This window comes from Streptomyces tanashiensis, from assembly GCF_014648895.1.
In the GTDB taxonomy this organism is placed as follows: Bacteria; Actinomycetota; Actinomycetes; order Streptomycetales; family Streptomycetaceae; genus Streptomyces; species Streptomyces tanashiensis.
On sequence record NZ_BMRZ01000001.1, the window covers coordinates 794268 to 851938 of the forward strand.

41 protein-coding genes (1 of these 41 only partly in view) are annotated in these 57671 nt (G+C 73.5%); 11 read left to right on the forward strand and 30 right to left on the reverse strand.

The window, feature by feature from the left end; genetic code table 11:
* Positions 1-34: 34 nt before the first annotated feature.
* Entirely contained in the window at positions 35-523 is a 489-nt protein-coding gene (locus IE237_RS03585; protein ID WP_229842231.1) for a DUF3017 domain-containing protein, read from the reverse strand.
* A 1-nt stretch (position 524) separates the two neighbouring features.
* Positions 525-1385, reverse strand: a complete 861-nt coding sequence (locus tag IE237_RS03590; RefSeq protein WP_189800306.1) for a bifunctional methylenetetrahydrofolate dehydrogenase/methenyltetrahydrofolate cyclohydrolase — start codon at positions 1383-1385, stop codon at positions 525-527.
* Between the two features lie 250 nt (positions 1386-1635).
* On the opposite strand from IE237_RS03590, the gene IE237_RS03595 reads away from it, so the two are divergent.
* Positions 1636-2226 (forward strand): hypothetical protein, encoded by a 591-nt coding sequence (locus IE237_RS03595; protein ID WP_189800307.1) that lies wholly within the window; start codon positions 1636-1638, stop codon positions 2224-2226.
* Positions 2227-2286: 60 nt separating this feature from the next.
* On the opposite strand, the gene IE237_RS03600 is transcribed toward IE237_RS03595, so the two are convergent.
* From IE237_RS03600 to purN, 3 genes are all read right to left on the reverse strand, one after another.
* Complete coding sequence (locus IE237_RS03600) at positions 2287-3720, reverse strand: DUF2079 domain-containing protein (protein ID WP_370468141.1); 1434 nt, start codon at positions 3718-3720, stop codon at positions 2287-2289.
* Positions 3721-3897: 177 nt separating this feature from the next.
* The gene (gene purH / locus IE237_RS03605) at positions 3898-5463 is read right to left on the reverse strand and encodes a bifunctional phosphoribosylaminoimidazolecarboxamide formyltransferase/IMP cyclohydrolase (protein WP_189800309.1); all 1566 of its coding nucleotides are present in this window, start codon (positions 5461-5463) and stop codon (positions 3898-3900) included.
* Positions 5438-6067 (reverse strand): phosphoribosylglycinamide formyltransferase, encoded by a 630-nt coding sequence (purN, locus tag IE237_RS03610; protein WP_189800310.1) that lies wholly within the window; start codon positions 6065-6067, stop codon positions 5438-5440. Before purN ends, purH begins: the two co-directional genes overlap by 26 nt.
* A gap of 300 nt (positions 6068-6367) precedes the next feature.
* Between purN and IE237_RS03615 the strand changes: the two genes are divergently transcribed.
* Positions 6368-7129, forward strand: coding sequence for a hypothetical protein (locus IE237_RS03615; RefSeq protein ID WP_189800311.1), 762 nt, complete (start codon positions 6368-6370; stop codon positions 7127-7129).
* Positions 7130-7138: 9 nt separating this feature from the next.
* On the opposite strand, the gene IE237_RS03620 is transcribed toward IE237_RS03615, so the two are convergent.
* Positions 7139-8683, reverse strand: coding sequence for a cell division protein PerM (locus IE237_RS03620; protein ID WP_189800312.1), 1545 nt, complete (start codon positions 8681-8683; stop codon positions 7139-7141).
* A 119-nt stretch (positions 8684-8802) separates the two neighbouring features.
* Here IE237_RS03620 and IE237_RS03625 point away from each other — a divergent pair, with 119 nt between their 5' ends.
* Positions 8803-10290 carry a transcriptional regulator gene (locus tag IE237_RS03625; RefSeq protein WP_189800313.1) on the forward strand — a complete coding sequence of 496 codons (1488 nt, stop codon included), beginning with the start codon at positions 8803-8805 and terminating at the stop codon, positions 10288-10290.
* Between the two features lie 119 nt (positions 10291-10409).
* On the opposite strand, the gene sucD is transcribed toward IE237_RS03625, so the two are convergent.
* The 6 genes from sucD to IE237_RS03655 all read right to left on the reverse strand — a co-directional run bounded on the left by sucD (position 10410) and on the right by IE237_RS03655 (position 18529).
* On the reverse strand, positions 10410-11294 hold the full coding sequence (gene sucD, locus IE237_RS03630) for a succinate--CoA ligase subunit alpha (RefSeq protein WP_056552175.1): 885 nt from the start codon (positions 11292-11294) through the stop codon (positions 10410-10412).
* A 19-nt stretch (positions 11295-11313) separates the two neighbouring features.
* Positions 11314-12492, reverse strand: coding sequence for an ADP-forming succinate--CoA ligase subunit beta (sucC, locus tag IE237_RS03635; protein WP_189800314.1), 1179 nt, complete (start codon positions 12490-12492; stop codon positions 11314-11316).
* A gap of 558 nt (positions 12493-13050) precedes the next feature.
* The gene (locus IE237_RS03640) at positions 13051-14211 is read right to left on the reverse strand and encodes a VWA domain-containing protein (RefSeq protein WP_189800315.1); all 1161 of its coding nucleotides are present in this window, start codon (positions 14209-14211) and stop codon (positions 13051-13053) included.
* Positions 14208-16844 carry a DUF5682 family protein gene (locus tag IE237_RS03645; protein ID WP_229842232.1) on the reverse strand — a complete coding sequence of 879 codons (2637 nt, stop codon included), beginning with the start codon at positions 16842-16844 and terminating at the stop codon, positions 14208-14210. The genes IE237_RS03640 and IE237_RS03645 overlap by 4 nt, the downstream gene beginning before the upstream one ends.
* Positions 16841-17998 (reverse strand): ATP-binding protein, encoded by a 1158-nt coding sequence (locus IE237_RS03650; protein ID WP_189800316.1) that lies wholly within the window; start codon positions 17996-17998, stop codon positions 16841-16843. The genes IE237_RS03645 and IE237_RS03650 overlap by 4 nt, the downstream gene beginning before the upstream one ends.
* Before the next feature lie 117 nt (positions 17999-18115).
* On the reverse strand, positions 18116-18529 hold the full coding sequence (locus IE237_RS03655) for a hypothetical protein (RefSeq protein WP_189800317.1): 414 nt from the start codon (positions 18527-18529) through the stop codon (positions 18116-18118).
* 160 nt (positions 18530-18689) lie between these two features.
* Here IE237_RS03655 and IE237_RS03660 point away from each other — a divergent pair, with 160 nt between their 5' ends.
* Both IE237_RS03660 and IE237_RS03665 read left to right on the forward strand, forming a co-directional pair.
* On the forward strand, positions 18690-20036 hold the full coding sequence (locus tag IE237_RS03660) for an SWIM zinc finger family protein (protein WP_189800318.1): 1347 nt from the start codon (positions 18690-18692) through the stop codon (positions 20034-20036).
* Positions 20037-20074: 38 nt separating this feature from the next.
* A complete protein-coding gene (locus IE237_RS03665; protein ID WP_229842234.1) occupies positions 20075-21793 on the forward strand; it encodes a DUF5691 domain-containing protein in 1719 nt (572 codons plus the stop codon).
* 392 nt (positions 21794-22185) lie between these two features.
* Here IE237_RS03665 and icmB read toward each other — a convergent pair whose 3' ends face one another.
* Complete coding sequence (icmB, locus tag IE237_RS03670; RefSeq protein ID WP_189800319.1) at positions 22186-22593, reverse strand: coenzyme B12-dependent isobutyryl CoA mutase small subunit; 408 nt, start codon at positions 22591-22593, stop codon at positions 22186-22188.
* A gap of 301 nt (positions 22594-22894) precedes the next feature.
* Between icmB and IE237_RS03675 the strand changes: the two genes are divergently transcribed.
* Both IE237_RS03675 and IE237_RS03680 read left to right on the forward strand, forming a co-directional pair.
* Complete coding sequence (locus IE237_RS03675; RefSeq protein WP_189800320.1) at positions 22895-23686, forward strand: lipase family alpha/beta hydrolase; 792 nt, start codon at positions 22895-22897, stop codon at positions 23684-23686.
* A 222-nt stretch (positions 23687-23908) separates the two neighbouring features.
* The gene (locus IE237_RS03680; RefSeq protein ID WP_189800321.1) at positions 23909-25471 is read left to right on the forward strand and encodes a M23 family metallopeptidase; all 1563 of its coding nucleotides are present in this window, start codon (positions 23909-23911) and stop codon (positions 25469-25471) included.
* A 112-nt stretch (positions 25472-25583) separates the two neighbouring features.
* Here the strand turns inward: IE237_RS03680 and pcrA are convergent, their stop codons facing one another.
* Together pcrA and IE237_RS03690 are read right to left on the reverse strand one after the other, a co-directional pair.
* A complete protein-coding gene (gene pcrA / locus IE237_RS03685) occupies positions 25584-28034 on the reverse strand; it encodes a DNA helicase PcrA (RefSeq protein WP_189800322.1) in 2451 nt (816 codons plus the stop codon).
* 90 nt (positions 28035-28124) lie between these two features.
* Positions 28125-28478 carry a hypothetical protein gene (locus IE237_RS03690; protein WP_189800323.1) on the reverse strand — a complete coding sequence of 118 codons (354 nt, stop codon included), beginning with the start codon at positions 28476-28478 and terminating at the stop codon, positions 28125-28127.
* Between the two features lie 345 nt (positions 28479-28823).
* On the opposite strand from IE237_RS03690, the gene IE237_RS03695 reads away from it, so the two are divergent.
* Positions 28824-29939 carry a C40 family peptidase gene (locus IE237_RS03695; protein WP_189800324.1) on the forward strand — a complete coding sequence of 372 codons (1116 nt, stop codon included), beginning with the start codon at positions 28824-28826 and terminating at the stop codon, positions 29937-29939.
* Positions 29940-30112: 173 nt separating this feature from the next.
* Here IE237_RS03695 and IE237_RS03700 read toward each other — a convergent pair whose 3' ends face one another.
* Positions 30113-30829 (reverse strand): LuxR C-terminal-related transcriptional regulator, encoded by a 717-nt coding sequence (locus IE237_RS03700; protein WP_189800325.1) that lies wholly within the window; start codon positions 30827-30829, stop codon positions 30113-30115.
* Complete coding sequence (locus IE237_RS03705) at positions 30826-32088, reverse strand: ATP-binding protein (protein WP_189800326.1); 1263 nt, start codon at positions 32086-32088, stop codon at positions 30826-30828. Before IE237_RS03705 ends, IE237_RS03700 begins: the two co-directional genes overlap by 4 nt.
* 156 nt (positions 32089-32244) lie before the next feature.
* On the opposite strand from IE237_RS03705, the gene IE237_RS03710 reads away from it, so the two are divergent.
* Positions 32245-33585 carry a PspC domain-containing protein gene (locus tag IE237_RS03710; protein WP_189800327.1) on the forward strand — a complete coding sequence of 447 codons (1341 nt, stop codon included), beginning with the start codon at positions 32245-32247 and terminating at the stop codon, positions 33583-33585.
* A gap of 156 nt (positions 33586-33741) precedes the next feature.
* Here the strand turns inward: IE237_RS03710 and IE237_RS03715 are convergent, their stop codons facing one another.
* From IE237_RS03715 to guaA, 4 genes are all read right to left on the reverse strand, one after another.
* Entirely contained in the window at positions 33742-34398 is a 657-nt protein-coding gene (locus IE237_RS03715; RefSeq protein WP_370468142.1) for a DoxX family protein, read from the reverse strand.
* 91 nt (positions 34399-34489) lie between these two features.
* A complete protein-coding gene (locus tag IE237_RS03720; RefSeq protein ID WP_370468143.1) occupies positions 34490-35722 on the reverse strand; it encodes a hypothetical protein in 1233 nt (410 codons plus the stop codon).
* Positions 35723-35908: 186 nt separating this feature from the next.
* Positions 35909-36697, reverse strand: a complete 789-nt coding sequence (locus IE237_RS03725) for a class II aldolase/adducin family protein (protein ID WP_189800329.1) — start codon at positions 36695-36697, stop codon at positions 35909-35911.
* A gap of 105 nt (positions 36698-36802) precedes the next feature.
* Complete coding sequence (guaA, locus tag IE237_RS03730) at positions 36803-38395, reverse strand: glutamine-hydrolyzing GMP synthase (protein WP_189800330.1); 1593 nt, start codon at positions 38393-38395, stop codon at positions 36803-36805.
* Positions 38396-38719: 324 nt separating this feature from the next.
* On the opposite strand from guaA, the gene IE237_RS03735 reads away from it, so the two are divergent.
* Entirely contained in the window at positions 38720-39013 is a 294-nt protein-coding gene (locus IE237_RS03735) for a chorismate mutase (protein ID WP_189800331.1), read from the forward strand.
* A gap of 764 nt (positions 39014-39777) precedes the next feature.
* Here the strand turns inward: IE237_RS03735 and IE237_RS03740 are convergent.
* From IE237_RS03740 to IE237_RS03765, 6 genes are all read right to left on the reverse strand, one after another.
* A complete protein-coding gene (locus tag IE237_RS03740) occupies positions 39778-41589 on the reverse strand; it encodes a GMC family oxidoreductase (protein ID WP_189800332.1) in 1812 nt (603 codons plus the stop codon).
* Between the two features lie 95 nt (positions 41590-41684).
* A complete protein-coding gene (locus IE237_RS03745; protein WP_189800333.1) occupies positions 41685-43358 on the reverse strand; it encodes a succinic semialdehyde dehydrogenase in 1674 nt (557 codons plus the stop codon).
* Between the two features lie 152 nt (positions 43359-43510).
* Entirely contained in the window at positions 43511-45217 is a 1707-nt protein-coding gene (locus IE237_RS03750) for a serine/threonine-protein kinase (RefSeq protein ID WP_189800334.1), read from the reverse strand.
* A 112-nt stretch (positions 45218-45329) separates the two neighbouring features.
* The gene (locus tag IE237_RS03755; RefSeq protein ID WP_189800335.1) at positions 45330-48482 is read right to left on the reverse strand and encodes a serine/threonine kinase C-terminal domain-containing protein; all 3153 of its coding nucleotides are present in this window, start codon (positions 48480-48482) and stop codon (positions 45330-45332) included.
* Positions 48483-48639: 157 nt separating this feature from the next.
* Positions 48640-51006 carry a serine/threonine-protein kinase gene (locus tag IE237_RS03760; RefSeq protein ID WP_189800336.1) on the reverse strand — a complete coding sequence of 789 codons (2367 nt, stop codon included), beginning with the start codon at positions 51004-51006 and terminating at the stop codon, positions 48640-48642.
* 372 nt (positions 51007-51378) lie between these two features.
* Positions 51379-53085 (reverse strand): glycerol-3-phosphate dehydrogenase/oxidase, encoded by a 1707-nt coding sequence (locus tag IE237_RS03765; RefSeq protein WP_189800337.1) that lies wholly within the window; start codon positions 53083-53085, stop codon positions 51379-51381.
* A 330-nt stretch (positions 53086-53415) separates the two neighbouring features.
* Here IE237_RS03765 and IE237_RS03770 point away from each other — a divergent pair, with 330 nt between their 5' ends.
* Positions 53416-54657, forward strand: a complete 1242-nt coding sequence (locus IE237_RS03770; RefSeq protein WP_189800338.1) for a nucleotide sugar dehydrogenase — start codon at positions 53416-53418, stop codon at positions 54655-54657.
* 54 nt (positions 54658-54711) lie between these two features.
* Here the strand turns inward: IE237_RS03770 and IE237_RS03775 are convergent, their stop codons facing one another.
* The 3 genes from IE237_RS03775 to IE237_RS03785 all read right to left on the reverse strand — a co-directional run.
* Positions 54712-55836, reverse strand: a complete 1125-nt coding sequence (locus tag IE237_RS03775; protein ID WP_093874493.1) for a GuaB3 family IMP dehydrogenase-related protein — start codon at positions 55834-55836, stop codon at positions 54712-54714.
* Positions 55837-55942: 106 nt separating this feature from the next.
* Entirely contained in the window at positions 55943-57445 is a 1503-nt protein-coding gene (gene guaB, locus IE237_RS03780; RefSeq protein ID WP_189800339.1) for an IMP dehydrogenase, read from the reverse strand.
* Positions 57446-57585: 140 nt separating this feature from the next.
* Positions 57586-57671, reverse strand: partial view of a sigma-70 family RNA polymerase sigma factor gene (locus tag IE237_RS03785; RefSeq protein WP_308433031.1) — the end only. It continues 517 nt past the right edge of the window; 86 of the gene's 603 nt are visible here — the last part of the coding sequence; its start codon lies beyond the right edge, outside the window; its stop codon occupies positions 57586-57588.

Consider the following 57671-nt stretch of genomic DNA (forward strand, 5'->3'; position numbering starts at 1 on the left):
AGAGGGCGGGCGCTGTTTCCGCACCACCGGCCGGCTAGGTCACCGTGAGGTGGAGCACGTCCTCCAGGAACGGGATCCGCAGCCAGGGCGACGGCTGCACCATGAGCGCGAGCAGCACGATCAGGCCGCCCATGACCCCGTACGTGATCATGTCCGTGAAGCGGGAGCGGACGGCCAGCATGCCGACGGACGGCAGCATCCGGCGCATCGCCGCACCCGTGAGGAGCGCGGCCCCGACCAGGATCGCCCCCACCCGGAAGGCCTGCGGGAAGGGATCCGTCCCCACCACGAGCAGGCCCAGGCCGGCGAGCACGAGGACGGTGAGCAGCGGCCACTGACGTGCGGGCGCCGGGGCGTCGCCGGGGGCCGCCCGGCCGCCGCCCTCGGGGCGTGCGGTGTCGGTGGTGACGGTGGGCGGCCGCCGCCGCGGTCCGCCCTTCGCGCCGGTGTCCGCGGCGCCCTCGGCGTCCGCGGGCTCGGCCGCGTCCGGGTTCCCGGGCGCCTCCGGGGTCCCGGAGGTCACGTCAGAGCGCCGCGGCCGCGCGCTCGGCGGCCTCGACGACGTTGACGAGGAGCTGCGCACGGGTCATCGGGCCCACGCCGCCGGGGTTCGGGGAGATCCAGCCGGCCACCTCGGCGACGCCGGGGTGGACGTCGCCGACGATCTTGCCCTCGCCGTTGCGCGAGACGCCGACGTCGAGGACGGCCGCGCCCGGCTTCACGTCCTCGGGCTTGATCAGGTGCGGCACACCGGCCGCCGCGACGATGATGTCGGCGTTGCGCAGGTGGGCCGAGAGGTCCCGGGTGCCGGTGTGGCACTGGGTCACGGTCGCGTTCTCGGAGCGGCGGGTGAGGATGAGCGGCATCGGGCGGCCGATGGTGACGCCGCGGCCGACGACCACGACCTCCGCTCCGTTGATCTCCACGCCGTGCGCGCGGAGCAGCGTGATGACGCCGTTCGGCGTGCAGGGCAGCGGGGCGGGCTCGTTGAGGACGAGCCGGCCGAGGTTGGTCGGGTGCAGACCGTCCGCGTCCTTGGCCGGGTCCATCAGCTCCAGGATGCGGTTCTCGTCGATGCCCTTGGGCAGCGGCAGCTGGACGATGTAGCCGGTGCAGGCCGGGTCCTCGTTGAGCTCCCGTACGACCGCCTCGATCTCCTCCTGGGTGGCGGTGCCCGGCAGGGTGCGCTGGATGGAGGCGAGGCCGACCTCCGCGCAGTCACGGTGCTTTCCCGCGACGTACTTGTGGCTGGCCGGGTCGTCGCCGACCAGGACCGTGCCGAGGCCGGGCGTGATGCCCTTTTCCTTGAGGGCCGCCACACGGACGGTCAGATCGGACTTGATCGCGGCTGCGGTGGCCTTGCCATCGAGAATCTGGGCGCTCATGGAGACATCCTCCCGGATGACCCCCGCCTTGTTCCAATTCGCTCGTGCGCAACGGCCGGCGATGCGGAACGACAGGTTGCACCTGCACAACTCCGCCACGTATCGACTGGACAAAAAGTCGGCCTTGCGACGACCATGAGCCGCGTAGTACCGCGGAAAGTGCCGGGGGGAAATCCGCTCAAATGCCGTGAAAGTCCTCCGCGCGGGCCGCGTCGTCCCCGCACAGAGAAATTCACGGAGGAATCCCGCGATGAGCTTCGGCGAACCGAACAACCCCTACGGCCAGCCGCAGGGACAGGGGCAGCAGCCCGGCTACGGCTACCCGCAGCAGGCCCCGCAGGGTGTGCCGCCGCAGGGTTACGGCTACCCGGCGGCTCCGCCGGTCTCGCCGTACGGCGGCGGCTACCCGGGTGCGGTCATGGAGATGCCCGGTGGCGTGAAGGCCGCGCGCGTGATGATGTGGATCATGGGCGCCTTCAACCTCATCGGCGGTGTCGCCGCGATCGGCCTCTCCTTCACCTTCACCAGCGAGCTGGAGAAGCAGGGCACCCTGTCCGGCGACGAGGAGACCTTCGCGAACCTGGGCCAGGGCATCATGATCGGCGCCGGTGTCATCTCGCTGATCTTCGCGGTCCTCGGCATGGTGCTCGCCGCCAAGTTCAAGTCCGGCGGCAACGGCGTCCGGATCGGCGCCATCGTCTGGGCCTCGTTCGCGGTGCTGTTCAGCCTCTTCTCGCTGCCCCTCGGCATCGTGAGCCTCGCCCTCGGCATCATGGTCATCGTCTTCACGGCGAAGTCCGACGGCTCGGCCTGGTTCAACCGGAACAAGCAGCAGTACTGAGCGTGAACCGGTGAGGGGCGGGATCCGACCGGATCCCGTCCCTCCTCCGTTCCCGGCGCGTCAGACCTTCCTGAGGACCGCGAAGCCGTCCGAGCGGTAGGTGATCTCGTACCGCGCCTCCGGATGCAGTTGCGAAGCCAGCTGTTCCGGATCCGACACCTGCTGCCCCCAGCCGCGCAGGTCGAAGGCGAGATAGTCGGGGGTGGCGCCCTTCGAGGTGCCCACCCAGTAGACCCGGTGGTCCGCCGTGAGGTGGGCGAGGAGCGAGACGTCCGCCTCGACGCTCACCCCCTCCGGCACCGCGTCGACCGCCGCCCGCGCCTCCAGGGTCCGGCTGTCCGTCCGGTACGTCTCCGACTTCAGCAGCTCCCGCAGCGGCAGGTTCGCCGCGAGGACGAGCGCGACCGCCGTCGCCACGGGGATCACGACCTTCCCGTACGAGACGAGCCAGGCGCGCGGCGAGGTGCGGACCGAGCGGACGCCGTCCACGAGGGCCAGGAGGACCACCGGCATCAGGATCGCGCTGTAGTGCCAGTGCATGCCCCAGTGGTTGGCGTCCTGGGAGAGGAACCGCCAGCCCAGGGTCGGCAGGACGAGCAGGACCAGCGGGGAGCGCAGGGCGAGGAAGCCGGTGATCGCGAACAGGTAGAAGACCATCTCCCACCGCTCGCCGGAGGCGAGGGCGTCGCCGATGACCTGGCCGAAGGAGGTATCGGCGCCCTGGCCGGTCTTCTCGATCTTGGACCAGTAGTCGTACTGGCCGAGCCGGCTGGCCGCCGGGATCAGGACGAGGACCGTCAGCGCGAAGGCCGCCACGCCGAAGGCGGCCAGGGCCGCGCCGAGACGCTTCCGCCCCTTCAGGAAGAGGACCGCGCCGACCATGGCGACGGTGAGGCCCATGTCCTCCTTGACCAGGACCAGCGGGGCGGACCAGGCGGCGGCCGCGGTCCAGCGCCCGAGGAGCAGGGCCCGGCAGGTCAGGGCGAGCAGCGGTACGGCGAAGGCGATCTCGTGGAAGTCGGACTTGACGGCCTCCTGGAGCCCCCAGGACAGGCCGTACGCGACGGTCAGCCCGATGCCGGCGGCCCGGCTGCCGAGGATCTGCTGGGTGGTGCGGCCGACGACGACGGCGGAGGCGGCGAAGAGCGCGGCCTGCCCGAAGAGCAGCGCGACCGGCGAGGGCCAGATCCAGTAGAGCGGCGCGAGGAGCGCGGTGACGGGGCTGAAGTGGTCGCCGAGTATGGGGAAGCCGGGGCCCTTGATGTCGACGACGGGCGCCCGGAACTCGGCGTACGCCCGGACCGACTGCCCGAAGATCCCGAGGTCCCAGGAGGGCGTGCGGAAGTGCGCGTACTGCACCCACGAGTACAGGAAGTACAGGCCGCAGAGGACGGCCGCGAGGATCAGGTACGGGCGTATCGGGGCCGGCGGGAGACCGTCGGACGGCTCCGCGTCGGTGGTCTCCGCAGCGGGCCTGTTCAGTACGTCCAACACCACGTCCCCCACTACCGGCGGCCGACAAAAGAGCAACCCATTAGACCAGAGTCCACTCGTTCGGCGGATTCTCCGGCGGCGGCCCCGGTGGGGAACGAGACGGGGCGGCCCGCCGGTACCCCGAAGGTGCCGGCGGGCCGCCCCGCTCACTCCGCACGGATCGGCGGAGGAGGTGGATCAGTGGAAGAAGTGGCGCGTGCCCGTGAAGTACATCGTCACGCCCGCCTTCTTCGCCGCCTCGACGACGAGCTCGTCGCGCATCGAGCCGCCCGGCTGGACGACCGCCTTCACACCGGCGGCCGTGAGGATCTCCAGGCCGTCGGGGAAGGGGAAGAAGGCGTCGGACGCGGCGTAGGAACCGCGCGCCCGCTCCTCGCCCGCCCGCTCGACGGCCAGCTTCGCGGAGTCGACGCGGTTGACCTGGCCCATGCCGACGCCGACCGAGGCGCCGTCCTTGGAGAGCAGGATCGCGTTGGACTTGACCGCGCGGCAGGCCTTCCAGGCGAAGGAGAGCTCGGCGAGCTCCTCGGCGGACAGCGCCTCGCCGGTCGCCAGGGTCCAGTTCGCCGGGTCGTCGCCGTCGGCCTGGAGGCGGTCGGTGACCTGGAGGAGGGCACCGCCGTCGATGGGCTTGACCTCGACCGGGTTGGCCGGGGCGCCCTCGGCCTTCAGGACGCGGATGTTCTTCTTCTTGGCGAGGATCTCGACCGCGCCGTCCTCGTAGCCGGGGGCGACGATGACCTCGGTGAAGATCTCCGCGACCTGCTCGGCCATCGCGACGGAGACCGGGCGGTTGACGGCGATGACGCCGCCGAACGCGGACAGCGGGTCGCAGGCGTGCGCCTTGCGGTGGGCCTCGGCGACGTCGGCGCCGACCGCGATGCCGCACGGGTTGGCGTGCTTGATGATCGCGACGCAGGGCTCGGTGTGGTCGTACGCGGCCCGGCGCGCGGCGTCGGTGTCCGTGAAGTTGTTGTACGACATCTCCTTGCCGTGCAGCTGCTCGGCCTCGGCGAGGCCGCCCGTGCCGTCCACGTAGAGCGCGGCGCCCTGGTGCGGGTTCTCGCCGTAGCGCAGCACGTTCTTGCGCGCGTAGGTGGCGCCCAGGAAGTCCGGGAAGCCGCTGTCGTCCGCCGCCGCGTAGTCGTCGGCGAACCAGGAGGCCACGGCCACGTCGTACGCGGCGGTGTGCTGGAAGGCCTCGCCGGCGAGCCGCTTGCGGGCGGTCAGGTCGAAGCCGCCGGCCTTGACGGCGGCGAGCACGTCGGCGTACCGCTCCGGGCTGGTGACGATCGCGACCGACGGGTGGTTCTTGGCCGCGGCGCGGACCATCGACGGGCCGCCGATGTCGATCTGCTCGACGCACTCGTCCGGGGTGGCGCCGGAGGCGACCGTCTCGCGGAACGGGTAGAGGTTCACGACGACCAGGTCGAAGGGCTCCACGCCGAGCTCGGCGAGCTGCGCGCGGTGCGACTCCAGGCGCAGGTCGGCGAGGATGCCGGCGTGCACGCGCGGGTGGAGGGTCTTGACGCGCCCGTCGAGGCACTCGGGGAAGCCGGTCAGCTCCTCGACCTTGGTGACGGGCACCCCGGCGGCGGCGATCTTCCCGGCCGTGGAGCCGGTGGAGACGAGCTCGACACCGGCCTCGTGCAGACCGCGGGCCAGCTCCTCCAGCCCCGTCTTGTCGTAGACGCTGACCAGCGCGCGGCGGATGGGCTTAACGGTGTCCGTGTTCACCGACATGAACCTTTCGTCCCTCAATGCGGTAGCCGTGCCGGGCGAGACGCCCCACGACGTCGACGAGCAGCGAGCGCTCGACTTCCTTGATGCGCTCGTGCAGAGCGGCTTCATCGTCCTCGTCCCGCACCTCGACCACGCCCTGGGCGATGATCGGGCCGGTGTCGACACCGTCGTCGACGAAGTGGACGGTGCACCCGGTGACCTTCGCGCCGTAGGCGAGGGCGTCACGCACCCCGTGGGCACCGGGAAAACTGGGGAGCAGTGCCGGGTGGGTGTTGACGACCCGGCCGCCGAAGCGGGCGAGGAACTCCTTGCCGACGATCTTCATGAAACCGGCCGAGACGACGAGGTCCGGCTCGTACGCGGCGGTGGCCTCGGTCAGCGCGCGGTCCCACTCCTCGCGGGTCGCGTGGTCCTTCACCCTGCACACGAACGTCGGCAGTCCGGCGCGCTCGGCGCGCTCCAGGCCGACGATGGAATCGCGGTCCGCGCCGACGGCGACGATCTCGGCGCCGTACCCCTCGGGGTCGGCGGCGATGGCGTCGAGGAGGGCCTGCAGATTGGTACCGGACCCGGAGACCAGGACGACGAGGCGGGCGACAGCCACAGGGGTCACTCTTTCCGTGGTGTTTGTGTGGTCGTACGAACGAATCGTGCCCCTTGATACGGGGAACCCTACGAATGGCTCGACCGTCAGCAACGATACCGGCACACGGGACGGCCCCCACGGGACGGGGGCGGAGCAGGGCGGTAGCGTCAGGGTCCGATGCCGGACGCGCACCGGACCGGGCAGGGATCAGGGCCGGTTCGGGAGGCGGACGGCTCGGCGGACGAGCAGCAGACGAGACAGCAGCGGAGACCACGGGTGCGGCCGTGGTCGAGACGACAGAGGGAAGACGTTCAGCAGATGCCGGAACGCCAGTCCACGGACGACAACAACCCGTTCGCGCCGCCGCCCGAGGGCCGGCCGGATCAGCCGTGGCAGCCGCGGCGACCGGAGGGCTCGGACGACGACACGTCCGGTTCCCCGGACTCGTCGGGGCCGTCCGACGGCCGCTGGAGCCCGCGCCAGCCGGGCCCCTCGCAGGACGGCTTCGGCCGGGGGCCGGAGCGCCGGGGAGGCGACCAGGGCGGCCCGGGACAGGGCGGATCCGGGCGCGGCCCGGGCATGCGCTGGGACCCGACGGACCCGGCGCAGCGACGGGCGCGGTACGCGATCCTCGCGGGCATGTGGGCCTTCTTCTTCGCGATCTTCGAGATCCCGGAGCTGGCGCTGCTGCTCGGCGCCCTCGGTCTCTACTGGGCGATCAGCTCGCTGCGCACCAAGCCGAGGACGGCCGCGGAACTGTCGTCGACATCACAGTCCGCGACGGCCTCGCCGGCCCCGTCGGCGGCACCGTCCCCGGAGCCGCGGCCGGCGGCCGACCGGCCCTCGGGGCAGGGCGCGTCCGCCGCGATCGCTCCGCTCCGCTCGATGCGGACGGCGGCGATCAGCGGTCTCGTCGCGGCGAGCCTGGCCCTGATGATCGTCGCGGTGGGCTTCACCATGCAGGTCGTCTACCGCGACTTCTACGAGTGCCGCGACGACGCCCTGACCCACGCGGGCCAGCTGGCCTGCAACGACCTCCTGCCGAAGCCGCTGCGCGCGGGCTTCGGGGTCCGGGAGTAGCCGCCCGCGTCAGTCGGTGGCGGGCGGCGGCGGGGAGGGTTCCCAGGCCGCCGGGAGGTAGTCGTACGGCTCGTAGCCGGGGTCGCCGAAGGGGTCGGCGTAGGGATCCCCGAACGGGCCGCCGAAGCGGTCGCCGACCGGGTCGGTCCGCGCGTTCCCCTCGCTGTACGGGGTGCTGCCGACGGCCTCGCCGGTGTCGGTCTGCGGGGCCGCCGGCGCCTTGGGCTCGGCGGCCGTCCGCCGGTCCGGGGCGGCCTCCGGACCGCTCCCCGCGCCGCCGGAAGGGGCCGCGGCGGGCAGCACCGCCCCGGCCGCCGCTCCGGAGGCCGCCGCGGGCACCGGCGCGGGCCGGGGCCTCCGGGAGCGCGGGACCCGGCGGCCCCAGGCCCGTACCCCCAGAGTCACCGGGAGCCCCACGCAGGCCCCCCACAGCACCGTCGCCGCGCCCGCCTGCCACCACACCGGACCGAAGGCCGAGAGCCGGCCGCTGCCGAGCGGGCCACCCGCCGCGCCCGCCAGGACGGCGACGGCCACCCCGCACCCCCAGGCCGCGCCCAGCGCCGTCAGGGCCGCGTCCCGGACCGCCCAGCTCCGCGCCGCGCGGCCCACGCACCCGCCCTGGACCACGGCGGCGGCCAGCGGGACCGCCGCCGTCGCCCAGTGGACCCAGGTGCCACGCCCCTCGGCGGGCAGCGCGGCCAGGAGCGGGAAGGGCGGCACGGCCGGGTCCCCGGCGAGGCCCAGCGGGGTCGCGAGCGCGCCCGTGCCGAGGGTGAAGCCCGGCCCGAGGCAGTACGCGGCTCCCCAGACGGCCATGTTCGGCAGCAGCGCCAGGACGAGCAGCAGGACCGTCACCCGACCGGACCACTCCCCCGCGAGCCCTTCGAACGAGGCCTGCGCCCAGCCCGCGTGCCAGGCCAGCGAGACCGCCGCGGCCACCGCGCCGCCGCCGAGGAGCGTCAGGGTCCCGAGCCCGGCGGCGCGCAGGGCGGCGGCCGCCTGCCGCTGCCCGGGGAGCGGGCGGCCGAGCGCCGTCCAGACACCCGCGCCCGCCGCTCCGGTGACGACGGCGGGCAGCCAGAGCCCGGCGGTGACGAGGTCGGCGGGCAGCGGGCCGCTCTCGCTGTAGACCACGACGGCGGCCGCCACCAGCAGATATCCCCCGGCGACGGCGGAGACGGCGCCGCCCGGGGAGGGGCGCGGCCGGACCCCGTCGCCCCCCGGGTCGAGGGTGTCGCGGGCGGCCCGGTGGACGAGCCAGACGGGCAGGGCGACGAGGAGCAGCGGGACGATCCCGAGGGGCGCGGGCAGGCCGGACAGGGTGTCCGTACGGACCAGGTCCACGCCGTGCGCGAGGAGCCAGATCCCGGCGGCGACGTGCAGGGCGCCGACGGGACCGCTGTCGGGGTACGGGGAGCTGATCCAGGCCGCGATCACCAGGACCGCGAGGACGCCGAGACCGAGTCCGGCGGCGACCCCGCCCCGGACGCAGGCGGTGGCGAGCGCGGCGGAACGGCCGCCCTGGACCAGGGGGTGCTCGGTCACATGGGTCACGGGATCATGCTGCCAACGACACGCGCTTTTGCCGCGTAACAGGCAAACCTCCGCTGTGTCGCCCAAGATACGTTTATGTACTTTTCCGCCCAGAGCAGCTCTGCGGGAGGTCGACGCCCATGAGCCGGAGCACCGCGGATTCCGCATCCTCCGTCACCCTGCCGCCCCCGAAGGAGCGGCGCAGGTTGCGTGAGGCCCTCGCCCTGAGCGAGGAGCAGGTCGCCGAGGCCATGGGCGTCACGAAGGCCACGGTGAGGTCCTGGGAGACCGGGCGCTCGGCGCCACGGGGCCGCAAGCGCGAGGCGTACGCGAGGCTGCTCGGCGCCCACGAGCCGGAGGGCCCGCTCCCGGCCGCGCCGCAGCCCACCGCTCCGACACCGGCCCGGACACAGCCCCAGGCGCAGCTCCAGGCAGAGACAGGCGCGGAGACACGGACGCAGGCGGAGCCGGCCCCGTGGCAGGCACCACCGGCATGGGCGCAGCCGGCCGTCCCCCAGGCGCAGACGCAGCCGGCCCGGTCGCAGCCGCAGGCCCAGGCGCCGCCCGCCCGGTCGCAGCCGCAGCCACAGGCCCAGGCGCAGCCCGCCCGGTCGCAGCCGCAGCCGCAGGCCCAGGCGCAGCAGCCCTCGGTCTCCGCCAACGTCCGGCCCAAGGCCGCCGTCAAACGCGCCGCCAAGCCGCCGCGGGCCCCGTCCCCGGTCCCGGCCATCGGTCCCGGTCCTGCCCGCAAAGTCCCCGCGAAGCCGCCGGAGCGGCTGAAACCGATGGCGCCCGAGGCCGCCGCGGAACCGGAGCCGACCGGACCGGACCTCACCCCCGAGGAAGCCTTCGACGCGCTGTACGCGCACGCCGCGCCCGGCCTCGTCCACCAGACGTACCTGCTCACCGGGCGCCGCGGCCTCTCCCGCGAGGCCGTCGAGCGCGCGTTCCACCAGGCCTGGGAGCGGTGGCCCGAGGTCGCGGTGGACGCGGACCCGGTGGGCTGGGTGCGAGCGGCGGCGTACGAGTACGCCCTCTCCCCCTGGCACCGGCTGCGCCGCGCCCACAAGCACCCCGACGCCCCGCCGGCCGAGGCGGGGCGGCGGGCACTGCTCGGAGCGCTCCTGGAACTGCCGCCGCCGTACCGCCGGACCGTCATGCTCTACGACGGCCTCGGCCTGGACCTGCCGGACACGGCGGCCGAGACGGAGGCGAGCACCCCCGCCGCCGCCAACCGGCTGCTGCACGCCCGCACGGTCATCGGGCGGCGGATCCCCGAGCTCGCCGAGCCCGAGGCCCTGCACCGGCGGCTGAGCGAGCTGGTCACGGAAGCCCCGGCGGCGACCCTCCCGGCGGCCCGCGCCATCCGGACGGGCAGCGAGAAGCAGAGCCGTACCTGGACGCGGGCGGTGGTCGGGGTGACGGCGGTCCTCATCGGGATCACCGGCTTCACGGCGGCGACCGCGCCGACCCGCTACATCCCGGTGAACGCCCCCGGCGAGACCGTCAACGGGGTGCCCGTGCGCGGCGGCCCGCAGAAGCTCCGCCCGGAGGACCTGAAGCTCCGCGACCAGCTGCGCTCCGAGCCCAACCCGGGCCCGGAACGGCTGATCCCGGCGGCCGACTGACCGCTTCGGCCGACGGCTTCGGCAGCTCATGCGAGAGGGCCCCGCCCCCACCCGGTCTCCCGGGAGGGGCGGGGCCCTCTCATGCGCTGCCCGTCAGGCTGCTGTGCGTGTCAGCCCGTTCAGCCCGCGAGGATGGCGCGCGCCAGCTTGGCGGTCTCGGTCGGCGTCTTGCCGACCTTGACGCCGGCGGCCTCGAGGGCCTCCTTCTTCGCCTGGGCGGTGCCGGAGGAGCCGGAGACGATGGCGCCGGCGTGGCCCATGGTCTTGCCCTCGGGCGCGGTGAAGCCCGCGACGTAGCCGACGACCGGCTTGGTGACGTTGGCCTTGATGAAGTCGGCCGCACGCTCCTCGGCGTCGCCGCCGATCTCGCCGATCATGACGATCAGGTCGGTGTCGGGGTCCGCCTCGAACGCCGCGAGGGCGTCGATGTGCGTGGTGCCGATGACCGGGTCGCCACCGATGCCGACGGCGGACGAGAAGCCGATGTCACGGAGCTCGTACATCATCTGGTACGTCAGCGTGCCGGACTTCGAGACCAGGCCGATGCGGCCCGGCTTCGTGATGTCGCCCGGGATGATGCCGGCGTTGGACTGGCCCGGGGTGATGAGACCGGGGCAGTTCGGGCCGATGATGCGGGTCTTGTTGCCCTTCGACTGCGCGTACGCCCAGAAGGCGGCGGAGTCGTGGACGGCGATGCCCTCGGTGATGACGACGGCGAGGGGGATCTCGGCGTCGATCGCCTCGACGACGGCGGCCTTCGCGAAGGCCGGCGGCACGAAGAGGACCGAGACGTTGGCGCCGGTCTCCTTCATCGCCTCGGCGACGGAGCCGAAGACCGGGACCTCGGTGCCGTCGAAGTCGACGGTCGTGCCGGCCTTGCGCGGGTTCACGCCACCGACGATGTTGGTGCCGTCACCCAGCATCAGCTTGGTGTGCTTCATGCCCGTGGCACCGGTCATGCCCTGGACGATGACCTTGCTGTCCTTGGTCAGGAAGATAGCCATGGTGTTCTGACCTCGTCCCTTACTTCGCAGCCGCGAGCTCGGCGGCCTTGTCGGCCGCGCCGTCCATGGTGTCCACGCGCTGCACGAGCGGGTGGTTCGCGTCCGACAGGATCTTGCGACCCAGCTCCGCGTTGTTGCCGTCGAGGCGCACGACCAGCGGCTTGGTGACCTCTTCGCCCTTGGAGGCGAGGAGCTCCAGAGCCTGGACGATGCCGTTGGCGACCTCGTCACAGGCGGTGATGCCACCGAAGACGTTGACGAACACGGACTTGACGTCCGAGTCGCCCAGGATGATCTCCAGGCCGTTCGCCATGACCTCGGCGGAGGCGCCGCCACCGATGTCGAGGAAGTTGGCCGGCTTCACGCCGCCGTGGTTCTCACCGGCGTACGCGACGACGTCCAGGGTCGACATGACCAGGCCGGCGCCGTTGCCGATGATGCCGACCTCGCCGTCGAGCTTGACGTAGTTGAGGCCCTTGGCCTTGGCGGCAGCCTCGAGCGGGTTGGCTGCGGCCTTGTCCTCGAGCGCCTCGTGGTCGGGCTGACGGAAGTCGGCGTTCTCGTCGAGAGACACCTTTCCGTCGAGGGCCAGAATGCGGCCGTCCTTGGTCTTGACCAGCGGGTTGACCTCGACGAGGAGCGCGTCCTCGGCGACGAAGGTCTTCCACAGGGTCACCAGGGCCTCGGCGACACCCTCGGCCACGTCGGCCGGGAACTTCGCCAGGGCCACGATCTCGCGGGCCTTCTCGATGTCAACGCCGTCGACGGCGTTGACCGGGACCTTCGCGAGGGCCTCGGGGGTCTTCTCCGCGACCTCCTCGATGTCCATGCCGCCCTGCACCGACGCCATCGCGAGGAAGGTGCGGTTGGTGCGGTCGAGGAGGTACGAGACGTAGTACTCCGCCTCGATCTCCGGGGACAGCTCGGCGATCATCACCTTGTGGACCGTGTGGCCCTTGATGTCCATCCCGAGGATGTCCGTCGCACGGGCGACGGCCTCGTCCGGGGTGGCGGCCAGCTTGACGCCGCCGGCCTTGCCGCGGCCACCGACCTTCACCTGCGCCTTGACGACCGACTTGCCGCCAAGACGCTCGGTGGCCTCGCGCGCCGCCTCAGGCGTGTCGATGACTTCACCGGCCAGCACCGGTACACCGTGCTTGGCGAAGAGGTCCCTCGCCTGGTACTCGAACAGGTCCACGCGCGTCCGTCCCTTTTCTGATGATCGCGGTTCGTTGTCTGCGTGGGCGTGCCGCGAAGGGCAACGTGACTGCGCTGTCACAAGGGAGGCGTGCACGGAGTCCGTGGACGCGGCATGTCCGTCTCGCAGGTTATCCCCGTGGGCCGTGGGTCCCTAAATCGCAGATCACAACAGAGCGGTGATACGGGTCACAGACCGTACGGACCGGGGGGCTGTCCGTAGGGGTGACGGGACGGGCCCATGGACCCCTCGCGGCAGGCGGGGACTGGCCTTTGGGGCCCTCACGACGCGCCGGACGCCAGGGTGAGGGGTGTTCCGGCGCGAGTGTGATATGGGCCTCAGTCGGGTCGCGAGCACCCGTGTGGGTGGTCCCACGGCGACGGATTCCGTAGTCCTCGCGCCCCGGGCCGGGCGTCGAGCCGGGCCTCGGGCCGGGCCTCGGGCCGGGCCTCGGGCCGGGCCTCGGGCCGGGCCTCGGGCCGGGCCTCGGGCCGGGCCTCGGGCCGGGCCTCGGGCCGGGCCTCGGGCCGGGCCTCGGGCCGGATCCCGGGCCCCGGGTCAGGCCTCGGGTATCGGGAGCGGGCGCTTCTCCAGGGCGGCCGCCATGATCTCCGGGAACAGGTCGGGGGTGCAGGCGAAGGCCGGGACGCCGAGCGCGGCGAGCGCGGCCGCGTGGTCCCGGTCGTAGGCGGGGGCGCCCTCGTCGGAGAGCGCGAGCAGCGCGACGAACTGCACGCCGGAGGCCTTCATCGCCGCGACCCGCTTCAGCATCTCGTCGCGGATGCCTCCCTCGTACAGGTCGCTGACGAGGACGACGACGGTGTCGGCGGGGCGGGTGATCTTCGACTGGCAGTGGGCGAGGGCGCGGTTGATGTCGGTGCCGCCGCCGAGCCGGGTGCCGAAGAGGACGTCGACCGGGTCGTCGAGCCGGTCGGTCAGGTCGACGACGGAGGTGTCGAAGACGACGAGGCGGGTGGCGAGGGACCGCATGGAGGCGAGCACCGCGCCGAAGACCGCGGCGTGGACGACGGAGGCCGCCATGGAGCCCGACTGGTCGACGCAGAGCACCACCTCCTTCCTGACCCCCCGGGAGGCACGCCCGTGGCCGACGAGCCGCTCGGGGACGACCGTGCGGTGCTCGGGCAGGTAGTTCCGCAGGTTGGCGCGGATCGTGCGGTCCCAGTCGATGTCGCGGTGGCGGGGGCGGCTGATCCGGGCGGAGCGGTCGAGCGCGCCGGTGAGGGCGGCACGGGTGCGGCCGGCGAGGCGCTTCTCCAGCTCGTCCACGACCTTGCGGACGACGGCACGGGCGGTCTCCCGGGTCGTCTCGGGCATCGCCCTGCCGAGAGAGAGCAGGGTGCCGACGAGGTGCACGTCGGGCTCGACGGCCTCCAGCATCTCCGGCTCCAGGAGGAGGGTCGCGAGCCCGAGGCGGTCGATCGCGTCCCGCTGCATCACCTGGACGACGGAACTCGGGAAGTACGTGCGGATGTCACCCAGCCAGCGGGCGACGGAGGGCGCGGAGGCGCCGAGCCCGGCCGAGCGGTCCCGTCCGGTCCGGTCGTCGCCCTGGCCCTTGCGGTCGTAGAGGGCGGTGAGGGCCCCGTCCATGGCGGCGTCGGTGCCGGTGAGGGCCCGGCCGGTGCCCTCGGCCTCTCCGCCGCCCAGGACCAGCCGCCAGCGGCGCAGCCGCTCGTCGTCGGTGAGGGTCGTGCTCATGCGGTGACCTCCGTTCCGAGGATGAGGTGGAGCAGGGGCAGGACGGCGTCGGCCCGCGCGGGGTCGGGGGCGGGGGCGAAGCCGGGCACCCCGGGCGCGGAGGGCCCCGGACCGCCCGAGCGGGGGCCCCGGGCGACCAGCTCTCCGAGGGTCCGGCGAACGCCCGGCTCGTACGCGGAGAAGGTACGGCGCAGCAGCGGCAGCACATCGGTGAAGGCCTCGTCCGGCACGCCGGTCAGCCAGGCGTCGACCAGGCCGAGGAGACGCTCGTCGTGGACGAGGAGGAGCCCGCCGCCGGAGGCCCCGCCGACGAAGCCGTCGATCCAGGCGGCGGCGTCGGCCGGCGGGGTGCCGGGCGAGAGGGCGCGGCTCATGAGCAGCGCGGCCTCCCCCTCCCCGAGCCGCCCTTCGTCGAGCAGGAGCCGGGCGGCCCGCCCCCGAAGTCCCCCCGGCACCCGATCCCACCCGGCAAGCCGCCGCAGCACCCCACTCCACCGACCACCGAGACCGGGGGTGAGGGGAAGGGCGGGTCCGGCGTCCGGCTCGGGCCCGTCCAGGGCGGCGGCGGGCGTGTCGGGGCGGTCCTCGTGGAGGAGGCCGATCGCCGCGTGGACGGCGTCGAGCCGGTCCCGCATCTGCGCGGCGGCGTCCGCGTCGAGTCCGGCGCAGGCGGGCGGCAGGCCCACGCAGATCCGCTCGGCGAGCCCTGCGGCGACCTCGCCGAGCGCCGCCGTGCCGGTGCCGCGGACGTCGCCGTAGCGCAGGGAGCGGGCCAGGGCCGGGAGGGCCTGGGCGAGGTGGGCGACGTCGGCGTCGAGCGCGGCCCGGTCCGCGAGCGCCCGCATGACGACGGGCAGCGCGTCGGTGAGCCCGGCGAGGAGGCACTGCTCGGCGAGGGCGGTGACGTCGGCGAGCGCGGTCGCGGCGAGGGCGAGGGACTCGGCCTTCGCGGTGGCCGCGCCCTCGACGGTGGTGCCCCAGACACCGGCCTCGGCGACCTGGACGTGCAGCTCGGGCTCCCAGCGCAGCCGCCAGGTCTCCCGGAAGGTGCCGGTGCCGGCCCGTCCGGCGGCCGGCTCGCCCCAGTGGACACCGAGGAGGCGCAGCCGGTGCAGCAGGCGGCTGCGCTCGCCGTCGGTCTCCTTGCGCAGGTCGAGCCCGAGCTCGCGCTCCTGGGCCTCGGGCTTGAGGCGCAGGGTGCGCTGGCGGCGGGTCAGGTCGCGTTGGAGGGGTACGGCGGGGGCGGCGGCCGGGACCTCGCCGAGGACGTCGCCGACGACGAGCCGGTCGCGGACGAGGCCGAGCGGCACGTCGGAGCCCTCGCAGAGGACCGCGCGGACGGCGTCGGTCGTCTCGTCGAGGCCGGGGAGCGGACGGCCGCGCAGGGCCGCGAGGGTCTCGGCGAGCCGGACGGCCTCGATGACGTGCGCGGAGGAGACGGGGTGGTCCTCGGCCCTGAGGAGCCCGGCGACCTTGGTCATCCAGCGCTCGACGGGCCGGTCGGGGGCGGCGAAGAGGTGTCCGTACCAGCCGGGCGCGTCGATTCCGGCCCCGTAGCCGGAGCGGCGGGCGAGCCTGCGGTGGGTCCAGGGGACCCAGGTCAGTTCGGTCTTCGCGCGGGGCAGGCCCTTGAGGAGCGCCTTGTCGGCGGCGACGGTGGTCCTGCGGGTGAGCGCGGGCACGTGCCAGGCGCCGCAGACGACGGCGACGGAGTCCCCGAACTCCTTGCGGGCGGCGCGCAGCCGCAGCCGCATGTGCGCCTCGCGGACCAGGTCGCGGGGATGGCCGCCGTGCCCGTACGTCTCGCGCAGGGCGCCCATGGCCTCGGCGAGGGCCTCGAAGGGGGCGGTGGGGTCGCCGTCCCCGCGCAGCTCGACGACGTCCTCCCACCAGCGCTCGGCGTCCTCGTGTCCGGCGGCCCGGGCGAGCTCGGCGACGGGGTCGATCCGCAGGCCGCTGCCGCTGACCTCGTCCTCGTCGCCCTCGTCGCTCCAGGTGGGGTCGGCGGCGGCGAGGGTGTGGGCGGCGGGCAGGTCGAAGAAGCGGACGGGGACGCCCCGTTCGAGGGCCCAGCGGATCGCGACCCACTCGGGCGAGAACTCCGCCATCGGCCAGAACGCGGCCCGCCCCGGGTCGTCCACGGCGTGCGCGAGGAGGGCGACGGGCGGCCGCATGCCGGGGTCGGCGGCGAGCGCCACGAGGGCGTCGGCCTCGGCGGGGCCCTCGACGAGCACGGCGGCGGGCTGCTCCGCCTCCAGGGCGGCCCGCACGCCACGCGCGGACCCGGGCCCGTGGTGCCGCACGCCGAGCAACAGGGGCCCGACCCGCCCCCCGGCACCTCCGGCCCTGGCGCCCCCGGTCCTGGCGCCCCCGGTCCGGTCGGGCTCGGTCCGGTCGGGCTCGGTCCGCTCGGCGCCGGCCCACTCGGCCCCGGCCCATTCGGCCCCGGCCCTGGCGCCCCCGGTCCGGTCGGCCCCAGTCCGCTCGGTCCTCGTCCGCTCGGCCCCGGCCCGCTCGGTCCCTACCCGCTCGGGCTCAGCGTCGGGCACCCGGTCCGTCTCCGGCACGGGCACCCACCCGTCGTCCGGCGCGTGGGACGCGTCCCGCTCCGAGGCCGTGGGCGTGGGCGTCATGCGCTCACCTCGCGGCAGGCGCGGTAGAAGTCCTTCCAGCCGTCTCTCTCCCGTACGACCGTCTCCAGGTACTCCTGCCAGACGACCCGGTCGGCCGCCGGGTCGCGGACGACCGCGCCGAGGATGCCGGCGGCGACGTCGGCGGGGCGCAGGACGCCGTCGCCGAAGTGGGCGGCGAGGGCGAGCCCGCCCGTCACGACGGAGATCGCCTCGGCCGTGGAGAGCGTCCCCGAGGGGGACTTGACCCGCGTCCGGCCGTCGGTGGTGATCCCGTCCCGCAGCTCGCGGAAGACGGTGACGACCCGGCGGATCTCGTCCACGCCGTCGGGCAGGGCGGGCAGTTCCAGGGAGCGTCCGAGCTGCTCGACGCGGCGGGCGACGATGTCGACCTCGGCCTCGGGGGTCGCGGGCAGCGGCAGCACGACGGTGTTGAAGCGACGGCGCAGGGCGCTGGAGAGCTCGTTGACACCCCGGTCGCGGTCGTTGGCGGTGGCGATGAGGTTGAAGCCGGGGACGGCCTGCACCTCCTGCCCCAGTTCGGGGACGGGCAGGGTCTTCTCGGACAGGATCGTGATGAGCGTGTCCTGCACGTCGGCGGGGATGCGGGTGAGCTCCTCGACCCGGGCGGTCATGCCCTGGGACATCGCGCGCATCACGGGGCTGGGGACGAGGGCGTCCCCGCTGGGGCCGTGGGCGAGGAGCCGGGCGTAGTTCCAGCCGTACCGGATGGCTTCCTCGGGCGTGCCGGCGGTGCCCTGGACGAGGAGGGTGGAGTCGCCGCTGACGGCGGCGGCGAGGTGCTCGGAGACCCAGGTCTTCGCGGTGCCGGGGACGCCGAGCAGGAGCAGCGCGCGGTCGGTGGCGAGCGTGGTGACGGCGACTTCCACGATGCGGCGCGGTCCGACGTACTTGGGCGTGACGACGGTCCCGTCGGGGAGCGTGCCGCCGAGGAGGTAGGTGGCGACGGCCCACGGCGAGAGGCGCCAGCGGGCGGGCCGGGGCCGGTCGTCGGCGGCGGCGAGGGCGGCGAGTTCGTGGGCGAAGGCGTGCTCGGCGTGCGGCCGCAGGACCTCGGTGGCGGTCTGCGGCCGTCCCGGTCCGGTGTCCGTCTCGACACCGGAACCGGACTTCGCGATGGTTTCGGGCACGGGCATGGATCCCCCTCCAGATCGTTCGACCTGCTGTGCGATCCACCGTGCACCATGCCACTGACAATCGGATGTCACCGCTGGTCAGGGCCGGTTGGAAAGGTGAGGGAGGGTCAGGGAGGGTCAGCCCACGATCGGGGAGACGGCGACGCAGCCGCCCGCCATCGCCTGCTCGGCCTTGGCCTCCTTGATGACCTTGCCGTTGAAGATGACCTTGCAGGTGAGGTCGGCGGGGTCGAGCGAGACGGGCATGACGGCCGGCGGCATGATGCCCTTCAGCGTCACCGTCTTCTTCCACGGCGTGGCCGGCTTCTTCTCCGACTCGATCTTCGGCTCCATCGCGGTGCCGCCGCCGGCGTGGTAGTCGATCGACTCGATGCCCTTGCCGCTGACCTCGTACGTGACCTCGTAGGTCTCGTTCACGGACTTGTCGACCTGGTCGGCGGCCTTCTCGGCGACCTCGGAGCAGGCCCCGAGGCCGAGGGCGAGGCCGGCGACGGCGAGGGCCGAGACGGCGGTGCGGGCGGTGCGCTTCATGAGGTCCCCTGGGCGGCGTGGTGCGGTTCGTCGGTCGCCGCAGAGAATCGTAAAGAGACGGTAAAGTCAAATCCCGTCCCGCTCGCCTTCCGCCGCCTCCTCGCCTCGCGGAACCGCCGGTCCGAGGGCGTTGTCAGTGGCGGCCTCTACCGTCGACGACATGAATGCCATGGGGGTGCGCTGGACGGCTGAGCAGGTGCTGGCACTGGCTCCTGACGAAGCGTCGCGCAGAGCGGGGAGCGAGCTCGGCACGGCCGGGCCCTGGTCCGAGACGGGGTGCGACGAGGACGCCGTCTGGGGCCTGTGCAAGGGCGGCGGAAGCACGCCGTACCGGACGGTCGTCGACACCACGGGCCCCGCCTACTCCTGTGGCTGCCCCAGCCGCAAGTCCCCCTGCAAGCACGCGCTGGGCCTGCTGCTGCTCCGGGCGGCGGACGGGATCGCCGCCGAGGACTCCCCCGCACCCGACTGGGCCGCGCGATGGATCGCCGGGCGGCGCGGCCGGGCCGAGAGCGCCGACCGGCGCACCGGCGACGCGACCCCTGGGGCGACGGCGGACCCCGAGGCCGCGCGCCGCAGGGCCGAGCGCAGGGCGGCCCGGATCACCTCGGGCGCACGGGAGCTGGAGCAGCGCCTCGCCGACCTGCTGCGCGGCGGCCTGGCATCGGCCGGGCAGGCGGGGTACGGACTGTGGGAGGAGACGGCGGCCCGCATGGTCGACGCGCAGGCGCCCGGACTCGCCGGGCGGGTGCGGGAGTTGGGTGCCATACCGGGCTCGGGGCCGGGCTGGCCCGTGCGACTCCTTGAGGAGTGCGCGCTGACCCATCTCCTCGACCGGGCGTGGCTCGCGGCGGACCGGCTGCCCGCCCCGTTCGCGACGACGGTACGGACCCGGGTGGGCCTCACCTCCCCGGCCGGCGGCGTCCCGGTGCGGGACCACTGGCTGGTCCTCGCTCAGTACGACGCGGCCGACGCCCGGCTGACCACCCGGCGGATCTGGCTGTACGGCACGACGACCGGGCGCACCGCGCTCCTGCTCTCCTTCGGCGCGGCGGGCCGGGCACCCCAGCTCGCGCTCCCCGTGGGCGCGCTGCTCGACGGCGAGCTGACCCCGCACACCGGCTCCGGCCAGGTGCGGGCGGAGCCGGGCGAGCGGTTCGTCCCGGTCTCCGGCCCCGTCGCCCCGCCGGCGGGCGGACCGGTCGGCGCGGCGCTGGACGCCTACGGCCGCGCGCTGGGCGGGGACCCGTGGCTGGATTCCTGGCCCGTGACGCTGAGCGGGGTCGTACCTGCGCGCGCGGAGTACGGCTGGCAGCTCGCCGACGCCGACGGCCGCGAGGCACTGCCCCTGACACCCGCGGCCCAGTCCCGCCCCGGTCTCTGGCGCCTGGTCGCCCTCTCCGGCGGTGCCCCGGTGACGGTCTTCGGGGAGTGCGGGCACCGCGGGTTCACCCCGCTCGCCGCCTGGTCGCCGGAGACCCCGGGCGAGACGGTCCCCCTCATATGACGCCCGGTCACCACGCACCGACCCGCAGGAGGAGCCCGATGGACACGCCCACGACGACCTCCACCACGACCACCGCCGCTGCCTCCGTCTCCGTCCCCGGCTCCGGCCCCGCCTCCGAATCCGACGAGGCGGCCGCCCGCCACTGGGAGGAGCTCGTCAGCTCGGCGCTGCTCGGGACGGACCGGCGTCCTCCCGCCGGGCTCGCGGGCTCGGCGGCGGCCCGGGACCTGCCGGGTGCGCTGCTCGACGCCGCGGCGGTGCAGACCGTACGGCGCAGGGCGGGGCTCCGGCCCGGGCCCGCCGCACCCCTGCCGGAGCCCGCACCGGAGGACCCGCGCGCGCCTCTGCCCGAGGCCGCCAGGCTCCGCCTCGATCAGCTGCTCGCCGGACGGGCCGCGCCCTCGCCCGCCGGGCGGCGCGGGGCCGCCCCCGACCTGGCCGAGCTGCTCCCCCAATGGCTCGCCCTCGCCAACCGGCACGGCTACAAGGCGTCGCCGTCCGCGCTGCCGGCGCTGCTCGACGCGGCCAGGGCCCGCACCGACCTGCGGCCCCAGGCGCTCCGCCTGGCCGGTCCGCGGGGGCTGTGGCTGGCCCGGCTGAACCCCGAGTGGAGATTCGCCCTCCGGGGCACGGGCGCGGGCGGCGGCCTCCCGTCCCCGAGGGACCCGGAGGGGGTACGGGCGCTGTGGGACGAGGGCCTGTTCGCCGAGCGGGTCGCCCTGCTCGCCGCCGTACGGACCGAGGACCCGGCCGCCGGTCTCGCGCTGCTCGCGTCGACCTGGTCCGCCGAGCGGGCGGAGGACCGGCTGATGTTCCTGGACTCGCTGCGGGCCGGACTCTCCGACGCCGACGAGGAGTTCCTGGAGGAGGCCCTCGGCGACCGCAGCCGCAACGTCCGGGCGACCGCCGCCGAGCTGCTCTCCGCCCTGCCGGCCTCGGCCCTCGCGGGCCGGATGGCGAGCCGGGCCGCCACCTGCGTCGGCCTGGACCGGACGGCCCCGGAACCGACGATCGCCGTCGAGGCCCCGCACGAGTGCGACGCGGCGATGCAGCGGGACGGCATGGTGGCGACGCCTCCGGCGGGCCGGGGCGAGCGTTCCTGGTGGCTGGGCCAGCTCGTCGAGGCGGCGCCGCTGGTCTCCTGGACCGGCAGGTTCGGGGGCCGCGGCCCGGAGGAGATCGTGGCCCTGCCGGTCGCCGACGACTGGCAGGGCGAGCTGCACGCGGCCTGGTGCCGGGCCGCCGTGCGGCAGCGGGACCCGGCCTGGTCCCGCGCGCTGCTCGGTTCCCCGGCGGTCCCGCCCGCCACGGGCCCCGGCACGTCGTCGCTGGCCGAGCGCGCCCAGCTCCTGTCGACGCTGTCCGTGGAGGAACGGGCACGCTGGGTCGCCTCGTTCATCGCGGCCCACGGGCTGTCGGAGGCGTTCCAGCTGCTCGGCGTCTGCGCCGTCCCGTGGGCGGAGCCGCTCGGCGCGGCGGTGATCGACGCCCTGGACATCGCGCGGGAGGCGGGCAGCTATCCGTGGAGCTTCAGCGGGGTGATGGGCCTGGCCGAGCGCTGCCTCGCCCCGGAGGCCGCGCGGCAGCTGGACTCCCTGACGGCCCGCCCCGACGAGGCGGAGGACAGGTCCCCCGGCGCGGGCGACTACTGGTCGGAGGCCTTCCAGCGCCTGGTCTCCACGCTGCGGCTCCGCGCGGCGATGCACGCCGAACTCACGCCGCCGCCACACCCCGCCGCAGCCCCACCGGCCCCGTGACACCCGCCTGAGCCCCCCGAACGAACCGCACCACCCCGGGCCCCGCGACCCCGGCCCGGCGCCGCGCCGCTGCCACCGCCCTGTCCGCACCGCCCCACGGTTCCCGGCCCGGCGTGGCCGGCCCCGCTACCCCGGCCTGCGGCCGCCGCCCTGTCCGTACCGCCTCGCCGTTGCCGGCCCCGCGACCCCGGCGCCGCGCCGCTGCCGCCGCCCTGCCCGTACCGTCCCGCGGTTCCCGGGGCCGGCGTGGCCGGCCCCGCGTGGCCGGCCCGGCAGGAAACCGCCCCCGCGGGGAACCGCCCGGCCGGAGCAACCCCCGGGCCCGGGCCCGGACGCCGACAGGGCCCTCCCGTTCGGGAGGGCCCTGTCGGCGTATGCGCCCGCGCAGCGGGTTACGCGGCGACGCGGACGTTCGCGTTCACCCAGTCGACGATGGATGTGGTCGTCGCACCCGGCGTGAAGATCTCCGCCACGCCCTTCTCCTTCAGGGGGGCGATGTCCGCCTCGGGGATGATGCCGCCGCCGAAGACCTTGATGTCCTCCGCGTCGCGGTCCTTCAGGAGCTCCAGGACCTTCACGAACAGCGTGTTGTGCGCCCCGGAGAGGATCGAGAGGCCGATCGCGTCCGCGTCCTCCTGGATCGCGGTGTCCACGATCTGCTCGGGCGTCTGGTGGAGACCGGTGTAGATGACCTCCATACCGGCGTCGCGGAGCGCCCGCGCGATCACCTTGGCCCCACGATCGTGGCCGTCGAGACCCGGCTTGGCGACGACCACGCGGATCGGACCGCTCACACCCATCACTGCCTCCACATGCGACCCCCGCGCCTCATTGCCGGGGAGGTGAACGAACGTTATCTCCAGCATCCCGCACCCGGCCGTTTCGCGGTGGCCACCGAGGGGGAAATCACACGTGGGACATGTTCGCTCTGCGCCGTCCCCGCTTTCGGGCCCTCCTCCTGGGCCCACCAGCCGCGAGCGGGGCCGGTCGCGAAGGGAGCCGCGACGAGGTCGCCGCGCCCCCGTGCCGCCGTCCGTGCGGCGCGGGGGCGCGGCGGACCGGCGTACCGTTCGGCCCCGCGTGCCGTTCGGGAGGCCGGCCATGGAGCTCGCCAAGGTCACCGCCCTGATGAAGGCCACCGCGCTGGAAGTCGCGATCCTCACCGGCCATCTCGTCCTCTACCCGTCCGGGATCGTCGCCGAGCGGCTCTCCCCCGCCGCGCCCCCGACGTCCATCGCCCCGGGCAGCCGCCCGGTCGTCCTCCTGCACGGCTTCGTCGACAACCGTTCGGTCTTCGTCCTGCTGCGCCGCTCCCTCACCCGGCACGGCCGTGACTGTGTCGAGTCGCTCAACTACTCACCGCTCACCTGTGACCTGCGGGCCGCCGCCGAGCTGCTCGGCCGCCGGGTGGACGAGATCCGCGCCCGTACGGGACACGCCGAGGTCGACATCGTCGGGCACAGTCTGGGCGGGCTCATCGCCCGCTACTACGTGCAGCGCCTCGGCGGTGACACCCGGGTGCGGACCCTGGTCACGCTCGGCACCCCGCACGCGGGCACGACGGTGGCCCCGCTCGCGGACGCGCATCCGCTGGTGCGGCAGATGCGGCCCGGTTCGGAGGTGCTGCGGGAGCTCGCCGGGCCCGCGCCCGGCTGCCGTACCCGCTTCGTGAGCTTCTGGAGCGACATGGACCAGGTGATGGTGCCGGCGGAGACCGCCCGCCTCGACCACCCCGACCTGCTCGTGCACAACGTGCGGGTGAGCGGGATCGGCCATCTCGCGCTGCCCGTGCATCCGACGGTGGCCGCCGGGGTCCGCGAGGCCCTCGACGCGGGGGGTCCGGTGGTCTCCGGGACACGGGAAGAGGGGCCCGGCGCCACCTCCGTCGCCTGACCGCGCCACACCGTTCTTCGAACGTTCATCGAACACAAGGCCAAAGCTCTCCACCCGACCTGGCAAAACGCGGCCGATTGCCCTTTTCCTGCGGGCTCAAACCCCTCCGAAGATTGTCCGCCGCGCGTACCGCCGGGTACAGTCGCGCCACTGCTTACCCCCGGGACACCCCTCACGGGCCCGCCCCGGACTGGTCCTGCTGCCGAGGCGAGAGAGACGTTGGTGAACGACCAGCACCCCCACGCCGGGTACGTCGGAGACGGCGCCCACACCACCGGCAGTCTCCCCATCGACCCGCTGTTCGGCGCCTACCCCGGCGGTCAGGCCGACCACAGCGGCCAGTGGGACCTCGGCCAGTACGCCGCCACCGGCACGTACGCGACGACGGGGCAGTACGACACCACCGGGCAGTACGACACGACCGGCCAGTGGGACACCACGGGCCAGTGGAACACCGCCGGCTCCTACGAGGCCACCGGCGCGTACGAGACCATCGGCACGTACGACACCTCCGCGGCGCAGTACGACGCCACCGGCCAGTGGGACGCCTCCGCCTGGACCGAGGCCCAGCACACCGGCCAGTACGAGACCGCCCACGCCGGCACCTATGCCGCCCAGGGCACGTACGGCTACGAGGCCTACGACGCCACCGGCCAGTGGGCCGCCCCCGCCTTCGCGACCGAGACCGGCGCCTTCGACGCGACCGCGTGGAACCACGCGACCCCGGAGCCCGAGCCGGTCGTCCCCCAGCAGTACACCCCGCAGGCCGAGCACACCGCCGAGTTCGCCTTCGAGTACGTCCCCGAGGACCACCAGGGGCTCGCCACCGACGAGACGTACGAGGCGGAGGAGACCTACGCCCCGGCCGAGGACGACGCTGCGGAGGACCTCCTCACCCTCGAGGACGGCGAGGACGGCGAGGACGACGGCTACGACGCGTACGACATGCCGTCCGACGAGCCGGCCGTCGAACTCCGTACGGAGTCGCCCGTCGCCGGCCGCCCCGTGCGCCGCTCGTCGGGTGGCAGCCGCGGCCGTCGCCGTACCCCCGCCAAGCGGTCCGCGCTGCTGACCGTCGCCGTCCCCTCCGCCTGCGTCATGGGAGTCGCCGGCATCGCCGCCGCCTCCGTCAGCGGCCTCACCGGCCCCACCACGACCGGCGGACAGAAGGACGACACGACCACGCTCGCCGCCGCCGACCCGGCCTCGGTCAAGCAGGTCGCCGCCAACAACGCGCTCGACACGCAGCTCGCCGCGCTCAGCGCCGACGCCCGCGACTTCGGCGACCGCGCCAGCCGCACCCAGGAACGCATCGACCTCAAGGCCCGCCAGGCGGCCGACAAGAAGAAGCGCGAGGAGGAGGCGGCCCGCAAGGAGGCGCTGCGCCCCAAGTACCTGCTGCCGGTGAAGCTCCACCAGCTCAGCGCGCGTTTCGGCCAGTCGGGCGTCAACTGGATGTCGGTGCACACGGGCATCGACTTCCCCGTGCAGTACGGCACCCCCGTGATGGCCGCGACCGACGGCACCGTCCGCACGCAGTGGAACAGCGCCTACGGCAACATGGCGATCGTGACCGCCCCCGACGGCACCGAGACCTGGTACTGCCACCTGAGCAGCACCAAGATCCGCTCGGGTTACGTCAAGGCCGGCGACGTCATCGCCTACTCCGGCAACTCCGGCAACTCCACCGGCCCCCACCTCCACTTCGAGGTCCGGCCCGGCGGCGGCTCCGCGATCGACCCGCTGGCCTGGCTGCGCAGCCACGGCCTCGACCCGACCAGCTGAGCCTTCCCCCCGGTCGAGTCTCCCCACAGCTGAGCTCTCCTCAACTGAACTTCTCCGCGTACGAGCAAGGGCCCCGGCGACATCCGCCGGGGCCCTTGCTCGTACCGCGTTCCTACAGCTTCTCGACCGGCGCGTACCGCAGCAGCAGTCGCTTCGGCTTCTCGTCACCGAAGTCGATCGTCGCCTGGGCGTCCGAGCCCGCGCCGGTCACCGTCATGACCGTGCCGAGGCCGAACTGGTCGTGCGTGACACGGTCGCCGACCTGCAGGGAGATCACCGGCTTCTCACCGGCGCGCCGGGTGGCGAAGCCGGAGGGGCCGGAGCGCGCGCGGGAGGAGGAGAGCGAGGAGGTGATCCCCGAGGTCGGCCCGGCGGGCTTCGCCATCGGACCGGTCCGCTTCCACTCCAGGTACGCGGGCGGGATCTCCTCCAGGAAGCGCGAGGCCGGGTTGTACGAGGGCTGGCCCCAGGCGCTGCGCATCGACGAGCGGGTCAGGTAGAGCCGCTCACGCGCGCGCGTGATGCCGACGTACGCCAGGCGCCGCTCCTCCTCCAGCTCCTTCGCCTGCCCGAGGGCGCGCATGTGCGGGAAGACGCCGTCCTCCATGCCGGTGAGGAACACCACCGGGAATTCGAGGCCCTTGGCGGTGTGCAGGGTCATCAGGGTGATGACGCCCCGGCCCTCCTCGTCCTCGTCCGGGATCTGGTCGGAGTCGGCGACGAGGGCGACCTTCTCCAGGAACTCGGCGAGGGTCGCGGGCTCCTCGCCGCGCTCCTGCTCGAACTCCAGGGCCACGGCGGCGAGTTCTTGGAGGTTCTCGATCCGGGTCTCGTCCTGCGGGTCGGTCGAGGCCTGCAGCTCGGCCAGGTAGCCCGTCCGCTCCAGGACGGCCTCCAGGACGACGGCGGGGCCTGCGCCGGACTCGACGACGGTCCGCAGCTCGTCCATGAGCGCGTTGAACCGCTTCACGGCGTTCGCGGAGCGGGCGGCCATGCCGTACGCCTCGTCGACCCGCTTCAGGGCCTGCGGGAAGGTGATCTTCTCGCGCAGGGACAGCGCGTCGATCATCGCCTCGGCACGCTCGCCGATGCCCCGCTTGGGGACGTTGAGGATGCGGCGCAGCGGCACGTTGTCCTCGGGGTTGGCGAGGACGCGGAGGTACGCGAGGACGTCCCTGACCTCCTTGCGCTCGTAGAAGCGCACACCGCCGACGACCTTGTACGGCAGTCCGACGCGGATGAAGATCTCTTCGAAGACACGGGACTGGGCGTTGGTCCGGTAGAAGACGGCGACGTCCCCGGCCTTGGCGTCGCCCGCGTCGGTGAGCCGGTCGATCTCGTCGGCGACGAACTGGGCCTCGTCGTGCTCGGTGTCGGCGACGTAGCCGGTGATCTGCGCTCCCGCGCCCGCGTTCGTCCACAGGTTCTTGGGGCGGCGGGACTCGTTGCGCTCGATGACGGCGTTGGCCGCGGAGAGGATCGTCTGGGTGGAGCGGTAGTTCTGCTCCAGGAGGATCGTCGTCGCGTCCGGGTAGTCCTCCTCGAACTGGAGGATGTTGCGGATGGTCGCGCCGCGGAAGGCGTAGATCGACTGGTCGGCGTCGCCGACGACGCACAGCTCGGCCGGGCCGAGGTCCTCGTAGCCGGTGCCGACGAGCTCCCGCACGAGGGTGTACTGCGCGTGGTTGGTGTCCTGGTACTCGTCGACGAGGACGTGGCGGAAGCGGCGGCGGTAGTGCTCGGCGACGTCCGGGAACGCCTGGAGCAGGTGGACCGTCGTCATGATGATGTCGTCGAAGTCCAGGGCGTTGGCCTCGCGCAGCCGCGCCTGGTACATCCGGTACGCCTCGGCGAGCGTCTTCTCGAAGCCGTCGGCGGCCTGGTCGGCGAAGGTCTCCTCGTCGATCAGCTCGTTCTTGAGGTTCGAGATCTTGGCGCTGAACGACTTCGGCGGGAACTTCTTCGGGTCGAGGTCCAGGTCCCGGCAGACCAGCGACATCAGCCGCTTGGAGTCGGCGGCGTCGTAGATCGAGAACGAGGAGGTGAAGCCGAGCTTCTTCGACTCGCGGCGCAGGATGCGGACGCAGGCGCTGTGGAAGGTCATGACCCACATCGCGTTCGCACGCGGTCCGACGAGCTGCTCGACGCGCTCCTTCATCTCGCCGGCGGCCTTGTTCGTGAAGGTGATCGCCAGTATCTGGCCGGGGTGGACGTGCCGCGTGCCCAGGAGGTGGGCGATGCGGTGGGTCAGCACCCGGGTCTTGCCGGAGCCGGCGCCGGCGACGATGAGCAGCGGGGTGTCGGTGTGCACGACGGCGGCGCGCTGCTGCTCGTTCAGCCCCTCCAGGAGCGCGGCGGCGTCCACGACGGGCCGGGGGTGGCCGTCCCGGTAGTGCGTCTCCCGGGCGGGCGGGGGCACGTCGAAGTGCTCCCCGAAGAGGTCGTGCGGGACCTCCTCCGTGGCCGGGGAGCCGTGCTCGTCGTCCTCGGGGTGGGGCGGGGGCTCCTCCGAGGGGTGGTTCTGGAGGCCGGCCAGGAAGCTGTCGTCAAAGAGGCTGCTCATCGCCTCACGAGTCTAGGACGCCCCACCGACATCCGGGCCCGCCTTCGGGACGGTCTCTGTGGAAGCCCTCACACCCGGCGGGCCCGGCGCTCAGGTCCAGAGGGTCGCGATGAAGATGTTCGCCATGGTCAGGCCGCCGACGGCGGCGAAGAGGCCCTTGTCGACCCGCTCCTCGTCCCGCTTGACGTAGACGATGCCCAGGATCACGACGAGGATCGCCAGCTTGATGCCGACCTTGAGGTTGTTCACGCTCTGGTCGTCGGCCTGGTTGAGACCGACGAGCGCGACGCCCGTGACCAGCATGGTCAGCGCGCCGTGCAGCATGGCGGGGCTGAAGCGGGCCGTACCCGCGCCCATCGCCTTCATCTGGGTGAGGAAGCCGCCGAGGAGGGAGGCGATACCGATGATGTGCAGGGCGACGAAGACATTGATGAGTACGTCCATGGGGCGGAGCCTAACCGGGCCCGTATCACCGCTCTCCGGCCGGGTCCACTCCCTCCGGGGCTTCGGTCGGACGGCCGCCGGAATGTCCCCGGCCCCTCACACCGGACGGAAGAGTTCGGTCTCCGTCACGTCAACTGACGCCAATAACGGTCAACTCCCCGTCCTCCCGTGACCCCAGGTTTAGCGTCCTCCACCAGGTGACCGGCTCCCCACCACCGCCGGCGATCCGGCGGCCGTCGGTCACCCCCGCCGAGAAAACCGGCGGCGGTCCGTCTCCCCTGTGCGGCCCGCCGTCGGCCCGGCGGGCACCCGCCCACCTCAGGGAAGAGGATGTGACCCGCCCTCGTGGCAGCTCACCGGAAGGCCAGAAAGTCCCCCCTCGGCGGCTCGGCGGTACGGACCGCCGCCACCCTCGCCCTCGCCTCCGCGGCGACGGCGACGCTCTTCGAAGGATCCGGACACGCGGACCCCCGGCCCACCACCGCCCAGGTCAAGGCGAAGGTCGACCGGCTCTACGAGGAGGCCGAGGTCGCGACGGAGCGGTACAACGGGGCGAAGGAGAAGGCCGACGAGGCACGCACCGCCTTCGACCGGCTGCGCGACGAGGCCGCCCGCAGGACCGAGCGGCTCAACACCGCCCGGGACGGGCTCGGGGCCATGGCCGCCGCCCAGTACCGCTCCGGCGGGCTCGACCCCGCCGTACAGCTCGCCCTCACCTCGAACCCCGACCAGTACCTGGAACGGGCCGCGTTCGCCGAGAAGGCCGGGGACCGGCAGGCGGCCGCCGTCACGGCCGTACGACGCGAGCTCGCCGCGATCCGGCAGCTGCGCGGCGAATCGGCGGGAAAGCTGACCGCGCTGCGCGCGCACGAGACGGAGCTGCGGCGGCAGAGGGCGGCCGTGATCGGCAAGCTCACCGAGGCCAGGACGCTGCTGGCGCGGCTGACCGAGGAGGAGCGCGCACGGTACGAGGCGGCCGCCGCGGCCCGGAACGGCTCCGGCAATTCGACGCGCACCGACGGCCAGGGCGGCACGGACACGGCCGGCGGCTCCCCGACCGTGCGGGCCGACCGCTCCTCGGGGGGCGACCGCGGGCCGGTGACCGCCCCGAACGCCCGGGCCGCCGAGGCCATCTCCTTCGCCCGCGCCCAGCTCGGCAAGCCGTACGTATGGGGGGCGACCGGACCCTCCGCCTACGACTGCTCCGGTCTCACCCAGGCCGCCTGGCGCGCGGCAGGCATCTCCCTGCCCCGCACCACGTACACCCAGATCAACGCCGGCCGCCGCGTCTCCCGCTCCCAGCTGGCCCCCGGTGACCTGGTCTTCTTCTACTCCGGGATCAGCCACGTCGGGCTCTACATCGGCGGCGGCCAGATGATCCACGCGCCCCGGCCGGGCGCCCCCGTGCGGATCGCCCCCGTCGACGAGATGCCCTTCGCCGGCGCCACCCGGGTCGGCTGAGCCCCGGGCCGGGCGGACCCAGCCCCGCCGAGACCCGGGTCGGCCCGCCGGGAACCCGGTCAGTCCCGCCGAGCCACCGGGTCGGCCCCGCTCAGCCCGCTGGACCGAGGCGGGCTCGGCCGAGGCGGGTCGGAGGAGGCGGGCCGGAGGAGGCGGGCCGGAGGAGGCGGGTGTCAGACGAGGCGGCGGGCGGTGGCCCAGCGGGTCAGCTCGTGGCGGTTGGACAGCTGGAGCTTCCGCAGCACCGCCGAGACGTGCGACTCGACCGTCTTCACCGAGATGTAGAGCTGCTTGGCGATCTCCTTGTACGCGTATCCCCGGGCGATCAGCCGCAGCACCTCCCGCTCCCGCTGGGTGAGGCGGTCCAGGTCCTCGTCCACCGGCGGCGCGTCCGTGGAGGCGAAGGCGTCCAGGACGAAGCCGGCGAGGCGCGGCGAGAAGACGGCGTCGCCCTCCTGGACACGGAAGATCGAGTCGACCAGGTCGGTGCCCGTGATCGTCTTGGTGACATAGCCGCGGGCACCGCCCCGGATCACCCCGATGACGTCCTCGGCCGCGTCCGAGACGGACAGGGCCAGGAACCGGACCGGGTTCTCGGGCGCGCTCATCAGGCTCGCGCAGCGCCGCAGCACCTCGACCCCGCCGCCGCCCGGCAGGTGCACGTCGAGGAGGACGACCTCGGGGCGGGTCGCGGTGATCACCGTGACCGCCTGGTCGACGTCGGCGGCCTCGCCGACCACCTCGACGCCGGTGACCTCGGTCCGGCCGATCTCGGCCTGGACCCCGGTGCGGAACATCCGGTGGTCGTCGACGAGCACCACCCGCACCCGGCGCTCCGTGCCCGCTGCCTCCGCATCGGTTCCGGTCACTGCTCCGGTCTCGTCGCTCATCCGTCCGCCCTCTCCATCTCGAGCTCCACTTCGGTGCCCCCGCCCTGCGGTGACCGCAGCCGGGCCGAACCGCCGTTCCGCTGCATACGGCCGATGATCGATTCTCGTACGCCCATCCGGTCCTCGGGCACCGAATCCAGGTCGAATCCAGGTCCCCGGTCCCGCACCGAGACGAAGACCGTGCGCCCCTCCACCTCGGCGTACACCTGCACGGCCCCGCCCTCGCCACCGTACTTCGCGGCGTTGACCATCGCCTCGCGCGCGGCCTGCATCTGCGCGGCCAGTTTCTCGTCGAGGGGGCAGTCGCCGACGACGACCACCTCCAGCGGGACCCCGTGCTTGTCCTCGACCTCGGCCGCCGCCCGCTTCACCGCGTCGGCGAGCGTCGTGGGCTCCTCGTCCCTGCCGGTGCCCTCGGGCTTGTAGAGCCAGTTCCGCAGCTCGCGCTCCTGCGCGCGGGCGAGGCGGCGCACCTCGCCGGCGTCGTCGGCGTTGCGCTGGATCAGGGTCAGGGTGTGCAGCACGGAGTCGTGGACGTGGGCGGCGACCTCCGCGCGCTCCTGGGCCCGGATGCGCATGGTCCGCTCGTCCGTGAGGTCCTGGGACATGCGGACCAGCCAGGGGCCGGCGAGGAGCGCTATGCCGGTGAGGACCGCGACGGCGGCGGTGACGGCCGTGCCGAGCTGGGCGACGGAGCCGCGGACCACCACGAAGACCGCGAGTCCGGTGCCGACGAGGCCGACGCCGACGAGACCGCGGACGAGCTGGAGCGCGCGTCTGCGGCGCCCCGGGTCGGTCCAGCTGGCCCGGCGGGCGTTGTCCGCCTGCCGCCAGACGAGGGCGACACCGACCGCGATGAGGATCAGCGGCCATATGTAGCGTCCGGTCTCGTTGTCGACGCTGACGTTCCCCACGAGGGCCGCCAGGCCGATGCCGAGCGCGATCAGGGCGACGACCTGGCCCCGGTCGGGCTTGCGGAGTCTGCGGCGCCCGTCCGAGGTGGTCTCGAAGAGGGAGCGCGGGGCCGACCGGCCGCCGACACCGAGCGGGACGACGATCCAGAAGACCGCGTAGAGCACGATGCCGAGGCCGTTCGAGAAGGACAGCACCACGAAGAGCGCGCGCACCCAGACGACCGGCAGTCCGAGGTGGCCCGCGAGGCCGCGCGCGACACCGCCGAGCCACCGCCCGTCTGCGCTCCGGTAGAGCCTGCGCACGGGTGGTTCGTCGGTCTCGGTGACACGAGCGGTTGCGGACATGCACCGATCGTCACACGTTCGGCCCGCCCCGGACATCAGGGTCGGCCCTGAGATCGTCCCTGGTACGCACTCGGGGGCGCGGGCCCCGCGAATATCAGGGTCGGGCCAGGGTCGGCCCCGGTGCCGCTGGGCGTCACGGGCCGTCACCATGGAGGCATGACGAGTTCGATGCCTTCGCAGCACGAGGCCCCGCCGCCGGCGGAGGCCGATCCCGCCCCGCCGCTCCGGCGCTCGCGCGGAAGCAACGTCGTGGGCGGCGTCTGCGGAGGTCTCGGGCGGCACTTCGATCTCGACCCGGTGATATTCCGGGTGGTGATCGGCGTGCTGGCGGTGGCCGGAGGCCTGGGGCTGGTGTTCTACGGCTTCGCGTGGCTGCTGATCCCGCTCGCGGGCGAGGACGAGAGCGAGGGGCGCAGGCTGCTGACGGGCCGGGTCTCCGGGGCCTCCCTCGCGGCCCTGCTGATGGCGCTGATCGGCTGCGGGATCTTCCTGTCGACGCTGCACAGCGGGGAGGTTCTCGGCTTCACGCTCACCCTCTCGCTCGCGGTGTGCGGGGCGGCGGTCTGGTCGCAGCGGCGCCGGGCAGGCGGCGAGACCGAGGGCAGAGCGGACTCCGCGGCGGTCCTCACGGTCGCCGAGGCGCCGCCCGAGACGAAGGCTCCGCCGCTCTACGAGTCTCCCTCCTGGTGGAAGGACCCGATCGTCAAGGACGGCTCGACGGGCAAACTGGCCGTCGGCTACCTGTGGGGTCCGCACGGGATCCTGGACGAGGACGGCAAGGTGAACGGCGAGGTGCCGAAGCCGGGCAGCCAGTGGGGCCCCGCCCCCGCGGCGCCCGGGCGGCCGACGCCCTCCGTCCGCCGCAGCCCGCTCTCCATCGGGGGGCTCGTCTTCCTGCTCGCCCTCCTCGCGGGCGGTCTCGGCACGGGCCTGACGTGGGACTCGCACCCGCTGGGCACCAGTCTGCAGATCGGTCTGGCGGCCGCCCTCGCGGTGTTCGGCCTTGGCCTGGTCGTCAGCAGCTTCCTCGGACGGACCGGGTTCGGCACGGTCTTCCTGACCGTGGTCACGGCGGGCCTGCTCGCACTGGCCTCGGCCCTGCCGGACCGGATCTCCACGGAATGGGTCCGCGAGACCTGGCGGCCCGCCTCGGTGGCCGCGGTGCAGCCGGACTACGAGCTGGGCACCGGGGTCGGCACGCTCGACCTGTCCGGGCTCCCGCTCCCGGCCGGCACGACGGTGACGACGCGCGCCTCGGTGGGCGCGGGGCAGCTCAAGGTGATCGTCCCGAAGAGCGCCGTGGTGAAGCTGCACGCCGAGGTGGGCCTGGGCGATCTGCAGCTGCCGGGCGCGCCCGCCGACGACATCGACATCGCTCCGGACCGTGACGTGACACGGACGCTGAAGCCGCCGGCCGGGACGACCCCGGCGGGCACCCTGGACCTCTCGCTGGAGGTCGGACTCGGACAGGTGGAGGTCACCCGTGCTGCTTCATGAGTTCCGTCCCGGCCGGCTGCTCGTCGGCCTGACCGCCCTCGCGCTGGCCGCCGTCTACGCGGGCGACGCCGCCGACGCCTGGACGACCCCGTGGTACGCGGTGATTCCGGTGCTCTGCGGCGGCCTGGGCACCGCCGCCCTCGCGACCTGGGTCGCCTATCGAATACGGCGCCGTTCGGCGAGGAGCCAATCCAGCGAGAGTACCGGTGCCCCGGCCAGCAGCAGCGGGAGCCAGGACATCAGATAGGCCAGGTCGTTGCCGAGGTAGTACGGGTTCACCTGCCAGCTCACGGTCAGCCAGAGGCTCAAGGAGATCAGCGCGCCGCCGAGCGCGGCCAGTCGGGCGAAGAGACCGAAGAGCGTCCCGAGTCCGACGGCCAGCTCTTCGAAGGCGATGGCGTAGCCGAAGCCGGTGGGGTTGTTGAGGGCGAGGTCGACGAGGGCGGGGATCGCGGAGCCGTCGCGGACACCGCGCATCATCTCGCCGATGGAGCCGCTGCCCGTGTCGGCGAAGAAGGCCGGGTCGGTGAGCTTGTCGAGGCCGGCGTAGATGAAGGTGACCCCGAGGAAGATCCGCAGCGGAAGGAGGGCATAGCGGGAGGCGATCGCCTTCCACTGGTCGAAGGTGGCCTTCCGCTCGGCGTAACCCCCGTTGCCGCCGGAACCGCTGGTCCCGCCCGGGCCGTCGGTGCCCCGCGGGCCGTCGGTCCCGCCCGGGCCTCGGGTCCCACCGGTGTCACCCGCGCCGCCGGGGCCACCGGTGCCGCTCGTGCCGTCGCCCGTGTCGTGCGGCCGGTCCGTCTGTCCCGTCATCGTCGGTCACCTCTCCACGCCCCGTACGACTGTTCGCGGAACGATTCTCCTCGCACCTGGCGCCCGGGACACGGGAAGGAGGGCAGGACGCTCAGTCGACGACGTCGATCGTGACCCGGTTGGACTCCACGCCGGCCGCCGTGACGACCGAGACCTCCACCCGGCCCGGTTCCACGTCCGCCGGGAGGGGGACGGTCAGGGCGGCGTCGGTGGGGTTGGCGAAGCCGCCCGGGACCGGGACCAGCGGCACGTGGGCGTGGACGGGGCCGATGCGGACGACCAGACGGGTCAGCGGATCGGGGGCACCGGCGCCGGGCGGGACGAAGCCGCAGCCGCGGATCTCGATGTCGTCACCCGTGCGGATCGGGGCGTCGAGGTCGCCCGCCTCCCGGGACCGGACCACGGAGTGGATCGCCGGGCGGACGCCCTCGGTGCACTTCGCGGCGAGGTGCCAGGCCGCCGAGACGCCGACGAGCAGAACGAGGGACCAGGGGACCTCGGGGAGCCGGTCGGGGTCGGCGGCCAGACCGACGGCGGCCAGGGCCAGGACGGCGCCGGAGACGAGGAGGTACTGGACGTCGGCGAGAGCGGCCCGGCCGCTGTCGTCGCAGACCAGGTCCGCCGCGCGCGGGCGGTCGGCGCGGACCTTCTGGAGGCGTCCGGCGGCGATCCCCAGGGTGACGACGAGACGGGCGGTCACGGTGACGGAGGCGACGAGGGCGAGGACGGTCAGCAGGCCCGCGCCACGGGCCAGACCGAAGGCGGTCGCGCCCGGCGACCGGAAGGCCAGGAAGAGGAGGGTGAAACCGAGGAGCAGGAGCCAGGCGGCGGCGACGGCGCGGGTGGTGGAGAGCCGGTTGTCCTCGCCGATCAGCGGGGCGAGGAGACCGCCGCGGGCCCGGTGGGCGTGGGCGGCCGCGCTGAGCAGGACGGCGAGCACCAGGGCCGTGCAGAGGCCGGCCGTGCGGGCGCCGGTCCAGCCGCCGTCGATGGCGGTGAGGGCCTGGCCGAGCAGGAGGGCGACGACACCGCCCCAGACGGCGCCGAGGCCGCCGCGCCGTACCCGGTCGAGCCAGGCGAGCCCGGCCTCCCGGCCGCGCACGGCCACCGCGCGGGCGGACTGGGCGAGCTCGTCGGAGACCCACTGGCGGGCGGCGACCGGCGAGTGGGCGACGGCAGCGGGGACGCCGTGCCCGGCGGCGAGCTCGTCGCGCCGGGCCAGGAAGGCGGCCACGGCCCGCCGGTGCCCGGCCTGCCCGCAGTGGGCACAGCCGGCGCAGGCCGTCGCGTGCTCGCCGTACTGTCTCGCCTCTTGAACCGCCACGGTGCTCACTCCCGAGCTCACTTCACGGCCCGCGTCAATGCGTACCGGAGCGCCCCGAAGGGCCAACCAGCCGTTGATTCAACGGAATTGTGCCGCACCGGCGGCTCCCGCGCCTGCCGCGTGCGCCCCGCCGGAGAGTGATTGACGCGCCATCCCATTGACGTACAGAAGGGTGAAGCGATGGTGTTACGACAGGAGTTCGGGGTCTGTTCGACTGATCCTGCGCCACAGGGGCTGGTAGTTGATCCAGGCGACGAGGTCGCTGCCGAGCTGTTCCCGGGTGGCGACGGCCTCGCGGTGGTCGATGAGCACCGGCTTGCCGGCCGCCCGCGCGGTCAGCTGGACCTGGGCGGAGCGTTCGAGTGCGATGAACCACCAGGCGGCCGCGTCGACGGAGGTGCCGACGGTGAGCAGCCCGTGGTTGCGGAGCACGATCGCCTTGAACGCGCCGAGGGCGACGGCGATGCGGCGGCCTTCCTCGGCGTCCACGGTGACGCCGGTGTAGGCGTCGTAGAGGGCGTGGTCCTGGTAGAAGGCGCAGGCCTCCTGGGTGATCGGGTCGAGGAGTTCGCCGAGCGCGGCGAGGGCTCGCCCGTGGACGGAGTGGGTGTGGACGACGGCGACGGCGTCGGGCCGGGCCCGGTGGACCTGGGCGTGGACGGTGAAGGCGGCCTGGTTGACGTGGTGGCCGCCCCGGACGACCTGCCCCTCGCCGTTGACCAGGATGAGATCGCTCGCGGTCAGCTCCTCGAACGGTGCTCCGAAGGGGTTCACCCAGAAGCAGTCGGGGTACTCGGGGTCGCGGGCGGTGATGTGGCCCGAGACGCCCTCCTCGTACCCGAGCCGCCCGAAGAGCCGGAGTGCGCCCGCGAGCCGCTGCTTGCGGTGGGTGCGTTCCTCCTCGGCCGTCGCGTGGACGGGCGGCAGGGCGAAGTGGAGCCGTTCGACGGGGACGGGGTCCGGTATCACGCTCATGCGCCGGAAGGTAACGCCCGGCCGGTCAAGTCACCAGAGCCCGGACACGACGAAGCCGCCGCCCCGGGTGTCCGGGGCGGCGGCTTCAGTGGCGTGCGGGAGGGGTCACTCCCACTCGATGGTGCCCGGCGGCTTGCTCGTGACGTCGAGGACGACACGGTTCACGTCGGCGACCTCGTTGGTGATGCGGGTCGAGATCTTGGCGAGCACCTCGTACGGCAGGCGCGACCAGTCGGCCGTCATGGCGTCCTCGGAGGAGACGGGGCGCAGCACGATCGGGTGACCGTAGGTGCGGCCGTCGCCCTGGACGCCCACGGAGCGGACGTCGGCGAGCAGCACGACCGGGCACTGCCAGATCTCGCGGTCGAGACCGGCCGCAGTGAGCTCCTCGCGGGCGATGGCGTCGGCCTCGCGCAGCAGGTCCAGACGGTCCTTGGTGACCTCGCCGACGATGCGGATGCCGAGGCCGGGGCCGGGGAACGGCTGGCGCTGGACGATCTCCTCGGGCAGGCCGAGCTCCTGGCCGACCATCCGGACCTCGTCCTTGAACAGCTGGCGCAGCGGCTCGACGAGCTCGAACTCGATGTCGTCGGGGAGGCCGCCCACGTTGTGGTGGGACTTGATGTTGGCGGTGCCGGTGCCGCCGCCGGACTCGACGATGTCCGGGTAGAGCGTGCCCTGGACGAGGAACGCGACCTCGGGGCCCTCCTCCTGGAGGATCTCCAGCTGCGCCTGCTCGAAGACGCGGATGAACTCGCGGCCGATGATCTTCCGCTTGGTCTCCGGGTCGGAGACGCCGGCGAGCGCGTCGAGGAAGCGCTCCTGCGCGTCGACGACCTTCAGGTTGGCGCCGGTGGCGGCGACGAAGTCCTTCTCGACCTGCTCGGTCTCGCCCTTGCGCATCAGGCCGTGGTCGACGTAGACGCAGGTGAGCTGCGAGCCGATGGCCTTCTGCACGAGCGCGGCGGCCACGGCGGAGTCGACGCCGCCGGAGAGACCGCAGATGGCGCGCTTGCCGCCGACCTGGGCGCGGATGGCCGCGACCTGCTCCTCGATGACGTTGCCCGTGGTCCAGCTCGGCTCGATGCCGGCGCCGCGGTAGAGGAAGTGCTCGAGGATCTGCTGGCCGTGCGTGGAGTGCAGCACCTCGGGGTGGTACTGGACGCCGTACAGCTTCTTCTCGTCGTTCTCGAAGGCGGCGACCGGCACGACGTCCGTGGAGGCGGTGACGGTGAAGCCCTCGGGGGCGGCGGAGCAGGCGTCGCCGTGCGACATCCACACGGACTGCTCGACGGGGGTGCCCTCGAAGAGGGTGGAGCCGGCCTTGGAGACGTGCAGCGGGGTCCGGCCGTACTCGCGGGCGCCGGTGTTGTCGACGGTGCCACCGAGGGTCGTCGCCATCAGCTGGAAGCCGTAGCACATGCCGAAGACGGGGACGCCCGCCTCGAACAGCGCGCGGTCGAGGCGCGGGGCGCCCTCGGCGTACACGGAGGACGGACCGCCGGAGAGGATGATCGCCTTCGGGTTCTTGGCCAGCATCTCGGCCACCGGCATGGTGGACGGGACGATCTCGCTGTAGACCCGCGCCTCACGGACGCGACGGGCGATGAGCTGGGCGTACTGGGCGCCGAAGTCGACAACGAGGACTACGTCCGGGTTGGAGACGTCGGGCGCGGCAGCGGGAGTCGCTGATGACACTACGGCGGCCTTCCGGCGGTAGGAGAGGTTCCCCCGAAGGGGGGGCTATTTGTCGATTCTACCGGCGCGGCGGTGTCGCTTTTCGTCTCACCATCCGAACCCGGGTTGTCCCCGGCTTCGGGAGGGGGTCCATACTGGGGCCATGCGCAAGCACTCGACCTTCCTCTTTACCTATGGCAACCGGCCCACCGGCTGCCATGGTCGTGCTGCTTGAGCAACTGACAAGCGACTTCCCAGGCGCCCCGGGCCGACAAGGCCCGGGGCGTTCTGCTTTCTCCGGGCCGTGTCGCTCCGGGGCATCCGACACCACGAGGAGCCCCACCCATGACGACGAACACCGCCACCACCGAGAAGACCGGCGCCCGCACCGACGAGGCGGCGGCGCTGATCGGTGGCGCCCGTGAGCGCATCGACTCGCTGGACGACCGGATCATCGGCCTCATCCAGGAGCGGATGGCCGTCTCCGCCGTCATCCAGGAGGCCCGGATCTCCTCCGGCGGCCGCCGGGTGAACCTGAACCGCGAGATGGAGGTCCTCGGTCACTACCGGGACGCCCTCGGCAAGCCGGGCACGGCGCTCGCGATGACGATGCTGGAGCTGTGCCGGGGCCGTATCTGAGCGATGCCGGGGCCGCCTCCGAGCGATGCCTGGCCCCGTGTCCGGGCGGCCCGCGGGCCCCATGTCCGGGTGGCCCGCGGGCCGTGTCCGGGCGACGCGCCCGAGTGTGCTCCCGTACCCGAGTTCGGGACCGCTCTCACCCGTACGGCGCGTGACCGGCTCCCGCCGGGCTTCGTTGGTCCGGGTGTCCGTGCCAGCCAGGGGCGGGCCCGAAGAAACCACGCGTGGCTTCGCTGGGGCGTGTGGCGTACCTCTCCGGTACGTCGTGGGACCTCGCACCAGCGCGCGTGACCGGACAGCAGGGGACAGCAGCCCGGTCACCCAGAAAGGGCGGTCGGTCCCGGGGACGCCCGGGGCCGGCCGCAACCGGCCGATCTCCCGACCTTCCCGTCCCCCTGATCCCCCGCTCCCCTCCCCCTGCGGCGCAACCCCCCGGCGCCGCCCCGCTCGGCACCGCCGCTGCCCTGACACCGGTGCCGACCCCGAGGGCCCCGCGCCGCGACCGGAATCGCGAGCGCGGGGCCCTTTTCACGCCCGCACCACGCCCGCCCGACGCCCGCCCCGCGTCCGCCCCGCGTCCGCCGGACACCACGCACCACGCCCGCCCCACAGGCACCTCCCAGGACGTGACGCGCGTCACACGAAGATCCTGTGCAACCGCTACAACCAATCGCGGGGGCGGAGGGTCATCTATGCAGCAACACCAAAGCTGGAAGGGCGCTGCACTCGGAGGGGGGTGCAGCGCCCTTTCCATCGTTTCGGTGTCAGTCCTTCTTCGGCGGGACCGCCGGCATCCCCAGGAACGGCAGCCGCAGGGCACCGAAGGCCTCGGACGGGACGGCGGGGGACTTCGGCTCGACCGCCGAGAGCCGTACGTACGCCTCTCCCTGCCGCGGGCGCGTGTCCTCCTCGCCCTTGTTCGGCCAGAAGGACATGGCGCGCTCCGCCTGGGCCGTGATCGTCAGGGACGGGTTGACGCCGAGGTTGGCGGAGACGGCCGCGCCGTCGACGACGGAGATCCCCGGGTGCCCGAAGAGCCGGTGGTACGGGTCGATGACGCCGGTGTCGGCGTCCGCGCCGATGGGGCAGCCGCCCAGGAAGTGCGCGGTGAGCGGGGTGCCCATGAGCTCGCCGATGTTGGAGCCGGCGAAGCCGTTGATCTCCTCGGCCATCAGGCGCGCGGCCCGGGTCGCGGCCTCGATCTGGGTGGGGTTGGGCGCGCCGTGCCCCTGGCGGGCGGTGAGCAGGCCCTTTCCGAGGCCGCCGGGCTTGCGGTAGGTGGTCAGGGAGTTGTCGAGGGACTGCATGACCAGGCCGATGATGGTCCGCTCGGACCAGCGGCGGTTGGACAGCGAGCGGGCGGCGAGCGCGGGGTGCTTGACCAGTTCGAGGAGCCACTTGCGGACCCGGTGCGCGCCGTAGGGCACCTGGAGGACGGTCATGCCGCCCATGGAGTTGGATCCCTTGCCGTAGCGGACCGGCTCGATGTGGGTGTTGTCGTCCGGATGGATCGACGAGGTGATCGCGACGCCCTTGGTGAAGTCGACCCGGTCCTTGCCGTGGCGCTTGCGGTAGCGGCGGTCGGTGGTCTGCGAGCCGACCAGCGCTTCGGAGTTCGTGCGGGTCAGCTCACCGAGGCGGCCGGAGATGCGGGGCAGCAGCCCGGTGTCCTTCATCCGGTGGAGCAGGGTCTGGGTGCCGTACGTGCCGGCCGCGATCACCACCCGGGGGGCGGTGAAGGTCCGGCCCGCGCCCTTCTTCCTGTTGTCGGTCGGGAGGGTCCTGACCGCGTAGCCGCCGCGCGAGTCCTCCGTGACGGCGACCACCGAGGTCATCGGGTGGACGACGGCGCCGGCCTTCTCGGCGAGGTAGAGGTAGTTCTCGTTGAGGGTGTTCTTGGCGCCGTGGCGGCAGCCGGTCATGCACTCGCCGCACTCGGTGCAGGCCTTGCGGGAGGGGCCCGCGCCGCCGAAGAACGGGTCGGCCACCTCGCCGCCCGGCTTCGCCTTCGCCGTCCCGTCGCCGTCCTTCCCGTCTCCGAAGAAGACGCCGACCGGCGCCATGTGGAAGGTGTCGCCGATCCCCATCGCCTGGGCGGTGGCCTTCAGGTGGACGTCGGAGGGCGTCATCGTCGGGTTGAGGCGCACGCCCAGCATCCGCTTGGCCTGGTCGTAGTAGGGGCTGAGCTCTTCGCGCCAGTCCGTGATGTCCTTCCACTGCGGGTCGTCGAAGAACGGCGCCAGCGGCTCGTAGAGGGTGTTGGCGTAGTTGAGGGAGCCGCCGCCCACGCCGGCGCCCGCGAGCACCATGACGTTGCCGAGCAGGTGGATGCGCTGGATGCCGTAGAGGCCGAGGGCGGGGGCCCACAGGAAGTTCTTCAGGTCCCAGGAGTTCTTCGGCAGGGTCGCGCGGGTGTAGCGGCGCCCGGCCTCCAGGACGCCGACCCGGTAGCCCTTCTCGGTGAGGCGGAGGGCGGTGACCGAACCGCCGAAGCCGGAGCCGACGACGAGGACGTCGTAGTCGTACGCGGCGTCGTCCGCCTGCTCCTGATTTTGGGTAGGGGGTACCGCGGTCATGGCTCTCCTCGGACGAGACGGTGTGAAAAGGGAAGGACGTCGGCGCAGCCCCGGGCCTGCGTCACTGTCGGCGCGGGCCCGGGCCTTCGTCACCGTCAGCGCAGGCGCAGGGCCTTCATCGCCTTCAGGGACACGCTCATGAAGGCGGCGTACTTCTCGTCGTCCATCCCGAAGGAGGGCGCGAGCGGGATCAGCCGCTGCTGGGCGACGGTCTGCGCCTCGGTGTACTTGAGGATGCCCTCGGAGCCGTGGCGGCGGCCGAGCCCGGAGTCCTTCATGCCGCCCATCGGGGACTGGACGCTGCCGTAGGCCGGGGCGTATCCCTCGTTGATGTTGACGGTGCCGGTGCGCAGCCGGGCCGCGACGGCGTGGCCGCGGCGCGAGTCCTTCGTCCAGACGGAGGAGTTGAGGCCGTACGGGGTGCCGTTGGCGAGGTCGATGACCTCGTCCTCATCCGTGAAGCGGTAGACGGAGACGACCGGACCGAAGGTCTCCTCGGAGCAGACGGCCATCGGGGCCTCGACGCCGTCGAGGATGGTCGGCTCGAAGAAGAGGGGGCCGATGTCGGGGCGGGCGACGCCACCGGCGACGAGCGTGGCGCCCTTGGCGACGGCCTCCTCCACGTGCTTCGTGACGGTCTCCAGCTGTCGCTCGCCGACGAGGGAGCCCATGTCCGCCCCGTACGCGAGGGAGCTGCCGAGGCGCATGGCCTTGGTGCGGGCGGCGAAACGCTCCAGGAAGGCGTCGGCGACGGACTCGTGCACGTACAGCCGCTCGATGGAGATGCAGAGCTGTCCGGCGGAGGAGAAGCAGGCGCGGACGGCTCCGGCGGCGGCCTTCTCGATGTCGGCGTCCTGGAGGACGAGCATCGCGTTCTTGCCGCCGAGTTCGAGGGAGACGCCGACGAGCCGGGCGGCGGCGCCCCGGGCCACCTCGCGGCCGGTGCGGGTGGAGCCGGTGAAGGAGACGTAGTCGGCGTGGGCGACGACCTCGGGGCCGACGACCGGGCCCTCGCCGAGGACGACCTGGAAGACCTCGGCGGGAAGGCCGGCCTCGATGAGCAGGTCGCGGGCCCAGAGCGCGGTGAGCGCGGTCTCCGTGTCGGGCTTCATGACGACGGCGTTGCCGGAGACGAAGGCGGGGAGCGCGTCGCCGACGGAGAGCTCCAGCGGGTAGTTCCAGGGGGCGATCTGGCCGACGACCCCGCGCGGCTGGCGCAGCTCGGTGACCTTGGTGAGGGTCGGCACGACGCCGGTGTGGCGCTTGGCGCGCAGGTAGGAGGAGGCCTTGCGGCCGTAGTGGCGGGCGGCGACGGCGACCGCCTGGACCTCCTCGTGGGCGTGCAGGCGGGCCTTGCCCGTCTCCAGCTGGATGAGGTCGAGGACCTCGGCCTGCCGCTGGAGGACGAGGTCGTGGAAGCGCAGGAGGACGGCGGCGCGGGTCCTGACCGGGGTGGCGGCCCAGGCGGCCTGGGCGGCACGCGCGCGCGTGAAGGCCTCGGCGACGTCCTCGGGGGTGGACTCGGGCAGGTCCGCCAGCTTCTCCCCGGTGAAGGGGGTGTGGTTGGCGGTCCGGCCGGAGCCGACGACACCGCGCGTGAGGCGCGCGACCAGCTCGGGCGTCACGACGTCGGCGGCGGTCCGCACGCCGGCCGGCGCGGGCGCGACCGGGTTGGTCGCCCCGGCGGGGGCGGCCGGGCGGGCCGCCTCGGCGGTGGTGTCGGCGTCGGCGGGAACCGTGGGGGCGGCGGGGGCCTGCGAGTCCGTCATGAGGGCGAGCGTAGGCCGCGTTCCGACCTTTGGGTACCCGTCGGTAACGCGTTTTCACCCTCTACACACACCACGCCAGCGATCACTGGCACATAAGTCCTGATCAGGGGCTTACGGCCGCCGGGGGCCGGGCGCGGAGATTTTTCCGCCCCTCAGTCCCCCGGCGCGCGCCAGTGCTGGAGGACGATGTCGAACTGCTCCCGGGTCCTCTCCCAGCTCGACTCCGGCGAGGACATGTAGATCGCGTACTCGGTGCCGTCGTCCTCGTAGTACATCTGGTCGATCGCGTGCCGCGGTCCCGGGAAGGTCTCCTTCTCGGTCCAGGTGAACTCCCAGAGGCAGGAGCGGACCTGGTCGCGGTAGGTGGCCTGGGCGAGCTCGACCCGGTCGTAGTTCATGCGCTTCTTCAGGAGGCGCTCCAGGTCGATGGCGTGCATGCACGGGTTCTCGAAGTCGGGGTTCTTGTCGATGCTGATCCGGATCCGGTGCTTGCCGTTGTCCGGGGTGTAGTCGATCTGGTCGCGCTCCGTCTGACGCTTCCAGCCGTTCGGCACGAGAAGGCTGAAGCCCGCCGGGTCCTCGACGCGGTGCCAGCCGGCCGGAATGCCGTCCCCGGCGCCCTTGGTGGCGGGGCCGGTCGCCGACGTGGTCCGTCCTCCGCCGCCACCGCCGGCACGGTCGCCGCCCGCGTAGTTCATGGCGGCGAAGACGGCACCGCCGGCGACGACCCCGGCGAGCAGCGCGGCGAGCACGGCGGAGCGCCAGCGGCCACGGCCGGAGGGGGGCGGGGAGGAGGGGACCAGTGTGGAGTGCGCCCCCTGGGGCTGCTGGGCCGACTGGGGCCACCGCGCGGTGGCTTTCGGCGGCCCGCCCGCCAGGCTCTCCGTACCGGTACCGGTACCCGTACCCGACCCCGTGCCCGCACCGTCTCCCGCACGGCCCTCGTCGCCCTGGCCCGCCGTCGAGTCCAGGTCCTCCCTGGTCACGCGCTGGGTCGGCACGTAGGCCTGCGCCGCCGCCGGAGCACGCCCCTCCATCGCGTCGAGCAGCATCCGCTCGGCCTCGTCCGCGCGCGGCCGCTGCGCCGGGTCCTTGCGCAGCAGGGCCACGATGACGGAGGCCAGCGGCCCCGCCTTCTCCGGGTGCGGCGGCTCCTCGGCCACCACGGCCTGCATGGTGCTGATCGGGGAGGTGCGGCGGAACGGCGAGGTGCCCTCCACCGCCGTGTAGAGCGTGGCGCCGAGGGACCAGAGGTCGGAGGCGGGACCCGGGTCGCCGCCCTGCACCCGCTCGGGCGCCAGATAGTCGATGGAGCCGACGATCTCGCCGGTCCGCGTGATCGTCGAGTCGCCCTCGATCGCCGCGATGCCGAAGTCGGTGATGAGGACCCGCCCGTCGCGCGCGAGCAGCACGTTGCCCGGCTTGACGTCCCGGTGCAGCACCCCGGCCGCGTGCGCGGCCCGCAGCGCGCCGACGACGTGCAGCCCGATCCGGGCCGCCTCGCGGGGCTCGATCGTGCCGGCCTCCTTCGCCGCGTCGGCGAGCGAGGGCCCGTCGACGTACTGCATGACGATCCACGGCCGGTTGTCGTGCTCCAGGACGTCGTGGACGGTCACCACACCCGGGTGCGTGATCCGCGCGGCGGCCCGCGCCTCCTTCTGCGTACGGGCGTGCAGCACGAGCCGGTCGGCCTCGGCCACGAACCGGCCCGCCGTCAACTCCTTCACCGCCACCACGCGGTGCAACACCTCGTCGTGCGCGCGCCAGACCTTGCCCATGCCGCCGCGTCCGATGGACTCGCCCAGCCGGTAGCGACCGGCGAGCAGCAGCCCCGCCCCTGTGCTCTGAGAATGTTCCACTTGCCCCCGCCCGTTCCTTCTGATGCAAGGTTACGGAGGGGGGGACGGGCGACGGAACCTCGGGGCGGTCATAGGAACAGCACTGTGACCGGGGGCCGGTGGGACTTACGTATCAGCGTCCCGGGCGGAACCCCTTCGTGGCCTGCTCGTAGATCTCGGACACCTTGTCGCGCTCGCTCTCCGGACCGATGACCTGGACGACGTGGTACCGACCGCCGTCGATCAGGGCGAGGTTGCGCACGAACACCTCGCGGCCCGTGCTGTCCAGCCAGGTGTAGTGCCCCTCGGCCGTCGGCGTCCGGCCGATGTCCACCCGGCGGGCCCTCTCCACCTGCGACCAGCTGGACGACCGGTACGGCTCCAGCTCGCGCTCCTTGGTGTTCTGGTACTCCAGCGGGTCCGAGCCGTTGTCCTGGACGCTGTCCCGGCCGGGGACGACGATCAGCGTGAAGTCACCCCTGGTGTAGCGCACTTGACCGGCGTCGTTGACCGGGCTGCGCCGCCATCCCTTCGGGACCCCGATCCGGAAGCCCTCCGGGTCCTGGCGCAGCTCGTACCCGGCGGCGAGCGCGGGTGCCGCGGGGTCCGCCGGGGGCGGGGTGGTGGCCGGCTTCGTGGGGGGATCGGCGGGATTCGTGGTCGCGGGCGGGCCGCTCGTGGGCGCGGTGGTGCCGGGCGCCGAGGACGCCGGACCGGCCGTGGGCGTGGCCCGCGTGTCGGGCTGCTCACCCTCGCCGGGCATGAACAGGACGGCGTACGCGACGGCTCCCCCGAGCAGCAGGAAGACGAGGATCAGGAGCGTACGGCCCAGGGACCGCGGGGAGCCCGGGGCGCGGGAGGACCCGCGGGACTCTTCACGGAAGCCGTCCCGGAACTCCTCGCGGAAGCCGTCCTGGAACTCTTCGCGGAAGCCGTCCTGGAACTCTTCGCGGAACTCCTCGCGGTGATCCGGCTGTACGCGCGCGTGGCCGTGGTCCTGGCCGTACGCCTGACCGTACTCCTGGTCGAACTCCTGGTCGTGCTCGTGCTCTTGGCCGGGTGCGGGCCCGCGCGCGGGGGCCCGTCGCTCCTCGTACCGGGTCTCGGGGCGCGCGTCCTTGCCGCGCTTGTGGCGGTGCCGGCCCGCCCCCGCCGCCCCCCGCCACCGGCGCACCAGCTCACCGCGCCGGCGCACGATCGGCAGCCTCGCCTCGTCGAAGGACGGCAGCGGTACGACTCCGAGCCCGGCCTCCGGCTCCGGCGCCGAGCGGACCAGGGAGCGCAGCCAGCCGCGCAGCTCCTCGAAGTCGGGCCGCTCGGTGGGGTCCTGGCGCAGCAGGGACTCCACGACCGGGCGCAGGGGCCCGCACTCCTCGGCGAAGGCCGGCGGCTCGGCGCAGACGAGCTGGACCAGCTCGGCAGCGCTGTCCTCGGGGTACGGGGCATGGCCCTGGACGGCCCGGTAGAGGAGCGCGCCGAGCGCCCACAGGTCGGTCGCGGGGCCGATGGGCGGGGCGAGGCGCCAGTTCTCGTGCACGGGCCCGGCCTGCTCGGGCGCCCAGCGCTCGGTCACGGCACCGACGACCGCGATCCGGGTCTGACGGGCCCGCTCGGCGGCGAGCCGCGTGGTCGGGCCGCGGTGCGCCTGGGCCGGGATCGCGACCGGCGCCTCGTCCCGGGAAGCGGCGGGGGCCGGGAGGCGCGCCGGGTCCGGGGTCGCCGCCGTGTACCCGGCGGGCAGCGCCGGGCGGCCCGAACCGGGCAGCACGGGGCTGCCGCCGGCCGGGATCGGCCCGGAGCCGTCCCGCGAGGCGTGCGGGCCGTCGCTCCAGCTGCCGGCCAGCATCACCCGGGGCGGCGGACCGGCCTGCGGGCCGCCGTACGGCTCGTCGCCGTCCTCGTCGTCCTCGTCGTCGTCCGCCACCCGCGCCCACCACTGCGGCTCGGGCGCGCCGGAGGCCTGTGCCGTCGGCGGCGGGGGCGGCTCGGGCGACTCCGGGGGCGCGGGGCGCTGGACGGGGAGCGCCCCGGTCTCGCCGAGCCGGGCGGCGGCTCGCGCGCCGGCGCGGTACGCGGCGATGGCTCCGGCACGCGCGGCCCGCACGTCGGCGGTGGGCGGGGCGGCCGGGGGCTGCGTCTCGGCGACGGCCGGCTTGGCCCGTCCGTAGGGGTCGGAGCCGTAGGGGTCGGAGCCGTACGTGTCCGAGCCGGAGGGGTCGGGCGCGGAATCGGAGGGGCCGGACTCCGTCGCGGGCGGGTCGTCCTCGTCCGGCTCGTCGCCGCCCGCCTCGTGGACCTCTCCGCCGAGAGCCTCGGAGCCGTACGCGGTGGTCGCGTACTCCTCGGAGCCCGGATCCTCGACGGGCACGGGCCACTCGGGCGCGTACGGCTCGGGTGCGTACGGCTCGGGCACGTGCGTCTCAGGTGCGTACGGCTCGGGCGCATACTGCTCAGGCACATACGGCTCAGCCCGATGCGACTCGGGCGCGTACACCTCGACCTCGTGGACCCCGGACCCGGACTCGTACACCTCGGACTCGTACGCCTCGGACTCGTACGTCCGGGAGCCGTACGCCTCGGCGCCGTACTCCTCGGAGCCGTACGTCTCCGCCTCGTAGGCCTCCGCCTCGTACACCCCGGGCTCGTACTCCTCCGGCCCGTCGGCCGCGGGTGCGAACGCGTCGGACGGGTCCGGGACCGGGGCGTAGCCGCAGAGGGCCTCCTCCGCGGCGCCCACCGCGAGGCCGGTGAGGACCACGCGTCCGTCGTCGCAGACGAGCACGGTCCGGGAGGTGATGTTCCGGTGCACCCAGCCGTGGGCGTGGAGGGCGCGCAGGGCGGTGAGGACGTCGGCGCCTATCTCGGCCGCGCGGTACGGGTTGAGGGGCCGCTCGGCGAGGAACGCGGCCAGCGGTCTGGCCGGCACGCGCTCGCTCACTATCCACAGCGAGCCGGCCTCCGCGAAGACGTCGAAGACCTGGTCGAGGAGGGGATGGTCGGGGATCTGCGCGGCGGCCTGGGCGGCTTCGATCGCCCGGCGCACGACGGGCTCGGCCGGCCGGCGGGTGGCCGCCCCCGCACCGCCGTGGGGACCGGCGGGGCCGTCCCGCCCGTCGAGCACCTCGGCGTCGACGAACTCCGGCAGCGGCACCTGGCGGACCAGGACCTCCTGCCCGCTGTACGTGTCGAAGGCGCGCGTCTCCACCGGGTCGTACGCGTCGGCGTCCGCCGGCGGCAGCGGCAGGCGGTAGCGGTCGGCGAGCACCCTTCCCGCGTAGTCGTCCACGACGCCTCCCCCGCGCGCACGCTGTCCCCCGTGGGCCCGCGGATCCCTCCGGATCGGGCGGGATCACGCGAGTCCGTCAGTTCCGGTCCGGCACCGCGCAGTTGACGGCTCTGTCCGGCTGCTTTCGGTCCGTGAACCTCACGATACGTGCCACCGGTCAGTCCTTGGGGGTGAACGTGGCGAACGCCGTCTCCCGCAGCGTCTTGCACTCCGCGCCGTTCCACTCGTCCGACGCGCAGCTGACCATGATGGAGTAGCCGTGCGTGGCGTCCACCTTGAAGCCGCGGTTGAGCACGTGGACGCGGATGCCCTTCTGCGTGCGCTCGAACTCCCAGTCGGCGACGGTCGGGTAGCCCTTGTACGAGACCGGCCTTATGCCGATGTGCTTGTAGTCCTGGCTGGTGGCGGCCACGCCGTACCTGGCCAGCTCCCAGGCGCTCGCCGCGTTGTCCTTGGGACTGGCGTTGTAGTCGACCTGGACGCGCGGGAAGCCGCCGCTCTCGTTGTATATCCCGCCGAGGGCGTATCCCGGGATCGAGTGGAACGTGAAGGTCGAGGGCATGGCCATCGCGAAGTGCAACCGGCCGTTGGTGACGAGGGCGTAGCCGGCGGGCAGCTGCGCGCCCGCCTCGCCTCCGGGCTTCCCGGAGGGCGTGGTGCCGTTCTGCCCGCCCGTGGAGCCCGTCGTGCCGTCGCTGCCCGTCGTCGACGTGCCGCCGTCGGTGCCGGGCTGCGTTCCGCCCTGCTGGCCGGGGCCGCCGGACGACTGGCCCTGGGCTCCGCCCGAGCCGCCGGAACCACCGGAACCGTCACTTCCTGCCGAGGCGCCCGCCGAGGCCGTGGTGCCCCCGTCGCCCTTGCCCTGGTTGCCCTCGTCGCCCCCGCCACCGAGGGAGACCGCGAGGATCGTCCCGAGCACGGCGAGGACCGCGACCGCGGCGATGATCACGAGGGTGCGGCGCGGCACGACATCGGTCAGCGGCGCGCGGGTCGGGGCCGGCTTGCCGCCGCCCCGCAGCGGCTCGGTCGCCAGTCGCGGCGCCGGCGTCGGCTCGGCCTTCACGGAGGCCGCCGCGTTCCGTACGGACTTCAGCGCACCCCGCATCCGGTCGGCGGCCGCGTCGGGCCCCTTGTCGGCCGCCGGGGCCGCCGGTGCCTGCTCGGGGCGCGGCGGCAGCGGTACGACGGTGGTGACTTCGGGCGAGGCCACGGGCGGCGCCTCGGGCGCGTCGAGCACGGCCCGCAGCAGGACCCGCGCGCGGGCGTCGTCGAGCCGCTGCGCCGGGTCCTTGGCCAGCAGGCCGTAGATGACCTGCTCCAGCTCGGGGCCCGCGTTCTTCGGCGGGTCGACCGGCTCGGTCATCACCGCCGTGAGGGTGGCGATGGCGGAGCCCTTGTCGTACGGCGGGCTGCCCTCGACCGCCGCGTAGATGAGGCCGCCCAGCGACCACAGGTCGGCGGCCGGACCGGGCTTGTGGCCGCGGGCGCGCTCCGGGGAGATGTACGAGGGGGCGCCGACGAGCATGCCGGTGGAGGTGATCGAGGGGTCGCCCTCCACCTGGGCGATGCCGAAGTCGGTGAGGACGACCCGGCCGTCCTCGGCGATCAGCACGTTGGACGGCTTCACGTCGCGGTGCAGGATGCCCTCGCGGTGCGCGGAGCGCAGCACGTCGAGGATGGCGAGGCCGACCTCGGCGGCGCGCCGGGGCGTGAGCGTGCCGTCCTCCCGGATGGCTTCCGCGAGCGATTTGCCCTCGATGAGCTCCATGACGATCCACGGGCGGTCGTCCTCGTCGACGACGTCGTACACCGTGACGGCGCCGTTGTTCCGGATCCGGGCGATGGCCTTCGCCTCACGCAGGGTCCGGGTGATGAGGCGTCGCTTCTCGTCGTCGTCGATGCTGGTGGGGAAGCGGAGCTCCTTGACGGCCACGGTGCGGCCGAGGGTCTCGTCGACGGCGCGCCACACGGTGCCCATGCCGCCGCGTCCGAGGACCACGCCGAGCCGGTAGCGGCCGGCGAGCAGCCGTCCTTCGCCGGCCGGTGCCTTGCGGAACCTGTCGCCGCCGCGCGCCGTCGGGGCGCCCGTCCGGCGTTCGCTCTCGCCGTCGCCGTCACCGGCGCCGAAACCGGCCCGTCCGGTCGAGGGCTCGGTGCCGCGCAGCCGCCCGGACGCGGCGGCGTCCTGGCCACCGCCCCCGGCTCCGCCCGGACCCTTCGCCCCTTCGGACGGCGCGTCCTGAGGGTCCTTCACGTCCCGGGCGGCGCCGTCGGCACCCTCCGGTCCGGTGACGCCCTCCGCGTCCGCGACACCCGCCGCGGGCTGCGCGTCGTCGACGCCCGGCTCCGGGACGCGCGCGTCCTCCGGGTCCTGTGCACCCCGGCTGACCTGCGCGTCCTTCGCGTCCCGCTCCGGCTCACGCGCGGCCGGAACCGCTCCTCGGTCGCCGTCGGTCGCGGCCCCCGCGGCGGCGTCCCGCCGGGGGTCCCTCGCCTTGTCCCGCGACTGCTCCGCCTCCGACATGCGTCCCCTCTGCGATCCCTGATCTTCGCCGCGTCTGCCGCTTCCCGCGCGATGCGGTAACCCGCCCTGGAAGAGAGGCCATTGTCCCTCACCTCGGGGCGGGTGACGCCCCCGGGTCCGTACTCCGGGATACGACGCCTCCGTACGGCCCCGAGGTTCCCACCGGACGGGCACCCTTCGCACCGGCCGGACCCCGTGTCGAACGGGCCCCCTGACACCGGCCGGACCATGACGGACGGGCGCCCCTCACACCGGCCGGACCCCCCTTTCGCGCGGCCCTCCCTCGCCCGGCCGGACCCCTGCAGGACGGGCACCCCCCATACCGGCCTGGCCCCCTGCCGCTCGGCCCCCCTCGCCCGGCCGGACCCCCTGTCAGATGGGCACGATGTCCGGTGCCCCGAGCCGCGCGGCGTCCGCCGTCAGGTCGTCGGGCTGCCGCTGCGACTCGCGCTCCGCCTCCACTCTCTTCTCGTAGTGCTCGATCTCCTTCTCGATCTGGAGGTCGTCCCAGCCGAGGACCGGTGCCATCAGTTCCGCGCACTCGCGGGCGCTGAGCGTGCCCCGGTCGAAGGTCTCGATGGAGATCCTGGTCCGCCGGGTGAGGACGTCGTCGAGGTGGCGCGCGCCCTCGTGCGAGGCGGCGTAGACGATCTCGGCGCGCAGGTAGTCCTCGGCCGCCGCGAGCGGTCGGCCGAGCCCGGGGTCCGCCGCGACGAGGTCGAGGATCTCCTCCGTCAGGGAGCCGTAGCGGTTGAGGAGATGCTCGACCCTGACGACGTGCAGTCCGGTTCTCGCGGCGATCCTGGCCCGCGCGTTCCACAGGGCGCGGTAGCCCTCGGCGCCGAGGAGCGGGGTGTCCTCGGTGACGCAGGGGGCGACCCGCTGGTCGAGTCCGTGCACGGCCTCGTCGACGGCGTCCTTCGCCATCACGCGGTACGTCGTGTACTTGCCGCCGGCGACGACCACGAGGCCGGGGACCGGGTGGGCGACGGTGTGCTCGCGGGAGAGCTTGCTGGTGGCGTCCGACTCACCGGCGAGGAGGGGCCGCAGGCCCGCGTAGACGCCCTGGACGTCGTCCCGGGTGAGCGGGGTGGCGAGCACGGTGTTCACGTGCTCCAGGAGGTAGTCGATGTCGGCGCTGGAGGCGGCGGGGTGGGCCTTGTCGAGGTCCCAGTCGGTGTCGGTGGTGCCGACGATCCAGTGCCGCCCCCAGGGGATGACGAACAGCACGGACTTCTCGGTGCGCAGGATCAGTCCGGTGGTCGAGTGGATGCGGTCCTTGGGCACGACGAGGTGGATGCCCTTGGACGCGCGGACGTGGAACTGGCCGCGCTCCGCGATGAGGGCCTGGGTGTCGTCCGTCCACACGCCGGTGGCGTTGACGATCTGCTTGGCCCGGATCTCGTACGCGACCCCGGCCTCGACGTCCTGGACGCGCGCGCCGACGACCCGCTCGCCCTCGCGGAGGAAGCCGATGACGCGGGCCCGGCTGGCGGCCTTCGCGCCGTAGGAGGCGGCGGTGCGCACGAGGGTGGTGACGAAGCGGGCGTCGTCCATCTGGGCGTCGTAGTACTGCAGGGCGCCGACGAGGGCGTCCTTCTTCAGACAGGGCGCGACCCGCAGGGCGTTGCGCCGGGAGAGGTGCCGGTGGACGGGGAGTCCCCGGCCGTGGCCGGAGGAGAGCGACATGGCGTCGTACAGCGCGACTCCGGAGCCCGCGTAGAGCCGCTCCCAGCCCTTGTGCTGGAGCGGGTAGAGGAAGGGGACCGGCTTCACCAGGTGGGGCGCGAGCCGCTCCAGGAGGAGTCCGCGCTCCTTGAGCGCCTCCCGCACGAGGGCGAAGTCCAGCATCTCCAGGTAGCGCAGGCCGCCGTGGATGAGCTTGCTGGACCGGCTGGAGGTGCCCGACGCCCAGTCGCGGGCCTCCACGATGCCGGTGGAGAGCCCTCTCGTGGCGGCGTCGAGGGCGGTTCCGGCGCCGACCACTCCGGCGCCGACGACCAGTACGTCCAGCTCTCGCTCGGCCATGGCCGCGAGCGCCTCGGCGCGCTCGGCGGGTCCCAGTGTCGCTGTCCTCACGCTGCTGCCTCCCGTCGTCCCCCGTCCGTCCCGCACCCGCCGCGCGCCCACGGACCGTGGGCGCGCACGACGCACACCGCACCGGCCGTGCGTGCACGAGCAGCGAACCGGGCCCGTGTGGTCCGGCTCACAGCTCGATTCTGGCCCGGTCCCGCGACTTCAGCCACCGCCTCGCCACCGACCTGTGGATAACACTCGGCGACGTGCGGCCCCACAATGCCGCATATCGGTCATATTTACGCCTAGTCTGACATTGCGCTCGACCCGTTCTGTCCACCGGGCTTGCGCCTCGCGTCCCCTCCGGCTACTGGGAAGGACGGCCCACCCCCCATGCCCGCTGATCTCGCCGTCATCGGCCTCGGCCACCACGGACTCCCCCTGGCCCAGGCCGCCACCGCCGCAGGCATCGACACCATCGGCTACGACACCGACCCCCGCCCCGTCGCCGAACTCGCCGCCGGCCGCTCCCCCGTCGACGGCTCCCTCACCACACCCGAGATCCGCCGGATGCTCTCGGGGGGCTTCCGGCCGACCACCAACCCCGCCGAGCTCGGCCGGGTCCGCACCGCCGTCCTCTGCGCCCCGACCTCCCCCGGACCCGACCGGACGCTCGACCTCACCGCCGTCACCGACGCGGCCCGCGCACTCGCCGCGCGTCTGCGCCCCCACACCACCGTCCTCCTGGAGTCCCCGGTCCCGCCGGGCACCACCGAGGGCCCGCTCCGCGAGGTCCTGGAGGCGGGCTCCGGCCTCCGCGCCGGGCGCGACTTCCACCTCGCCTACTCGCCCGGCCGTCTCGACCCCGGCAGCCGCACCCACGGCTACGCGGGCACCCCCAAGGTCATCGGCGGCCTCACCCCGGCCTGCACCGAGTCCGCCGCCGCCTTCTACGGCCGGCTCACCGACAAGGTGGTACGCGCGCGTGGCCCCCGCGAGGCGGAGACCGTCAAGCTCCTGGAGACCAACTTCCGGCACGTCAACATCGCCCTCGTCAACGAGATGGCGGTCCTCTGCCACGAGCTCGGCGTCGACCTGTGGGACGTCATCCGCTGCGCCGAGACCAAGCCCTTCGGCTTCCAGGCCTTCCGCCCCGGCCCCGGTGTCGGCGGCCACGGCGTGCCCGTCGACTCCGTGGGCGCCCACCGCCCGCTCCGCCTCGTCGAACTCGCCGGCCAGGTCAACGAGCGCATGCCCCAGTACGTCGTCCAGCGCGCCGCCACCCTCCTCAACGAGCACGGCAAGTCGGCCCGCGGCGCCCGGATCCTGCTGCTCGGCATCACGTACAAGCCCGACCTCCCCGACCGGCAGGGCTCCCCCGCCGACGAGATCGCCGCCCGCCTCATGGACCTGGGCGCGGCCGTCAGCTACCACGACCCCCACGTCGCCGACTGGCGCGTCCGCGAGCTCCCCGTCCCCCGCGCCGACTCCCTCTACGAGGCCGCCGCCCACGCCGACCTGACGGTCCTGCTCCAGCACCACCGCACGTACGACCTCCAGGGCCTCTCGGTGAAGGCCCAGCTCCTCCTCGACACCCGCGGCGCCACCCCCGCCGGAGCCGCCCACCGCCTGTGAGCGCGAAAAGGCCCCGCACCACCCGGTGCGGGGCCCCTTCTGCGTACGGAGCGGTCAGCGCTTGTGCTGGGCGTCCGCGACCGTGACCTCGACGCGCTGGAACTCCTTGAGCTCGCTGTAGCCCGTGGTGGCCATCGCGCGGCGCAGGGCGCCGAAGAAGTTCATCGAGCCGTCCGGCGTGTGCGACGGGCCCGCGAGGATCTCCTCGGTGGTGCCGACGATGCCCAGGTCGACCAGCTTGCCGCGCGGCACGTCCTCGTGGACGGCCTCCATGCCCCAGTGGTGCCCCTTGCCGGGCGCGTCCGTGGCACGGGCCAGCGGGGAGCCGATCATCACGGCGTCGGCGCCGCAGGCGATCGCCTTCGGCAGGTCGCCCGACCAGCCCACGCCGCCGTCGGCGATGACGTGCACGTACCGGCCGCCGGACTCGTCCATGTAGTCGCGGCGGGCCGCGGCCACGTCGGCGACGGCGGTCGCCATCGGGACCTGGATGCCCAGGACGTTGCGGGTGGTGTGCGCGGCGCCGCCGCCGAAGCCGACCAGGACACCCGCCGCGCCGGTGCGCATCAGGTGCAGGGCCGCGGTGTACGTGGCGCAGCCGCCGACGATGACCGGGACGTCCAGCTCGTAGATGAACTGCTTCAGGTTCAGCGGCTCGGCCGCGCCCGAGACGTGCTCGGCGGAGACCGTCGTGCCGCGGATGACGAAGATGTCCACGCCGGCGTCGACGACGGCCTTCGAGAACTGGGCGGTGCGCTGCGGGGAGAGCGCGGCGGCGGTGACGACACCGGAGTCGCGCACCTCCTTGATGCGCTGCCCGATCAGCTCTTCCTTGATCGGGGCGGCGTAGATCTCCTGCAGACGGCGGGTCGCGGTCGCCTCGTCCAGCTCGGCGATCTCGTCGAGGAGCGGCTGCGGGTCCTCGTACCGGGTCCAGAGACCCTCCAGGTTCAGGACGCCGAGGCCGCCCATCTCACCGATGCGGATGGCGGTCTGCGGCGACACGACCGAGTCCATCGGGGCGGCCAGGAACGGGAGCTCGAAGCGGTAGGCGTCGATCTGCCAGGCGATCGAGACCTCCTTCGGGTCCCGGGTGCGCCGGCTCGGCACGACGGCGATGTCGTCGAACGCGTACGCCCTGCGGCCGCGCTTGCCGCGCCCGATCTCGATCTCAGTCACGATGTGTGGCCTTTCCCTCTACGTCTGCGCCTACCAGTATCCCCGACACAAGCGTGAGGGGCGGCTCCGGCCACATGCCGGAACCGCCCCCACGCGTCGCGCTGTGTTACTTCCTGCTGTAGTTCGGCGCCTCGACCGTCATCTGGATGTCGTGCGGGTGGCTCTCCTTGAGGCCCGCCGAGGTGATCCGGACGAAGCGGCCGTTCTCCTGGAGCTCCGGCACCGTGCGCCCGCCGACGTAGAACATCGACTGGCGCAGACCGCCCACCAGCTGGTGGACGACGGCCGAGAGCGGGCCGCGGTAGGGCACCTGGCCCTCGATGCCCTCGGGCACGAGCTTCTCGTCGGAGGCGACGCCCTCCTGGAAGTAGCGGTCCTTGGAGAAGGAGCGCTGCTCGCCGCGGGACTGCATGGCGCCGAGCGAGCCCATGCCGCGGTACGACTTGAACTGCTTGCCGTTGATGAAGAGCAGCTCGCCCGGGGACTCCTCGCAGCCCGCGAGCAGCGAGCCGAGCATCACCGTGTCGGCGCCGGCGACGAGGGCCTTCGCGATGTCGCCGGAGTACTGCAGACCGCCGTCGCCGATGACCGGGACACCGGCCGCCTTGGCGGCGAGGGAGGCCTCGTAGATCGCGGTGACCTGCGGGACGCCGATGCCGGCGACCACACGGGTGGTGCAGATGGAGCCCGGTCCGACACCGACCTTGATGCCGTCGACGCCGGCGTCGATCAGCGCCTGGGCGCCGTCGCGGGTGGCGACGTTTCCGCCGACGACGTCGACCGAGGAGTTCGACTTGATCTTGGCGACCATGTCGCCGACCAGGCGGGAGTGGCCGTGCGCGGTGTCGACGACGATGAAGTCGACGCCCACCTCGATCAGGGCCTGGGCACGCTCGTACGCGTCACCGGCGACACCGACGGCGGCGCCGACGAGCAGCCGGCCCTCCTTGTCCTTGGCGGCGTTCGGGTACTTCTCGGCCTTGACGAAGTCCTTGACCGTGATGAGGCCCTTGAGGATGCCCGCGTCGTCGACCAGCGGCAGCTTCTCGATCTTGTGGCGGCGCAGCAGCTCCATGGCGTCCACGCCGGAGATGCCGACCTTGCCGGTGACCAGCGGCATCGGGGTCATGACCTCGCGCACCTGGCGGCTGCGGTCCGACTCGAAGGCCATGTCGCGGTTGGTGACGATGCCGAGCAGCTTGCCGGCCGGGTCGGTCACCGGGACGCCGCTGATGCGGAACTTGGCGCAGATCGCGTCGGCCTCGGCGAGCGTCGCGTCCGGGTGGACCGTGATCGGGTCCGAGACCATGCCGGACTCGGAGCGCTTCACGAGGTCGACCTGGTTGGCCTGGTCGGCGATGGAGAGGTTGCGGTGCAGCACACCGACACCGCCCTGTCGCGCCATGGCGATCGCCATGCGGGACTCGGTGACCTTGTCCATCGCGGCGGAGAGCAGCGGGATGTTCACCCGCACGTTCTTCGAGATGTACGAGGCGGTGTCGATCTGGTCGGGCGCCATGTCGGACGCGCCGGGCAGGAGCAGCACGTCGTCGTAGGTCAGCCCGAGTGTCGCGAATTTCTCGGGCACTCCGTCGACGTTGGCAGTCATGACACCTTCCCAAATGGCCTTGATCGGTGCGGGATGTCCATGCTAACGGGCTTGAGCGGTGTCTCATTCCACGAGCAAGATCAGCGGGAAGCTTTGGACGTTCGCACGTGTACGAAAGGGACGACAGCCCCCGGCAAGGCTTACTGCTCGGCCAGTGCGCGGAGCCTGCTGAGGGCACGGTGCTGGGCGACCCGGACGGCTCCCGGGGACATGCCGAGCATCTGGC

Coding starts and splice junctions, on each gene's coding strand:
- IE237_RS03625 (WP_189800313.1), top strand. CDS start 8,803: ATGAGCCGGAGCACCGCGGATTCCGCATCCTCCGTCACCCTGCCGCCC.
- icmB (WP_189800319.1), bottom strand. CDS start 22,593: ATGGGTGTGAGCGGTCCGATCCGCGTGGTCGTCGCCAAGCCGGGTCTC.
- sucD (WP_056552175.1), bottom strand. CDS start 11,294: ATGGCTATCTTCCTGACCAAGGACAGCAAGGTCATCGTCCAGGGCATG.
- IE237_RS03770 (WP_189800338.1), top strand. CDS start 53,416: ATGCCCGCTGATCTCGCCGTCATCGGCCTCGGCCACCACGGACTCCCC.
- IE237_RS03640 (WP_189800315.1), bottom strand. CDS start 14,211: ATGAGCACGACCCTCACCGACGACGAGCGGCTGCGCCGCTGGCGGCTG.
- IE237_RS03710 (WP_189800327.1), top strand. CDS start 32,245: ATGACGAGTTCGATGCCTTCGCAGCACGAGGCCCCGCCGCCGGCGGAG.
- IE237_RS03740 (WP_189800332.1), bottom strand. CDS start 41,589: ATGACCGCGGTACCCCCTACCCAAAATCAGGAGCAGGCGGACGACGCC.
- IE237_RS03700 (WP_189800325.1), bottom strand. CDS start 30,829: ATGAGCGACGAGACCGGAGCAGTGACCGGAACCGATGCGGAGGCAGCG.
- IE237_RS03650 (WP_189800316.1), bottom strand. CDS start 17,998: ATGCCCGTGCCCGAAACCATCGCGAAGTCCGGTTCCGGTGTCGAGACG.
- purH (WP_189800309.1), bottom strand. CDS start 5,463: ATGTCGGTGAACACGGACACCGTTAAGCCCATCCGCCGCGCGCTGGTC.
- IE237_RS03715 (WP_370468142.1), bottom strand. CDS start 34,398: ATGACGGGACAGACGGACCGGCCGCACGACACGGGCGACGGCACGAGC.
- pcrA (WP_189800322.1), bottom strand. CDS start 28,034: ATGAGCAGCCTCTTTGACGACAGCTTCCTGGCCGGCCTCCAGAACCAC.
- IE237_RS03760 (WP_189800336.1), bottom strand. CDS start 51,006: ATGTCGGAGGCGGAGCAGTCGCGGGACAAGGCGAGGGACCCCCGGCGG.
- IE237_RS03665 (WP_229842234.1), top strand. CDS start 20,075: ATGGACACGCCCACGACGACCTCCACCACGACCACCGCCGCTGCCTCC.
- IE237_RS03705 (WP_189800326.1), bottom strand. CDS start 32,088: ATGTCCGCAACCGCTCGTGTCACCGAGACCGACGAACCACCCGTGCGC.
- IE237_RS03675 (WP_189800320.1), top strand. CDS start 22,895: ATGGAGCTCGCCAAGGTCACCGCCCTGATGAAGGCCACCGCGCTGGAA.
- IE237_RS03735 (WP_189800331.1), top strand. CDS start 38,720: ATGACGACGAACACCGCCACCACCGAGAAGACCGGCGCCCGCACCGAC.
- IE237_RS03745 (WP_189800333.1), bottom strand. CDS start 43,358: ATGACGGACTCGCAGGCCCCCGCCGCCCCCACGGTTCCCGCCGACGCC.
- IE237_RS03595 (WP_189800307.1), top strand. CDS start 1,636: ATGAGCTTCGGCGAACCGAACAACCCCTACGGCCAGCCGCAGGGACAG.
- IE237_RS03645 (WP_229842232.1), bottom strand. CDS start 16,844: ATGACGCCCACGCCCACGGCCTCGGAGCGGGACGCGTCCCACGCGCCG.
- guaB (WP_189800339.1), bottom strand. CDS start 57,445: ATGACTGCCAACGTCGACGGAGTGCCCGAGAAATTCGCGACACTCGGG.
- IE237_RS03725 (WP_189800329.1), bottom strand. CDS start 36,697: ATGAGCGTGATACCGGACCCCGTCCCCGTCGAACGGCTCCACTTCGCC.
- IE237_RS03655 (WP_189800317.1), bottom strand. CDS start 18,529: ATGAAGCGCACCGCCCGCACCGCCGTCTCGGCCCTCGCCGTCGCCGGC.
- IE237_RS03690 (WP_189800323.1), bottom strand. CDS start 28,478: ATGGACGTACTCATCAATGTCTTCGTCGCCCTGCACATCATCGGTATC.
- IE237_RS03590 (WP_189800306.1), bottom strand. CDS start 1,385: ATGAGCGCCCAGATTCTCGATGGCAAGGCCACCGCAGCCGCGATCAAG.
- IE237_RS03660 (WP_189800318.1), top strand. CDS start 18,690: ATGAATGCCATGGGGGTGCGCTGGACGGCTGAGCAGGTGCTGGCACTG.
- IE237_RS03615 (WP_189800311.1), top strand. CDS start 6,368: ATGCCGGAACGCCAGTCCACGGACGACAACAACCCGTTCGCGCCGCCG.